This is a genomic window from Sodalis sp. RH24 (assembly GCF_047324145.1).
In the GTDB taxonomy this organism is placed as follows: domain Bacteria; phylum Pseudomonadota; class Gammaproteobacteria; order Enterobacterales; family Enterobacteriaceae; genus Acerihabitans.
Genome location: NZ_CP178729.1, coordinates 114625 through 172295, shown reverse-complemented (window position 1 = coordinate 172295; position 57671 = coordinate 114625). Strand labels below are relative to the sequence as shown.

General features: G+C 59.7%; 48 protein-coding genes and 1 pseudogene (2 of these 49 only partly in view). 20 read left to right on the top strand and 29 right to left on the bottom strand.

Translation table 11 applies throughout. From position 1 onward, the window contains the following. Nucleotides 1–467 carry the 3' portion of a cupin domain-containing protein gene (locus tag ACL2XG_RS00730; protein ID WP_413723463.1) on the top strand. 4 nt of this gene lie to the left of the window's left edge, so the window shows 467 of its 471 coding nt (coding positions 5–471); its start codon lies beyond the left edge, outside the window; its stop codon occupies nt 465–467. A gap of 82 nt (nt 468–549) precedes the next feature. Here the strand turns inward: ACL2XG_RS00730 and ACL2XG_RS00725 are convergent, their stop codons facing one another. Next, nucleotides 550–1761 (bottom strand): multidrug effflux MFS transporter, encoded by a 1212-nt coding sequence (locus tag ACL2XG_RS00725; protein WP_410014522.1) that lies wholly within the window; start codon nt 1759–1761, stop codon nt 550–552. 645 nt (nt 1762–2406) lie between these two features. Here ACL2XG_RS00725 and ACL2XG_RS00720 point away from each other — a divergent pair. Further along, entirely contained in the window at nt 2407–2715 is a 309-nt protein-coding gene (locus ACL2XG_RS00720; protein WP_410014521.1) for a hypothetical protein, read from the top strand. 102 nt (nt 2716–2817) lie between these two features. Here ACL2XG_RS00720 and pbpC read toward each other — a convergent pair whose 3' ends face one another. The 10 genes from pbpC to ACL2XG_RS00670 form a co-directional block, all read right to left on the bottom strand. Then, nucleotides 2818–5184, bottom strand: a complete 2367-nt coding sequence (gene pbpC / locus ACL2XG_RS00715) for a penicillin-binding protein 1C (RefSeq protein WP_413723155.1) — start codon at nt 5182–5184, stop codon at nt 2818–2820. Between the two features lie 60 nt (nt 5185–5244). Further along, nucleotides 5245–11271, bottom strand: a complete 6027-nt coding sequence (locus ACL2XG_RS00710; protein WP_413723156.1) for an alpha-2-macroglobulin family protein — start codon at nt 11269–11271, stop codon at nt 5245–5247. A 105-nt stretch (nt 11272–11376) separates the two neighbouring features. Then, entirely contained in the window at nt 11377–12228 is an 852-nt protein-coding gene (locus tag ACL2XG_RS00705; RefSeq protein WP_413723157.1) for a PA4780 family RIO1-like protein kinase, read from the bottom strand. Nucleotides 12229–12462: 234 nt separating this feature from the next. Beyond that, entirely contained in the window at nt 12463–13908 is a 1446-nt protein-coding gene (gene murP / locus ACL2XG_RS00700; protein WP_413723158.1) for a PTS N-acetylmuramic acid transporter subunit IIBC, read from the bottom strand. Between the two features lie 125 nt (nt 13909–14033). Further along, entirely contained in the window at nt 14034–14831 is a 798-nt protein-coding gene (locus tag ACL2XG_RS00695) for an SDR family oxidoreductase (RefSeq protein ID WP_413723464.1), read from the bottom strand. Nucleotides 14832–14907: 76 nt separating this feature from the next. Next, a complete protein-coding gene (locus tag ACL2XG_RS00690; protein WP_413723159.1) occupies nt 14908–15984 on the bottom strand; it encodes an ABC transporter permease in 1077 nt (358 codons plus the stop codon). A 9-nt stretch (nt 15985–15993) separates the two neighbouring features. Next, complete coding sequence (locus tag ACL2XG_RS00685) at nt 15994–17586, bottom strand: sugar ABC transporter ATP-binding protein (RefSeq protein WP_410014515.1); 1593 nt, start codon at nt 17584–17586, stop codon at nt 15994–15996. Nucleotides 17587–17596: 10 nt separating this feature from the next. Beyond that, nucleotides 17597–18211: a DUF2291 family protein gene (locus ACL2XG_RS00680; RefSeq protein WP_413723160.1), complete on the bottom strand. Its 615-nt coding sequence runs from the start codon at nt 18209–18211 to the stop codon at nt 17597–17599. Between the two features lie 68 nt (nt 18212–18279). After that, nucleotides 18280–19212 (bottom strand): D-ribose ABC transporter substrate-binding protein, encoded by a 933-nt coding sequence (locus ACL2XG_RS00675; RefSeq protein ID WP_410016783.1) that lies wholly within the window; start codon nt 19210–19212, stop codon nt 18280–18282. 90 nt (nt 19213–19302) lie between these two features. After that, entirely contained in the window at nt 19303–20103 is an 801-nt protein-coding gene (locus ACL2XG_RS00670; protein WP_413723161.1) for a GolD/DthD family dehydrogenase, read from the bottom strand. A gap of 374 nt (nt 20104–20477) precedes the next feature. Here ACL2XG_RS00670 and ACL2XG_RS00665 point away from each other — a divergent pair, with 374 nt between their 5' ends. The 7 genes and pseudogenes from ACL2XG_RS00665 (at nt 20478) to ACL2XG_RS00635 (ending at nt 24539) form a co-directional block, all read left to right on the top strand. Next, nucleotides 20478–21287, top strand: coding sequence for a DeoR/GlpR family DNA-binding transcription regulator (locus ACL2XG_RS00665; protein WP_410014512.1), 810 nt, complete (start codon nt 20478–20480; stop codon nt 21285–21287). Between the two features lie 59 nt (nt 21288–21346). Further along, nucleotides 21347–21568 (top strand): 5'-nucleotidase, encoded by a 222-nt coding sequence (locus tag ACL2XG_RS00660; protein ID WP_413723576.1) that lies wholly within the window; start codon nt 21347–21349, stop codon nt 21566–21568. Beyond that, on the top strand, nt 21534–21725 hold the full coding sequence (locus tag ACL2XG_RS00655; protein WP_413723575.1) for a 5'-nucleotidase: 192 nt from the start codon (nt 21534–21536) through the stop codon (nt 21723–21725). The genes ACL2XG_RS00660 and ACL2XG_RS00655 overlap by 35 nt, the downstream gene beginning before the upstream one ends. Beyond that, nucleotides 21682–21840, top strand: a complete 159-nt coding sequence (locus ACL2XG_RS00650) for a 5'-nucleotidase (RefSeq protein ID WP_413723574.1) — start codon at nt 21682–21684, stop codon at nt 21838–21840. Before ACL2XG_RS00655 ends, ACL2XG_RS00650 begins: the two co-directional genes overlap by 44 nt. 281 nt (nt 21841–22121) lie before the next feature. Then, nucleotides 22122–22373, top strand: a complete 252-nt coding sequence (locus tag ACL2XG_RS00645; RefSeq protein WP_413723162.1) for a type II toxin-antitoxin system Phd/YefM family antitoxin — start codon at nt 22122–22124, stop codon at nt 22371–22373. Beyond that, a pseudogene (locus ACL2XG_RS00640) lies at nt 22363–22643 on the top strand (type II toxin-antitoxin system RelE family toxin). The gene ACL2XG_RS00645 and the pseudogene ACL2XG_RS00640 overlap by 11 nt, the downstream one beginning before the upstream one ends. A gap of 240 nt (nt 22644–22883) precedes the next feature. Continuing rightward, nucleotides 22884–24539 carry a putative transporter gene (locus ACL2XG_RS00635; protein ID WP_410014510.1) on the top strand — a complete coding sequence of 552 codons (1656 nt, stop codon included), beginning with the start codon at nt 22884–22886 and terminating at the stop codon, nt 24537–24539. Between the two features lie 71 nt (nt 24540–24610). On the opposite strand, the gene ACL2XG_RS00630 is transcribed toward ACL2XG_RS00635, so the two are convergent. The 5 genes from ACL2XG_RS00630 to ACL2XG_RS00610 form a co-directional block, all read right to left on the bottom strand. After that, nucleotides 24611–25930 (bottom strand): c-type cytochrome, encoded by a 1320-nt coding sequence (locus ACL2XG_RS00630; protein WP_413723163.1) that lies wholly within the window; start codon nt 25928–25930, stop codon nt 24611–24613. A gap of 16 nt (nt 25931–25946) precedes the next feature. Next, nucleotides 25947–27722: a GMC family oxidoreductase gene (locus ACL2XG_RS00625; RefSeq protein WP_413723164.1), complete on the bottom strand. Its 1776-nt coding sequence runs from the start codon at nt 27720–27722 to the stop codon at nt 25947–25949. Between the two features lies 1 nt (nt 27723). Continuing rightward, nucleotides 27724–28449: a gluconate 2-dehydrogenase subunit 3 family protein gene (locus ACL2XG_RS00620; RefSeq protein ID WP_410014507.1), complete on the bottom strand. Its 726-nt coding sequence runs from the start codon at nt 28447–28449 to the stop codon at nt 27724–27726. A gap of 416 nt (nt 28450–28865) precedes the next feature. Next, nucleotides 28866–29993: an iron-containing alcohol dehydrogenase gene (locus tag ACL2XG_RS00615; RefSeq protein ID WP_413723165.1), complete on the bottom strand. Its 1128-nt coding sequence runs from the start codon at nt 29991–29993 to the stop codon at nt 28866–28868. A gap of 118 nt (nt 29994–30111) precedes the next feature. After that, nucleotides 30112–30735, bottom strand: coding sequence for an NIPSNAP family protein (locus tag ACL2XG_RS00610; protein WP_413723166.1), 624 nt, complete (start codon nt 30733–30735; stop codon nt 30112–30114). A 408-nt stretch (nt 30736–31143) separates the two neighbouring features. On the opposite strand from ACL2XG_RS00610, the gene ACL2XG_RS00605 reads away from it, so the two are divergent. After that, the gene (locus tag ACL2XG_RS00605; RefSeq protein ID WP_413723167.1) at nt 31144–32742 is read left to right on the top strand and encodes an ABC transporter substrate-binding protein; all 1599 of its coding nucleotides are present in this window, start codon (nt 31144–31146) and stop codon (nt 32740–32742) included. Between the two features lie 73 nt (nt 32743–32815). On the opposite strand, the gene ACL2XG_RS00600 is transcribed toward ACL2XG_RS00605, so the two are convergent. From ACL2XG_RS00600 to ACL2XG_RS00570, 7 genes are all read right to left on the bottom strand, one after another. Continuing rightward, complete coding sequence (locus ACL2XG_RS00600; protein WP_410014503.1) at nt 32816–33769, bottom strand: chemotaxis protein; 954 nt, start codon at nt 33767–33769, stop codon at nt 32816–32818. Further along, nucleotides 33762–34052: an ATP-binding cassette domain-containing protein gene (locus tag ACL2XG_RS00595; protein WP_410014502.1), complete on the bottom strand. Its 291-nt coding sequence runs from the start codon at nt 34050–34052 to the stop codon at nt 33762–33764. Before ACL2XG_RS00595 ends, ACL2XG_RS00600 begins: the two co-directional genes overlap by 8 nt. Further along, the gene (locus ACL2XG_RS00590) at nt 34039–34857 is read right to left on the bottom strand and encodes a phytanoyl-CoA dioxygenase family protein (RefSeq protein WP_413723168.1); all 819 of its coding nucleotides are present in this window, start codon (nt 34855–34857) and stop codon (nt 34039–34041) included. The genes ACL2XG_RS00595 and ACL2XG_RS00590 overlap by 14 nt, the downstream gene beginning before the upstream one ends. 98 nt (nt 34858–34955) lie before the next feature. Further along, nucleotides 34956–35915: a hypothetical protein gene (locus tag ACL2XG_RS00585; protein ID WP_410014500.1), complete on the bottom strand. Its 960-nt coding sequence runs from the start codon at nt 35913–35915 to the stop codon at nt 34956–34958. A 55-nt stretch (nt 35916–35970) separates the two neighbouring features. Beyond that, on the bottom strand, nt 35971–36765 hold the full coding sequence (locus tag ACL2XG_RS00580) for an amino acid ABC transporter ATP-binding protein (RefSeq protein WP_410014499.1): 795 nt from the start codon (nt 36763–36765) through the stop codon (nt 35971–35973). Next, the gene (locus ACL2XG_RS00575; protein ID WP_410014498.1) at nt 36755–37552 is read right to left on the bottom strand and encodes an amino acid ABC transporter permease; all 798 of its coding nucleotides are present in this window, start codon (nt 37550–37552) and stop codon (nt 36755–36757) included. The genes ACL2XG_RS00580 and ACL2XG_RS00575 overlap by 11 nt, the downstream gene beginning before the upstream one ends. Before the next feature lie 34 nt (nt 37553–37586). Further along, nucleotides 37587–38426 (bottom strand): ABC transporter substrate-binding protein, encoded by an 840-nt coding sequence (locus tag ACL2XG_RS00570; RefSeq protein ID WP_413723169.1) that lies wholly within the window; start codon nt 38424–38426, stop codon nt 37587–37589. 829 nt (nt 38427–39255) lie between these two features. Between ACL2XG_RS00570 and ACL2XG_RS00565 the strand changes: the two genes are divergently transcribed. Further along, nucleotides 39256–39468 (top strand): hypothetical protein, encoded by a 213-nt coding sequence (locus ACL2XG_RS00565; protein ID WP_413723170.1) that lies wholly within the window; start codon nt 39256–39258, stop codon nt 39466–39468. Between the two features lie 863 nt (nt 39469–40331). On the opposite strand, the gene hutC is transcribed toward ACL2XG_RS00565, so the two are convergent. After that, the gene (hutC, locus tag ACL2XG_RS00560) at nt 40332–41159 is read right to left on the bottom strand and encodes a histidine utilization repressor (RefSeq protein ID WP_413723171.1); all 828 of its coding nucleotides are present in this window, start codon (nt 41157–41159) and stop codon (nt 40332–40334) included. A 328-nt stretch (nt 41160–41487) separates the two neighbouring features. Between hutC and ACL2XG_RS00555 the strand changes: the two genes are divergently transcribed. From ACL2XG_RS00555 to hutH, 9 genes are all read left to right on the top strand, one after another. Next, entirely contained in the window at nt 41488–43539 is a 2052-nt protein-coding gene (locus ACL2XG_RS00555) for a hydantoinase/oxoprolinase family protein (protein ID WP_413723172.1), read from the top strand. Between the two features lie 2 nt (nt 43540–43541). Beyond that, complete coding sequence (locus ACL2XG_RS00550; protein ID WP_413723173.1) at nt 43542–45509, top strand: hydantoinase B/oxoprolinase family protein; 1968 nt, start codon at nt 43542–43544, stop codon at nt 45507–45509. Between the two features lie 40 nt (nt 45510–45549). After that, a complete protein-coding gene (locus tag ACL2XG_RS00545; protein WP_410014493.1) occupies nt 45550–47094 on the top strand; it encodes an ABC transporter substrate-binding protein in 1545 nt (514 codons plus the stop codon). A 14-nt stretch (nt 47095–47108) separates the two neighbouring features. After that, nucleotides 47109–48029 carry an ABC transporter permease gene (locus tag ACL2XG_RS00540; RefSeq protein ID WP_413723174.1) on the top strand — a complete coding sequence of 307 codons (921 nt, stop codon included), beginning with the start codon at nt 47109–47111 and terminating at the stop codon, nt 48027–48029. Next, on the top strand, nt 48026–48901 hold the full coding sequence (locus ACL2XG_RS00535) for an ABC transporter permease (protein WP_410014491.1): 876 nt from the start codon (nt 48026–48028) through the stop codon (nt 48899–48901). Before ACL2XG_RS00540 ends, ACL2XG_RS00535 begins: the two co-directional genes overlap by 4 nt. Nucleotides 48902–48905: 4 nt before the next feature. Beyond that, the gene (locus tag ACL2XG_RS00530; protein WP_410014490.1) at nt 48906–49928 is read left to right on the top strand and encodes an ABC transporter ATP-binding protein; all 1023 of its coding nucleotides are present in this window, start codon (nt 48906–48908) and stop codon (nt 49926–49928) included. After that, a complete protein-coding gene (locus ACL2XG_RS00525) occupies nt 49925–50857 on the top strand; it encodes an ABC transporter ATP-binding protein (RefSeq protein ID WP_413723175.1) in 933 nt (310 codons plus the stop codon). The genes ACL2XG_RS00530 and ACL2XG_RS00525 overlap by 4 nt, the downstream gene beginning before the upstream one ends. A 132-nt stretch (nt 50858–50989) precedes the next feature. After that, complete coding sequence (locus ACL2XG_RS00520) at nt 50990–51943, top strand: hypothetical protein (protein ID WP_413723176.1); 954 nt, start codon at nt 50990–50992, stop codon at nt 51941–51943. 101 nt (nt 51944–52044) lie between these two features. Next, complete coding sequence (gene hutH / locus ACL2XG_RS00515; protein ID WP_413723177.1) at nt 52045–53577, top strand: histidine ammonia-lyase; 1533 nt, start codon at nt 52045–52047, stop codon at nt 53575–53577. A gap of 93 nt (nt 53578–53670) precedes the next feature. On the opposite strand, the gene ACL2XG_RS00510 is transcribed toward hutH, so the two are convergent. The 5 genes in view from ACL2XG_RS00510 to ACL2XG_RS00490 are tightly spaced (at most 22 nt apart) and all read right to left on the bottom strand, a layout consistent with a single transcriptional unit that may run on beyond the window. Further along, the gene (locus ACL2XG_RS00510; RefSeq protein WP_413723178.1) at nt 53671–54501 is read right to left on the bottom strand and encodes an ABC transporter ATP-binding protein; all 831 of its coding nucleotides are present in this window, start codon (nt 54499–54501) and stop codon (nt 53671–53673) included. A 6-nt stretch (nt 54502–54507) separates the two neighbouring features. After that, on the bottom strand, nt 54508–55539 hold the full coding sequence (locus ACL2XG_RS00505) for an ABC transporter ATP-binding protein (RefSeq protein WP_413723179.1): 1032 nt from the start codon (nt 55537–55539) through the stop codon (nt 54508–54510). Beyond that, nucleotides 55536–56423, bottom strand: coding sequence for an ABC transporter permease (locus ACL2XG_RS00500; RefSeq protein WP_413723180.1), 888 nt, complete (start codon nt 56421–56423; stop codon nt 55536–55538). The genes ACL2XG_RS00505 and ACL2XG_RS00500 overlap by 4 nt, the downstream gene beginning before the upstream one ends. Next, nucleotides 56423–57379, bottom strand: coding sequence for an ABC transporter permease (locus ACL2XG_RS00495; protein ID WP_413723181.1), 957 nt, complete (start codon nt 57377–57379; stop codon nt 56423–56425). Before ACL2XG_RS00495 ends, ACL2XG_RS00500 begins: the two co-directional genes overlap by 1 nt. 22 nt (nt 57380–57401) lie before the next feature. Next, nucleotides 57402–57671 carry the 3' end of an ABC transporter substrate-binding protein gene (locus ACL2XG_RS00490; protein ID WP_413723182.1) on the bottom strand. The gene runs 1251 nt beyond the window's last position, so 270 of the gene's 1521 nt are visible here — the last part of the coding sequence; the start codon falls outside the window, past its right edge; it ends in the stop codon at nt 57402–57404.

The following is a 57671-nucleotide window of genomic DNA, read 5'->3' as shown; positions in this document are numbered from 1 at the left end:
ATCGACTGATGATATCCGCCTTACCGTTGGCGCTACCTCCGTCGGCCACTTTTGCTGAGGAAACATCCATGATTGATATTACCAGACACGGCTCCACGCCCGCCGCCAGCGGTCCGGAGAGCTATTTTACCGGCACGGTAAGTATCGACGCGCCATTCCAGGCCACGCCGCCCGCGCGCGTGGGGGGCGCGACCGTCACGTTCCAGCCCGGGGCCCGCACGGCCTGGCATACGCATCCGCTGGGCCAGACGCTGATTGTCACCGCAGGCCAGGGGTGGGTGCAGGAATGGGGGAAGCCGGCCCAGGTCATGAATAAGGGCGATATCGTCTGGATACGGCCCGGCGTTAAGCACTGGCACGGTGCGTCGGCCACCTCCGCCATGTCGCATCTCGCCATTGCCGAGTCCCTGGACGGCAAAGCCGTCGACTGGCTGGAAAAAGTCACCGACGAGCAGTATCAGCAGTAAGCCCCGCCACACTATGGCTCGCCTCCCGGCGCGCCATGGCAATACGCGCCCCACGCCTGCCTTGCGATTCTGCTGCGCGCTATCACGATAGTGCGCTTCCCGGGCTTTTCCGTATCACCATCAGGGCGCTGGCCGAGGTGAACAGCGCAATGATCCAGGCCATCGTCCAGGGCGTGCCGTCGCTCAGCCACGCCAGCAACAGGGATGAAATAATCCCGCTCCCGTACTGTAATGAACCCATTAATGCCGAGGCGGATCCCGCCATTCCCGGCACGTCATCCATTGCCGCGGCGGTAGACGTGGCGGCAATAACCCCGTTCATGGAAAAAAAGATAAACACGCTGATGACAATGAGCACGATACCGCCCACCTGCATTTTTGTCGCCAGCGCCAATATCACCGCGGCGGCGGCGGCAATCGAGGTGGCTATTTTCAGCAGCGTGTCCAGTTTGTGGCGCTGCACCAGCTTACGGTTGACGGCGCTGATGGCCATCAGGCCAATCACGTTTATGGCGAACAGCCAGCCATAATGCTGGGGATCAACCTGGTAATAACTGATATAGACAAACGGCGAACCGGTAATAAAGGCATACGCGGCAACATAATAGAAGGTCACGCACAGCGTATAGCGCATGAATGTCCTGTTCTTCAGCAAAGAAACATAATTAGCGAAAGCGCCAGCGAGTGAGGCGTTGATCCGCCGCGCCTGCGGCAGCGTTTCCGGCAGCCACCATAAGGAGATAAACATCAGCGTTCCTATAATGGCCAGTAACCAGAAAATGGCGTGCCAGGACGCCACCCTGATCATCTGTCCGCCGAGCAGCGGACCTGCTATGGGCGCGATGGCCATAATCATCATCAGCGTCGACAACATTTGCGCTGCGCGGGTGCGGGTAAATAAATCCCGGATCATCGCGCGCGCCAGCATCGGTCCAATACAGGCGCCCATCGCCTGGAATACCCGCCAGAAGACGATTTGAGTAATATCACGCGACATGGCGCAGCCTATGGACCCGAGGGTAAACAGCACCATCCCGATAAATAACGGCACCCGGCGCCCCAGGCGATCGCTTATTGGCCCCCAAATAAGCTGTGCTATGGTAAAGCCAATTAAAAAACCGGTGATGGTCAATTCCGCGCTCCCCCGGAGATCGGCTGACATGGCCGGCATCGCGGGTAAATAAATATCTGTCGACAACGAGGTGAATGCCATTAAAGCACTCAGGATGACGATAAATAACAGCCCGGTATTGTGACTTGTGGCGATAAGCACTCGTCTTTCTGTTTTCTTCATAATGTTCTTTTTAGCGTATACGGGAGGTGGCAGAAACCTCATCTTAGCCTTGAACCCTTCCCGGGTAACCTGATGAAAATACAATGTGGCTATGAGTCAGATTCATAAATGGCCGTTTTGGCGCCGAGGGCCGCAATTCGAGCGCTAGCGGCCGTCGCACCCCTGGCCGCCCTTGGCCGGTAAACGCGCCGTTTCAGGTTTACCGCGGTGTTGTTATAGTGCGTGACCCTGGGGACATAAATGATAACAAACGCAATTGCCGATATTCGCAACGGATATCACGCCGGGATAATTTTAAATCGGTTAATATATTAATTCTTTTTACCGCTTGAATTTGATGGGGTTTTTATTACCCTTTACTGAGAGTTTTCTCAAACTAAAAAAATAACCGGATATGATAAAAGTGGCAATTGCACCTGCCCATTATGAACGGTAATTTGTAAGTGTATTAATAATGAATTAATCGGGAAAATATATCTCAACACTCAATTATGCGTGTTTATTCAGCGCTGGATTTATTGTAAGAATGGATTATTATTTTTTATTTACACATTAACGCAATGCAATAAAATTGACATCGCACGTTGCATCTGGACATATCGCTATTACGCGACATTTAATACACAGCTTATTCAGGTATCTGTTATGACAAAAACCACCCTTTCCATAATGTTGGCCGGTTTTATGCTGCTCGCTTCCGGGTGCGCCTATATTGCTAATTCGCCCGGCACCAAGCCTTCCGTGACGCCGCCAAAGCTGGTAAGCCCCCCGGGGCAAAAGCAGTTTTGGAATAATGCTAAACTGTTCGGCCCTGTTCCGGAAAGATACCAGAATGAGGGCGATAAAGAATGTGCCGCGCAGGGAAATGGCAAAGCCATCGGTTATCATCCCAATCCAAAAGATTATTATGGCAAGTATTTTGGCAAAAGGGGCTATCTGTGCGCGTTCCATTGACGCCGGCCCAGGCCGGTATTCCGGGCCTTGCGGCATCGCGCGGCCCGGCGCGCCCATCTCAACAGCCAGGCCGTATGCTCACCCGCCGCGCGTTTTGCCGCCTTAATCGACAATCTCAATATTCACCAACCGGCTGTCGGCGCGCCCGCGATCGTCGATCGCCCGGATGCGGTAGCGCCCGCTGTTGATGGGCCGCCAATCAAGGGCCGTTTTGCTGGCGGAGCTGCCGAGATAGATATCATCGGCAAACCAGTACACCCGGTTGCTGTCGGCATCCGTCACCGCATTAAACGAAATCCGGTCGCGCCCCGGCTGTGATTGCCTCAGGGTATAGGTCGTGTTCTTTAACGGCGACGTAATCCGCGGCGGATTACCGCTGACGTCCACGCCGCCATCCTGGCAGTGATTCGCCGGCGGTTTGCGCTTGGGCAGGCCGGCCTGGGCAAAGACGTTCGCCAGATCCGACGGCCAGAACTCAAACACCTCGGTGCGGGTCTTATCTTCATCGTAAGGCGGGCAGGCCACGTCGCCGGTCAGTTTATCCAGCCGCACCGGGCGATACACCGTATCGACCTTGATTGGCGACTTGCCGGGAATAAACCAGGTTTTGCCTGTTTGCCGGCACCACGGCGTCGGTAAATCCCCGCTGGCGAGGCAGATATCGACCCGTTTCAGCTGCTTTGGAAAAGGCTGCTTCGGTTCCTGTAATGAGGGATAACTGGCGTTAATGCCGTCGATTATGTTGAAGAACAGCGGCGCGGCCGCTTGCGCGCCGACAAAGACATTATTGCCGGCGCCGTCGAAATTCCCTTCCCATACCACCAGGACGTAAGGGCCGAAAATCCCGACGCTCCACGCATCGCGAAAGCCCCAAGAGGTGCCGGTTTTCCAGTACACCGGTAACGATGCGGGTTGTTGAGCCAGCGTATCGCCGGGACGGCGGTGTTGGCGCAGCATGTCGAGGGTGATGAAGCTGGCTTGCGCGCTGAGTAACCTGACCGGGGCGGGACGCGGATCGGTTTTTTGCATCCGCAACGCTTGCAGCTCGCCGCGATTCGCCAGTAGCGCATACAGTTTTGCCAGCTCCTGCATCGTCACCTCGCCCCCGCCCAATACCAGCGCGAGGCCGTAGTGGTTCTCGCTGGACATATCGGCAATGCCGGAGAGCCGCAGGAACTGATAAAACGACGGCTGCCGGAGCTGCGAAGCGACGAACACGGCGGGAATATTGCGGCTGAAGTTCAGGGCATCCGTCGCGGTGACCGGCCCGAGAAAGCGGCGATCGAAATTCTCAGGGGCATAGGCGCCAAACGCCGAGGGCACATCCTTGAGGATAGTCATCGGATGCAGCACGCCCTGCTCCAAGCCCAGCGCATAAATAAAGGGTTTGAGCGCCGACCCCGGCGAGCGTTTGGCGTTGGTGCCATTCACCTGTCCCTGAATGCCGCGGTTGTAATAATCCGCCGACCCCGCCAGCGCGCGTATTCCCATATCGCGGGTATCCACCAGCAGCACGGCGGCATTATGGATGCCCCGGCGCTCGTTGCGGGTGATAAACGCGGTTACCTGCCGCTCGACGAGCCGCTGCAAGCCGGCGTCCAGGGTGGTGTCGATACGGGTATCGGTGCCGATATAGCGCTGGTTTTGCTGGCGCAGCTGCTCGATAAAATGCGGCGCGATAAACGGCAGCCGCTCGGGCTGGCGCAGCGCCAGCGGCAGCCTGAACAGCGCGCCCTGGCTGGCGTCGACGCCGTAGTGCCGCTGCCAGCGCTGGAACAGCCGGTTGCGCGCCTGCGAGAGCAAGGCGCCCAGCACGCCGGCGCCGGCATCGATGCGATAACGCGGCGACTGCGGCAGCACCGCCAGCGTCAGCGCTTCCGGCAAGGTCAGATCTTGCGGCGCCTTGTCGAAATAAATCAGGCTGGCCGCCCCGATGCTCTCTATATTGCGGCCATAGGGGGCGCTGTTCAGGTAGGCTTCGAGAATATCGTGTTTGGAGTAACTCAGTTCCAGCTGCGCCGCGCGCAGGACCTGCATGATTTTGCCCGACGGCGCGCGGGTATTGAGATGCCAGCGCATGCGCGCCAGCTGCATGGTGATGGTCGAGCCGCCCTGCATTTTACCGCCCGCGACATAACTGCGCCAGAACCCCCGCGCCAGGCTGAACGGGTTGAAGCCGGGGTGGAGGTAAAACCAGCGGTCCTCATGCAGCAGCAGGCCTTTGACCGCCAGCGGGGAAACCCGCTCCAGCGGGGTCCATAAACGGTAGCGGTCGTCGCTGGCGAGGGCGATACGCATCAGCGTACCCTGCCGGTCATAGTAGACCGACGATAAAGGTTGCCCCCGGGAAAGCGGCGGATGAGGCCACAACCGGCATGCCAATACCAGCAGCGCCAGTAAAAAAACCGCCATGGCAATGTTTTGCAGCCGGCGTTGCAGGGCGGCGGATAACACGGGAAAGAGGTTCATCTCACTACCCAGGGCGGTTTACGCCCCGGTCCTCCATGGCGGGGCGCTGACCGCGGCATATTATTGTTTAGCCGCCGCGCCGACCAGCAGTTTTTGGCCGCCGACGGACAGCGCCTGGACGTCACGATCATACATGGCCTCGCCATAAGCCGGCGGGATGACAAAGCTGCCGGTGTTGGTGGCTTTGATCTGATAGACAAACTCCTGCGCAACGGGGCCGGCGCTGCCGTAGATAACGACACGATCTTCGCGGATATCGCTGTAATCCGGCGCCCAGGTGGACCCGGAGGCCGCCAGCGGCGATTGCCAGGACGGCGGCGCGTTGGCGTCGCCGTTCTCGTCGGTGTCCCCATCGCCCTGGCCGGACGCCGGTTCCGGCGGCGTTTGCTGCACCACTTCAAACCCGCCCGGCAGCAAATCGACAATCGCCAGATTGCTTTGCCCTTCTTTGGCGTTGGCGCGTATGTTCAGATGCACGCTTACCGTCTGTCCCAGCGTCACCCGGGTTACCGGCTTGCCCTGATCATCGGTGTAACTACGGGTGATTTCCAGGCCGCGCGCTATGGCTTTTTCCGGCGCGGCCAGATCGTAGCCGGCCTGCGTCACCACATACCAGGCCGGCGCGTCATGACCATTTTCAACGCGAATCGCTTGCGCATCGGCGGTAAAATCGCCTTTGGCCAGCCACCCCTGCATGCTGGAAATCAGCTTGGGCCCGACCTGTTTATCCGCGCTGATTTGCGTGATTTTCAGCGCGCCCGGTGCCGTGGCCTGTGCCGCCACCTGCGCGGAGTAACTCTCCAGCGCCAGAATACTCATCGCCGATGAATAGGTGGTGTAGCGCTCCTCCTTCAGCGCCCTGATCATATTTTCCAGCACCTGCGGCGGAATCGAGGACACTTTTTCCGGGAAGTGACGGGTGATGAGATACAGTCGCGTCGCGTCCTGTACCAACGGGTCGAAATAAGCCTGGGTCCACCAGGCTTTTCCATATGCGTTGCCCAGTTGCGTCCAGGTCGGCTGCAACAGCGCATTGGCTTCATCGTCCATTTTCAGCAGGCGATAAGCCGACGCCAGATACAGCGCGCCGAGATCGGTTTTCCAGCTGTCGGGGTACCGCTGCTGTAAAGCGTCCTGTACCGACGCCAGCGAACTGGTGGTGATTTCCCCCTGCCGGGTCAGCAGATAGGACGCCCACGCGCGCAGGCGCAGAGTATACAAGTCGTCATGCTGGTTGGCGGCCAGCGCGCGCAGCGCCGCGTTCGCCTCGTCCAGCATACCGTCCGGCAAGGCATATCCCGCGTCTCTCGCTTCCAGCAGGGCTTGCACCACATACGGGGTTACGAACGGATCGGTTTCCGGCGACGAGCGCCACATGCCGATCGCGCCGCTGCCGTTTTGGCGCGAACGCAGCACCGCCAGCATGTTTTTCAACTGCTTACCGTTTTCCACCTGGCTTTGATTGCCGTTGATTTCCGGGTGCGCGCCCGCGAGGATCAGCGGAATCGAGCGGCTGACGATCTGCTCGGAACAATAATACGGATAATCCGCCAGATATTGCGACAACCCGCTGGCCAGCACCAGCGGCGAATTGGAGACCGCCGCTTTACGCACCGCGTAAGCATCGAACATCCGGCGCAAACCGGCGATATCCTGGCTACGGCCGCTCATGCGTCCCATGATGGACTGGGTACGGAATGGCATGGCCGGACGCACCGAGATACTGAGCGTGCGGCGGCTGGCTTTGCCGGTACCGGCGTCATCCCGCACCTGGGCGTCAAACACCAGCGGCGCATCGCCCGGAACGGCATTGGCGCGCAGGCGGAAGCTGATGGCGCCTTCGTGTTTTTCGGCAAGCTGGAGGTCGCGATCCGCGCCGCCGACCACGCTCAGCTGCGGCGGAACCGTGAGATGCACCGCAATCGCCGCAGTTTTGCCGTTCAGTCCTTCGAGGTTATTGCTGACGCCGACGCTGACATCAAATTCATCGCCCGGGGCCACCATCGCCGGGACATTCGGCGTCATGATGACGTTGTCGCGCACGACGGCCGAGGTTTGCGCTTTACCGATTTTGTCCGGCGTTACGGAAATCGCCATTACGCGGATTTTGCCGTTGAAGTAATCCGGCACCTGATAATCAAATCGCTTCTCGCCGTTCACGTCGGTAATGCCGGACCAATACGCCACCGGCTTGTCGCGCTGACGTTTGAACGGATTGACGTTAAGATCCAGTCCTTCGCCGCCGTCACCGCCCGGCGCGGCCGCCAGCTGCATCAGCTTGCTGAACTCCGGCAGGATCAGGTCGAGGATTTGCGCGCTCTTAACGCCCAGCTCACGTTTGCTGAAGAAATACTCGAGCGGATCCTTCAGGCGATAACGCGCCACCTGCAAAATGCCCTCGTCGACGGCGAACAGCGCAACCTGCTGCGGGCCGTCGGTAGACACCGTCATCGCCAGGTTTTCGCCCGGTTTAATCACTGCCGGCACCGCGACGCTGAGGCTGTTCTGACGCGCCTTGGTGCTGATTTTAAACGGCATGACGCCGTAGCTCAGCGGGCTCATAAAGATTTCATTGGAATTCACATCGCGCACAAACTGCACGTTGATGTAGCCGTTACCCTCCATGCCCGCCGGAACGCGGATTTTCTGCACCGAACTGGTGGTATCGGTATGGAACCACTGCCAGCTGTAGACTTTGTCTTTTTCAATGGTTATCAGCCCGCTGCCGGTGTACGGCGCGTTAATCGACACCTCGATGTCCTCCCCCGCCGCGTACTCCGCCTGGTTCAGTTTCAGCGTCAGTTCCGCGTTGCGATCCAGGGCGCGGCTAAGGTTAGCGTTGCCGGCGACGCTATAGGCGATGCGGTTCAGCGCCTTGCCCCGCGCGTCTTCAATCACCAGCACAAAGTCGCCCGGCCGGCCGGTGGCAAGCTTGAGATCGGCGCCCTGCTCGGTCAGCGCCAGCGGCTGTTCAGACAGCCGCACTTCCTTCATTTTCGATTGATATTTATAGACGCCGGAATCCTGCCGGGTCAGCACAGAAATGTATTTCTGCTCGATCAGCGCGGCTTTCAACGCCGGCGGCGCGATCTGCCGGAGCGAAGGGTCGACGGCGATGATATTCAGGTGGCGGGCGGCGTCACGATTGATGTAGCCCAAATCGCCGTCCGCTTTCACCCCGACCAGGTAATCGTACGGCGACACCAGAACGCGCGCCGTGGCCGCGACGGAACGGCCGCCGCCGGCCACAAAGGCTTCCGCTAGCAGCTGCAGTTGATAGGTCGCGTCGGCGTATGACGTTAGATCCAGCGGAATAGCCGCCGCGCCGTTTGCGTCGGTCTGGCGGTCCTCCAGCGCGGTCTCAAACCCATCGCTGTTCTGGCGATCTTCGTAGAACGCATAGTCCGGGTATTGATCAAAGCTCGGATACATCGGGCGCAGCGTCAGTTTCGACGTGACGCGCCGATCCTGCGCCGGCGTCCCGAACAGGTTCTGCACATCGATATTGGCCCGCAGTTCCGAGGGTTTGACCCAGCCCTGCCGGCGATCCGGCGTCAGCTGCAGTTTCACTTGCAACTGATCCGGCTCGAACGCTTTCACGTTCACCGCGGTATGCCCCAGCAGCGTCGACGACGCGTCGTCTTTGCCGATCAGATACAGATAGACATTCCATTCGCCGGTCGGGGAATTATCGTCGGTGGTATAACTCAGCTCGTTGAAACCGCCGGCGCCCAGCGTCAGCGGAATGGTGCTCATCAGCTTGTCGCGCGGATCGTGGATTTCAGCGCGCACCGGCACGCCGGCCAAGCCGATGCCCCAGTCGGCGGCACGGGTAATCAGGCCGATATGAAAGGTCTCACCCGGGCGATAAACGCCGCGATCGGAGAACAGATAGCTGTTCAGCGTACGCGGGTCGTTCGGGGTTTCTTCCCCGTCGATGTCAAAGCGCGAGAAGTCGAGACCGCGGTCATTGTTGCTATCGGCCGGCAGGAAGGACACATCGCCCTCTTTTTCCACCAGAAACATGACCGGCGCGCGCTCGCTGGTGTAGACATCCAGCGCGGGAAAACGCACGTGGCCGTCGGCGCCGGTGGTCCGGCTCAGCAGCGTGACGCCGTTTTTGGCGATAACCGACACCTTGGCGTTGGCGACCGGCGTACCGCTATGAATCGACTGCACAAATACGTCGCGGGTTTTATCCTGCGCGCGCTTGGCGATAATGCCCAGATCGGTGACGACCACAAAGCGCGAATCCCCCGCCGCGGCCTCCTCTTCGTGCTGGTCATCGTCCTGGTACGGGTTGCCGTCGTCAGCGGCCGGCGTCGCCTGCTTTTTGTTGGGATCCCACTCCGTAAGCGTCAGCAGGAAGACGCCGCGATGCGAGCGCGGATCGGTGGAAAGATAACGGGAGAGATCAACGCCCTGATAATTGACCTCCCCCGGATGGCCGCTGTTCACCGCCGCCTGATAGGTAAAGCGCTCGGTAAAATACTCATCATTCAGGCGGTTGAAATCCGCCGATGAATACTGCCGGCTCTTAAACGACACAATGTGCTGCAGCTGGCTGGGAATCACCCGTTTGATATCGAGACGCAATCCCGGCACGTTACGCGCGGCTAAGCTGATTTGCCTGTCGCCGTTCACCGACAGCAGCGAGCCTTGCGACACAAATTGCAGGGATTTGGGATACTCCGGCACCGGTACGACACGGTAGACTTTTTCCGGCATTTTATAGCCGCCGGCAGAAACCAGAACGTTGTCGATTTCCACCAGCATGGCGCGGTGCGCCGGGGCATCGAAACGAAAGCTGAACTGCGGCTGGAACTCGTTTTCGGCGTCATTAAGCTGGACATCCACGGGCGAGGACTGCGCGAGCACGTTATTTTCAACGTTCCCGACCTCCCAGTTGGCGTAGTCATCCGGGCCGGCGGCGGCATCCCGATCGTTTGGATTGTGCTGCGGCAGCAGCCAGACTTTCACCGCGCGGCGCAGGTCTTTATCTTTTACCGCATCGCTGAAGGCTAAGATCAACGCGCGCTGGCTGCCGGCGCCATCGGCATCAACAACCTGCGCGCTGGCCTCTTTAACCGCCAGGCTGTAGAGCGTCGGCACGGAAACCGTCGCGCCGCCGGGCTGCGCGGTGGCATTGGACGGCACCGCGGCTTTCACGCCCGCGCCGATGGCGATACGCACCGAACCGCCGTGATCCAGGGGTTGCAGCGGTTCGGAGTGCACCCAGGCGTTGAGCTTTTTCTGGTCATAGACCACGGAATAACGCAGTTTCGACCCGGACTTGGCGTTACCTTCGAGCAGATCCAGGGCAATCCGTGTTTCGAAACTGGCGGCATCCACCGGCGCGTTGAACTGAACGTTAAAAATCGCGCTGCGTTTTTGCGCATCCTGCGGGTCCTGAAAATACTCGGCTTCGCCAAGCTGATAACCGAACGCCGGCGCGCTGAAGGCGTACCGCCTGGTCGCCAGCGTGGTTTGCGGCGCGAGCAGGACGTCCGGGGTGAAATTCACTTCATATCCGGCGCCCATCGGCAGCGGATTTTTCGGCGTGAAGACTAACCTATGGTCGTTCACCCATCGCCACTCGCCGGCGACGGCCGGTTTGAGCGCAATGCCTTTTGCGACGACCTTGCCGACATCGCTCAGCGGCGCGGCGGCGTTGCTGAAATTGAAGATAGCCTGCTGCGGCGCGGCTTTTTGCGCCGTGTAATTCACCGCTTCCGGGCCGCTGACGCTGACGCTGGTTTGCTCAGGCACCATCGGCGCCGATTCGATGAGTTGCGGCCGGTTCAGCCACCAGTGCCAGCCGTAAACGGCCGCGCCCGCGGCGCACAGCAAGACCAGAATCGACAGGCTGACGGCGAGCGGGCGTCTATCCGCCCCGCGTTCCATATGCCCGACGCCGCGCTTGAGCCCACGGGACAGCGCCGTCCACCAGGCAGGGGCGCGCCAGTGGATATTGCCGACTAACGGTTTCATGATGCGGCCGAGCAGACCCAGGAGAAAAGTCAGCGCGCGCAACAGGCCCTTTATCAGTATAAAAGGCAGGCGCAGCAAGAATCTGAGTACATCCATTTGTAGCGATACTCCCCATCCCTATCAGTGTTACTGATACTTTAACTAAAGACAGGGGTAAAAAGTGATTTACGCAGAGTATTTTGGCGGCCGTTCACGTTGTTTCTACAAATCGCGCTCTTTTTGTGCCCGCTGCCGGTCATAATATTCATATTCGGCGGCGATGATTTCATCAAGCAACGAATCGACGTCGGCTTTATGGGTATCTTCGGCGAACTGCCCGGTCAGGAGGGTTTCCGGGGTCAATTTACCGTCTTCATATAATGCCCAGATTTCCTTCGCATAGCGGGTTTCCAGCAACCGCGGCGCGAACCGTCCGTAGTATTCGGTCATATTATTTACATCGCGCCCGAACATCGCGGCGGCAAGATTGTTCGCCGCGGCATCGACGGCCTGGGGCAGATCGATAATCACCGGCCCTTCGGCATCCATCAGCACGTTAAATTCGGATAAATCCCCGTGGACGATACCCGCGCACAGCATCCGCACGATATTGCGGATCATGACGGCGAAATCGGCCACCGCCTCTTCTTCCGTCAGGATCACGTCGCTCAAACGCGGCGCGACCACGCCCTCGGCGTCGGTGATAAGCTCCATCAGCAGTACGCCGTCCAGGCAAATATAGGGCTGAGGTACGCGCACGCCGGCTTGCGCCAGGCGGAACAGCGCATTGACTTCCGCCGTCTGCCAGGAGTCTTCCTGCTGTTTGCGTCCGAACTTCGAGCCTTTTTGCATCGCGCGCGCGTTGCGGCTGTTACGGACTTTGCGCCCTTCCTGATATTGCACGGCCTGTTTAAAGCTGCGTTGCGTGGCTTCTTTGTAAACTTTGGCGCAACGAATCTCTTCACCGCATAACACGGTGTAAACGTCGGCCTCTTTGCCGCTGCGCAGGCGACGGACCACAGAGTCTATCAGACCGTCATCCACCAGCGGTTGGATTCTATTTGGAATTTTCATGCAGCCTTGTACCCTATTTCAGCGCTTGAGGGAATGACCGGCGCAATATTCTTGCGCAGCCCGATACCTTTTGCCGCACTGATTAGTAGCATTATCCATTATCTCTTTATGCCCAGATTGACGCCATTATGCCACATTATTTATCGATGCTGGGCGTTATGCGCGCATTCCCCCCACCTGCCGACAAATGTTTCGTCACAAAGCGCACATCGGCGGGACGCCGCGGCGGGGGAATTAACTCAAATCAACGTTTTTGCTGCCGCAGAGCCAGGTGATGATAAAGCCGGCGGCATAGGACACCAGCAGCCCGGCGCTATAGACCATCATCCCGGCATAGATGCCCTGCGCGGACGTCATCAGCGGGATGGACAGGATACCGGAAGGACCAAAAACGGTATTGAGGCCGACCGGTAATCCCAGATAGGCGACGGCGCCCAGGAAGAACCCGCCGACGGCGCCGCCAAGACAGGCGGTGACAAAAGGTTTTACCCTGGGCAGCGTGACGCCGTAGATCAAGGGCTCTCCAACGCCGAGGATGCCTGGGATAATGGCGCCCTTGATCTGGGTGCGCAGCAGCGAACCCGTTTTCGCCCTGGCGTACAGCGCCATTGCCGCCCCCACCTGTCCCCCGCCGGCCATGGCCAGGATTGGAAACAGCGAATTAAACCCCTGGGCATCCATCAGGGCGAAATAAACCGGGACAAACCCCTGGTGAATGCCGAACATCACCGCAAGCAGGAACAGGCCCGCCAGGACGGCGCTGCCGAACGGGTTGCCGTTCAGGTGCAGAAACAGCCATGACATGCCCTTATACAGCGCCCCGCCGGCCGGCATGATCACCACAAAGGTCACCGCCCCCATGATCAGCAGGGTGATGACGGGGGTCAGAATCATATCCAGATTATCGGGCATCACCCTGCGCACCCTGCGCTCGACCCAGGCGCCCATGATGGTGGCGATCAGCACGCCGATAATGCTGCCCCTGGGATCGATGGGCAGGCCAAAGAAGCTGTCGATACCGGAATAATACCCGACCCTGGCGTCCGGGACGTAACCCAGGACAAACAGCGAGGCGATAATGGCGCCGTTCACTCCCGTGCCGCCAAACGCCTTTTGGGCGTTATGGCCTATCAGGATGCTCAAAAAAGCGAACAGGCCTTTACTGAACACTTTCATATAACCGATGATGCCGATAAGCCAGGCATTGGGCGACGCAACCCCGATAACCAGGCTTTGCTCCAGCAGGGTGGCGATCCCCAGCAGTAATCCGGCGGCGATAAAGCCGGGTATAAGCGGCGTGAAGATGGTGGCGAAGCGGGTGAAAAAGTGATGCAGGGCGCCGCTCTGGCGCGATTTGAGCTGCCTTTTATTCTGCGCGGCGATAGTGATGAGATCGCCTGCGCCCTCGTCTGCCTGCGGCTCCACGCGGCTTAGCGCAGCATTCATGATATCCGCCGCGGTTTGCGCCTTGCCGGGGCCGAGCACGATCTGTAGCTGATCATCCCCCTCGATCACCCCCAGCACGCCGGCGATTTTTTTCAGCGCCGCGCCATCGACGCGCGCGCTGTCTTTCAACGTGAGCCGCAGCCGCGTCATGCAGTGGCCGCAAACCGCGATATTATTCCGGCCGCCGACCAGGGCCAGTATCTGTTCAATCATTGCTGTGTTGATTTTCGCCATGCGCATGGACACCTGTGCTGAAAGACCGCCCGGTTAACACCGGTGCCGGGCTTTAGCATCATGCCGCCGTCTGGTGATGCAATCAATTCACCTCATGAACATTTTTGTTCATGCCGCCGCCGCGGTCAGGACATGATCAGGCCGCCGTCGATATTAATGGTTTGCCCGGTCAGGTAGCGGGCGTCGTCGGAGGCTAAAAACGCCACCAATCCGGCGACGTCCGCCGGCTGCCCGGCCCGTTTCAATGGAATGCCGCGTACCCACTCCGCCATGAGTTCGCCTTTACCGTAGCGCTTTTGGTCGGTACTGAGGATTTCGCCCCAGACCCGGTCGTTATACTCCCACATCTCGCTTTCAATAATGCCGGGGCAAAACGCATTGACCGTAATATTATGCGGCGCCAGTTCATGGGCCAGGCTTTGGGTGATGCCGATGACCCCCATTTTGCTGGCGGCATAGTGCGGCGTATAGATAAACCCCTGCCGTCCCTGGCCGGAGGAGGTATTGATCAGGCTGCCGTACCGCTGTTTCACCATGATTTTCGCCGCCTCGCGGCAGCATAACCATACGCCGGTGGTATTTACCGCCAATATGCGCTCAAAATCGCTTTTCGGCATCGAATCAAAATAATCGATGGTGATGACGCCCGCGTTCTGGATGGACACCTCCACCGCGCCGAATTTCTCCAGCGCCTGCCGGTACAGATCCCGCACCTGCGCCTCGTCGGTCACGTCGACCCGCAACGGTAAAATGTCCGCGCCGTACTGTTGCCGCAGCCGATCGGCGGTGGCGAATATCCGTTCGGCGTCCGAGACCATCACCAGATTGGCGCCGTCGCGGGCGAAACGTTCGGCGATGCCGGCGCCGATGCCGCGACAGGCGCCGGTAATCACCACGGTTTTACCACTGAAATCTCGTTTCATCATGTTATCTCCACGTTGTTGGCGACGACATCCGCCGCGCGCCGGAATGGATCCGCGCGTTCAGCCGGCGCGGCGCTTAGCCATGGCTCGCCTCAGACATCGCCTGCTGCGCCGCCTGCTGCTTTTTTTCGTGGCGGCGCATCAGCGTGACCTTGCTTTGCAGCCGCTGCTGGAACTGATCGATTACCACGGCGGTGACGATCACCAGGCCCTTGATCACCATTTGCCAGAATTCGCTGACGCCCATCATCACCAGGCCGTCGGCAAGAAACACGATGACAAAAGCGCCGATAATGGAACCGAACACCCGCCCGCGTCCGCCGGATAGCGCCGTGCCGCCGAGCACCGTGGCGCCGATGGCGTCCATCTCGAACATGTTGCCGGTCATCGGATGGGCGGTTTGCAATTGCGAGGCCACCACCAGTCCGACCAGCGCGGCGCACAGGCCGGAGAAGGCATAGACGAAAATCTTCACTTTCACGATGGGCACGCCGGCCAGGCGCGCCGCCGGCTCGTTGCCGCCGATGGCGTAGATATAACGTCCCAGCGGCGTTTTTTTAGTCAGGTACATGCCCAGCAATACGATGGCGGCCATCAGCCAGATCGGGTTATACACACCCAGCAGGGTGCCGGAACCCAGCGTGGCGAAGCCGGTATTGCCCAGGGCCGCCAGGCCCGAGAGATTGGGAAAGGTTTTGCCGTCGGTGGTGAGCAGCGCCGCGCCGCGCGCCACATACATCATGCCCAGGGTGCAGATAAAGGGCGCCACCCCCAGCCGGGTGATCACCACGCCGTTGATCGCGCCGATGACCGTACCGGCGAGCGCCACCACGATAATTGTCTCCACCACGTTTAAAAACAACAGGTTGTCGCCCCATAGCGGGATGCCGAGGGTGAGCAGCGCGCCGCCGATCATGCCGCACATCCCGGCCACCGCGCCGACCGACAGATCGATGCCGCCGGTGAGGATCACAAGCGTCATGCCCACCGCCAGCAGGCCGGTGATGGCGACATGCTGCGTCATAATCAGCAGGTTCGAGGTGGTGATAAAGTTCGGCACCATGGCGCTGAAAAAGCCGATGACGATTAGCAGGGCGATAAAGGTGCGCGCCTTGAGCAAATACATATAAACGAGATATTTTCGGCTTTGCATAACCTGTCCTTAATCATGAGGCGTCGAAGCGCGGATAAGCGTTTCCCGGTTTACCCCGGCGCGCGGCAGGTCGGCGGTGATTTTACCGTCGGCCATGACAATGACCCGGTCCGCCAGTTGCATCACTTCGTCCAGTTCGGACGAGGAGAACATCACGGCCAGTCCCTGCTGCGCCATGGCGCCGATCAAATGATACACATCGGTTTTCGCCCCCACGTCGATGCCGCGGGTGGGTTCGTCGAGGAATACCACCTGCGGCTGGGTCAGCAAGGCTTTGCCCAGCACCACCTTTTGCTGGTTGCCCCCGCTCAGGGAGGTGACCGACAGATCGACATCGCTGACTTTGATGGCCAGCGTATCGATCATCCGCCGCACCGCACCGGACTCCTTGTCATTGCGTATCGGCAGCAGCGTTTGCCAAAAGCGTTTGCTGCGCAAACTGGAGAGGGTCATATTGGCTTTGATCGACAGCAACTGCACCAATCCTTCCGCCTGCCGGTCCTCGGGCACCAGCGCCATGCCCAGCGCCAGGCGCCGGCGGAACGAAAGGTGTTCGATGCGCCGGCCGCCGAGGGTTATCTCGCCGGCATCGGGTTTAAACACGCCGAGCAGCGTCTTGAACAGCTCAGTGCGCCCGGCGCCCAGCAGCCCATACACGCCCACCACTTCCCCCCGGTGCAGGGTCAAACCGACGCCGTTAAGGGCGTAGCCGCCGTTTTGATGCAGCAGCGTCAGGCCGCGGGCCGCCAGGACCTCCTCCCCTTTCACCGCCGGGCTGTAATCAAAATGCTTGGCTTTTTCCCCCACCATGCTGGCGATGATCCAGGGGATGCTCGCCTGGGCGATTGCGCGCTCGGCGACGAATTTGCCGTCGCGCAAGACCGTGATGCTATCGCCGATGGCCATCAGTTCCTCCAGCCGATGGGAGATATAAATAAGGGTGACGCCGCGGCGCTTAAGCTGTTCGATAACGTTGAACAGCACCTTGACCTCGGACTGGCTCAGCGCCGACGTCGGTTCGTCCATGATAAGCACCCGTGTGTCTTTTGACAGCGCGCGGGCGATCTCCACCAACTGCTGGTGGCCGATCGCCAGCTCCTCCAGCGGCGTGAGCGGATCGACATCCAGTTCCAGGCGTTCGAGCAGCGCCTTCGCCAGTTGATACTGGTAAGCCACATTGATGCGGCCGCGCTGGAAAAACTCGTTGCCGATAAAAATATTGTCCATGACCGTCATGTTGGGAAACAGATTCAGTTCCTGGAAAATAATGCTGATGCCCAGTTTTTCCGCCTGATGGGTGGAGCCGAGCGCCACCGGCTGGCCGTCGAGCAGGATTTGACCGCTGGTGGGGGTTTCGACGCCGGCCAGCATTTTCATCATGGTGGATTTACCGGCGCCGTTTTCACCGATCAGCACGTTAACCTGGTTGCGGTAGACCCGATAATCAACATTATCGAGCGCCACCACGCCCGGATAGAGCCGCGATACGCCGCGGGTTTCGATAATGACCGGCGCGCCCTGGCGCAGGGAGGCGCGCGGCGTAACCCGATCGTTGACATAATGGGACCGGGGTTCGGCGGCGGCGGTGCGGGGGTTTGCCATGGCGCTCTCCTTATTGCGTAATCTTAACCGGCGTGATGAGCAGCGGCGGTTGCGGCGTATCAAAGGCGCTGAACACCCCGTACACCGTTACTTTGCCGCCGACGGCAAAGGTCTGTTTCGCCACGGTGTTGATAGCCTGCTGGTTAATGGCCTTGCTGAAATCACCAAACAGATTCTGATCGTTAAAGTCGGCATAACTCAGCCCGCGATAGCTGTCGCGCAAATCGGTGCCGCGAAAGGTCGGGCCAATCTGCACGTTGACTTCCCCGGCCGCGTCGTCGCTCTTTATCACTATCTGACCGTTGCGGGAGGTGGTATTCACCTCGCTGATGGCGCCGGTCACCGAGACGGCAAACACGCAGGGATTTTCTTCCTGGCTGCGGTAGCCGAACTGCTGGCAGGCGGCGTCAAAATCCTTGGCATGGCCGATTTGCGTCAGCAGGCTGCCCAACGGCCTGGCGGAGGCGATCACCTGGGGCGCGATTTTCTGGTCGAATAACTGTGCCGCCTTGGCTACATTGGCGTTCGGCGGGTTTTTCAGCTCCGCCAGCTGCCGCTCCGACACGATGCGGCAGCCGGATAACGCCACGGCAACCAGCACCGCCCATAGCATGCGCGTTGACATCCGTTTTATCTCCTTACGCGCCCCGCGCAGCCACGGGGCGCGATACACATCGGTGACGATCGCCGTCGTTATTGCTGATAATTAAAACCGTTCACTTTATCGGCGTTGTTCTGTTTAATCAGAATGCCGCGGAACATGATGCGTTCCTTACCGCTATAGCTGCCTTTTTGCAGATACTGGTCAAGGATTTCCACGCCCTGGGAGGCGATGGCCTGTGCCTGGAGCATGACGCTGGCATAAAGATCACCGGCCTTGATGGCGTCGCGTTCATCGTTGCTGCCGTCAATGCCGACCACGGTGACATCTTTACGGCCCGCGGCTTTGAGCGCCGCTATCGCCCCCAGCGCCACCGGACCGTTGCCGGATATCACGCCTTTGATATCGGGGTGGGCCTGTAAGATACTGTCCATGATACGTTTCCCTTCAAGCAGGTTGCCTTTGGCGTCCTGGCGGGCAATCATTTTCATCTCCGGATACTGGTCGATGACATTGTGAAAAGATTTTGAACGCGTCACGCAATTGTTGTCGGCCAGGTTGCAGGTCAATTCGGCATAGCTGCCTTTTTCTCCCATTTTTTCGACGAATTCATTGGCCACATCGGAGCCGGCCTGGAAGTTATTGTGGGTGATCTGCGCCAGCGCCACGCCATCCACCGGGATTTCCCGGTTGATAAGCACCACCGGCACGCCGGCGTCCTTAGCCTGTTTTACCGCCGCTACGCTTGCCTGCGAGTCGGCGTTATCCAGAATGATGCCCTGCACTTTACGCCCGATAACCAGGCTTATCAGCTCCCCCTGGCGTTTCACATCCTCGCCGTGGGACAGCACCAGGGTTTTGTAGCCCATCGCCTGCGCTTTGGCTTCGGCGCCTTTGGCCTCGGCGGAGTAATAGGGGTTATCAAGGGAGTTGACCAAGATGGCGATGGTGCCTTTCTCGGCGGCGAAGGCGTGCGGCAGATAACAACCCGCCATGAGGGCGAACAGGGTAAGATATTTTTTCATGATAAGGTCTCTCGTGGTCATTGTTTTTTTTACCGTGGGTACAACGGGTGCACAACGTGGTTTGCCTGAATTCGTCCTCCGGCGCGCCGGTTACCAAATGGTAAACCCGCCGTCAATCATCAGATCCGCGCCGGTAATCATGTCGCTGCCGTTGCTGGCGAAAAACACGATGGCGGCGGCGATTTCGTCGGTATAGGCAAAGCGTCCCAGCGGAATTAATTTTTTCATCTGCTCCCCTTTCTCCCCGCGCCAGGCTTTCTCGCCCATGGGCGTCAATACGACGGTGGGCGACAGGGTATTGACGTTAATGCGGTGCGGCGCCCACTCTTTCGCCATCACCTTGGTCATGCCCAGCAGGCCGGCTTTGGCAGAGGTATAGGCGCAATGATTATCGATGGCGATGGAGGCGGCCTGGGAGGCGATATTGATGATCTTCCCGCCGCGGCCGCGGGCTATCATGCTGCGGGCGGCGGCCTGCGCGCACAGGAACGGACCGGTCAGGTTTACCGCCAGATGTTGTTGCCATTGGTCGAAGGCGGTGTCGATTGCCGGCTCCAGCTGTACGTAACCGGCGCAGTTCACCAGGATATCGATCTGGCCCCGGCGCTGCTCCACCTGGTTAAACGCCTGCGCGACCTGCGCCGGGTCGCCGACATCGCATTCGATATAGCTGACCCGGTCCTCGCCCAATTCCGCCGCCGCCGCGGCTTTGCCCGCGCTGTCGAAAGCCGGATAAAGCAGCGCCAGCGCCGCGCCTTTCGCCAGCATCATGCGATTGGCGGCCATGGCGATGCCGCCCAGGCCGCCGGCGACCACCGCCACCTTGCCGGCCAGCGATTGCGCTGGGTCCACGCCATAGCGCAGATTGACGTCATACTGATTATCGTTCATCACGGGTCTCCATGGGTGAAAGGCCGTCGTCACAGCCGGTAAATGATGGCGATTTTCGCGCGCGGGGGTGGTTTAATTCATTTTCGAATAAAACTATATATTGTCATTTTGATCATTTATGAGGCCATGATCAGGTTTCAAACAAAAACTGAATATGATGACATAAGCTTGTTTTTCAGCGTGTTATAAATTTGATGGCAAAATTGACCCTGATTAACCTGCTGAAATGTAGGATTTTTTAGCTATCTTTTTCCTGTTCATTTTCGAATGAAAATCAAAAAAAAGACAACCGACGCAACTCGCTTTCGCCTGCGCGCGACGTTACTATTTGCCGGTAAGCCTCGGGGGATGGAATACCGATAGGAGTATCATGATTGAAAAGCAAAAATGAGCAGTGGGCTGATATGCAGCATCGCCGCAGCAAAATACTGGAAATGATAAAAGAAGACGGCACCGTGTCGGTGAAAATGCTTACCGATACCTTTGACCTGACCGAAGCGACGATCCGTTCAGACTTACGCGTGCTGCAGCAGCAAGGCTATATCCAACGCTACCACGGCGGCGCGACGCTGCTGGACGGCAAGCAGAATACCCACGCGCTGCTGCTGGCGCGCCAGACCCAGCTTGGCGAAAAAGACGCCATCGGGCAATTGGCGGCCAGTTTTATCGAGCCGGGCGACACCATTATCCTGGATGCGGGCACCACCACCACGGCTATCGCCAATCATCTGAACCATATCAAAAAGCTGTCGGTCATCACCACCGCCGTCAATATCGCCCTGCAATTAGGCGGCGAGCCGGGGGTGAATATCCTGTTGACCGGCGGTACCTTTAAATTTCCCACCCTGTCGACTTCCGGCGAGAAAGCCGCCAGCTTTTTCGAAAATATGCTGGCGGAAAAACTGTTCCTGGCCACCGCCTGTATTTCACCGCGCGCCGGGCTGAGCTATCCCAGCGAAACGGACATCAAGGTGAAAACGGCGATGATCAATTCGGCCAATACGGTATTTGTGGTGGCGGACTCCACCAAGATCGATAAGGTCTCGATGTTCGCCCTGCCCTGTGAATGGCGCAAGATTCATTATCTGATTACCGACAGCGGCATTACCTCCGACGCAAAAGCCGCATTCGAGGCCTTGGGCATCCAGGTACTGGTGGCGCAAACCGCCGGCGCGAGATCCTGATGCGCCGGGCGGCAAGCTTAAAGGCAGTCTCAGGGGAGAATAAAACTGAGGAAAATTGAATGGCCTACGATCTTGGGCATCGTCATGTTATTGGCGTCTGCTCGAGCGCTGTTTTTGATTTGACAGGGTCCGACGCGGTATTCAAAAGCCAGGGAGAGGAAGAATACCGGAAATTTCACGAGTTCCAAAGTCAAAAACGTCATGCAGCCGCACAATCCTGGCCCCTTAAAGGAATTTCTTGTCAGGATGGCGAAAATTCAATCCGTGGAAGAAAAGTATAAGATTCTACATCCGGGTTATGAAAATCGCCTGAGAATTTCCATAGTCACCGCCAGGAATGCGCCATCACATGAACGCGCCTTAAACACGTTGAAGAGCTGGGGCGTGATGGCGAATGACGCATTCTTTCTCGGCGGTATTGAAAAAGTCAATGTATGAGGGGGTACTGAAACCACACATTTTTTTCGATGATCGGTCTCCCTATCTTCTGACCGCCAGCGCGGTTGTTCCCTCCGTGCATATCCCCTTCGGTGTTATCAATCAAGCAAATTGACGCGATAAGACCTGCCGTGTACAGGTAAAGACCACTATCACGCGTCCAGATACCTGTGCCGATTCCCGCTCGACGAACGTCCGTATGCGCGGGACCACGCCACTGTCCCGCAGGGTTTTCAATATCACCAGTCCCAAAGACGGTATAAGCGGATGAGATTGAAATTGATGCAAACCACCATTATTTAAACAGGTAGGGTCGCTCTTAGAAGTGTGTTTAGAGGCGCCTTGAAAAGCACCTTTAAAAGACTTAAAACAAGCGAAGCTAACAGGAGACTAAAAATGACCTTTACAATTTTGACCTCTACCGCCGCCAGTATTACTGAGCTAAAACGTAACCCGATGGGGACGGTCGCCGACGGCGGAGGCAACGCAGTGGCTATCCTAAACCATAATGAGCCCGCGTTTTACTGCGTCCCCCCCGAGCTTTACGCTTATTATCGGGAACTGGCGGAAGATGACGAGTTAAACCGGATTGCTGATGAGCGTTTGGTTGACCCTGCGTTTATCAGCGTAAAACTCGATGAATTATGAATTAAAATTTGAAAAGCGGGCGCTAAAGGAGTGGCACAAACTGGGTAATACCGTGCGGGATCAGTTTAAAAAGAAACTTGCCGAGCGCCTTATGCAGCCGCATGTACCTTCAGCTCAGCTGCATTGCAGCAGCAACCGTTATAAAATTAAACTCCGGGCCAGCGGCTACCGGCTGGTTTATGAAGTTAATGATAAGGAAATCCTGTTGCTGTCATCGCTATAGGCAAGCGCGATAACGATGATGTCTATGCTGCGGCCGACAATCGCTGAAAATTTTTCTCTTAATGTATCGTCTCAATCCGGTGCAATCAAATTCATAAGGCGAACCGCTATGCGATCAGGTCATGAACCAGGCTGCCGCAGGCTGGAAGATGAGCTCGATAATCAATAGACGCAACTATCACCCGTGGTTCATATAGCTTGATGTTTTGTGCTCTTTACCTCATTTCCTTCGCCACGCCTCTGCCAGAATACCCGACAACAACCTCATGATTTTCCAGGGATGCGGCAATGAGCGATATAGCACTGACGGTCAGTATGCTGGCACTGGTGGCGGTGATAGGGTTATGGATAGGTAACTGGCGTATATACGGCGTGGGTTTGGGTATCGGCGGCGTGCTGTTCGGCGGCATTATCGTCGGCCATTTCGCCCATACGGCGGGACTGAGCCTGAACGGCGATATGCTGAATTTTATCCAGGAATTCGGGCTTATCCTATTTGTGTATACCATCGGCATCCAGGTCGGGCCGGGATTTTTCTCCTCATTACGCGTCTCCGGCCTGCGGCTCAATCTTTTCGCCATGCTGGTGGTGGTGTTGGGGATGCTGCTCGCGGCCCTGATCCATAAAGCGTTTAACGTCCCCCTGCCCGTGGTGCTCGGCGTGTTTGCCGGCGCGATAACCAATACGCCGGCCCTCGGCGCCGGTCAGCAAATTCTCACCGATCTCGGCACCGGTCCCGCCCAGATTAACCAGATGGGCATGGGCTACGCCATGGCCTACCCCTTCGGCATCTGCGGCATCCTGCTGACCATGTGGTTTATTCGCTTTGCATTGCGCATCAATGTCGAGCGCGAGGCGGAACAATTCGATAGCGCCAGCGGCGCCGGCCACGCCCAGCTGCAGACCATGAATATCCGTGTCGTCAACGCCAATCTCGAAGGGCTGGCGATGCAAGAGGTACCGGTGCTCAACAGCAGCGAAATCGTCTGTTCGCGCTTAAAGCGCGGCGAGAGCCTGATTGTCCCGCTGCCGACCACCCTGATTCAACAGGACGATTTGCTGCACCTGGTGGGGTTGAAAAGCGATCTGGAGAAAGCGCGCCTGGTGATCGGCCAGCAGGTGGACACGTCGCTGTCCATGCAGGGCACCGACCTGCGCATGGAGCGGGTGGTGGTCACCAACGAAAAAGTCCTGGGCAAAAAGATCCGCGACCTGAATTTTAAACAGAAATACGATGTGGTGGTTTCCCGCCTGAACCGCGCCGGGGTGGAACTGGTGGCCGGCAGCCATGCCAGTCTGCAGTTCGGCGATATCCTCAACCTGGTGGGCCGGGCGGAGGCAATCAATGCCGTGGCCGCGCTGGTGGGCAACGCACGGCAAAAATTGCAGCAGGTGCAGATGCTGCCGGTGTTTATCGGCATCGGTTTGGGCGTATTGCTGGGCTCGCTGCCGCTGTACGTACCGGGCTTTCCCGCCGCGCTGCGCCTCGGCCTGGCCGGGGGACCGCTGGTGGTGGCGATTATCCTGGGACGCATCGGCAGTATCGGCAAACTCTATTGGTTTATGCCGCCCAGCGCTAACCTGGCGCTGCGCGAGCTGGGCATCGTGCTGTTTCTCTCGGTGGTGGGCCTTAAATCCGGCGGCGGTTTCGTGCACACGCTGATCCAGGGCGACGGCCTGTCGTGGCTGGGCTACGGGATCATCATCACCGCCGTTCCGCTACTAGGCGTCGGCCTGCTGGCGCGCGTGGTGTTCGGGATGAACTATCTCACCCTTTGCGGCATGCTTGCCGGCTCGATGACCGACCCGCCGGCGCTGGCTTTCGCCAACGCCCTGCATGGCACCAGCGGCGCGGCGGCGCTTTCCTATGCCACGGTTTACCCGATGGTGATGTTCCTGCGCATTCTGTCGCCGCAGCTGCTGGCGCTTATTTTCTGGGTCTGACGGCGCGCCGCCGGCCGGGAGGGACGGGCGTACGCGGCACCCGCGTACGCCTGGCGCGGAGGCTAAACGCGTTACTGATGCGCCTGTCCGGTATTCGGCTCATTGGCCTTATTGGGGTCCTTGCGCTCCACCGTCGACGTCGCGTGGCGCAGTTTTGCCACCGCGTTGGCACTCACCGCCGGCGCGTCATTGCCCCAGGCGCCGCGGATAAAGCTGAGCAGATCCGCCGCCTGTTTGTCGTCCAGGCGCCAGCCGAAGTCCGGCATGGTCAGGCCCGTCACGGCGTCCCTGGTGACCGCCATTTTACCGCCATGCAAAACGATGCTGATTAACGACGACGGATCGTCGCTCAACACGACCGGATTGCGCGCCAGCGCCGGGAAAGTTTTGGCATAACCCCGGCCGTCGATACGGTGGCAGGCGGCGCAGTTGTCCATATATTCCTGCGCCCCCGGTTTGCTCATATCGCCCCGGATAAGCGCCGCGGAAGTGACATCATCCGCGTACGGCGCCGGCGCCGCGGCGGACGGCCGCAACGATTTAAGATAGACCGCCATCGCCCGCAAATCCGCGTCATTCAGGTATTGCGTACTGTGTTCCACCACATCCGTCATGGAGCCGAAGGCCGCGCTGGTATCGGTATGGCCGGTTTTCAGGAACATCGCCAGCTCATCCGCCGACCAGCGCCCCAGGCCGTCTTTGCCCGTACCGGTAAGATTGGGCGCATGCCAGCCCTCCAGCGTGCCGCCGGTCAGGTAGGCGTCGTCGGACTGATCCAGCGCCTTCTCCTGGAACGCGATGCCGCGCGGCGTATGGCAGGTGCCGCAATGCTCCAGCCCCTGCACCAGATAGGCGCCCCGGTTCCACTCTTCGCTTTGGCCGCGGTCCGGCTTGAACGCATCATCATCATGAAATACCCAGTTCCAGGCCGCCAGCGGCCAGCGCATATTCAGCGGCCAGGGGATATCGCTGTCGCGATTGGCCTGCTTCACCGCCGGCACCTGCTGCATAAAAAAATCATACAGCGCGTGCATATCTTCATCATTAATCCTGGCGAACGCGGTATAAGGCATGGCCGGGTAGAGGTGATGGCCGTCCTTCGCCACGCCTTCGCGCACCGCTTTGGCAAAATCCTCATAGCGGTAGTCGCCTATACCGGTGTCTTTGTCCGGCGTAATATTCGTGGAGTAAATCGCCCCCAGCGGCGTGGACATTTTCAGCCCGCCGGTAAACGGCTTGCCGCCGGCGGCGGTGTGGCAGGCCACGCAGTCGCCGGCGGTGGCCAGATATTGTCCTTTGCCGGCCGGCTGGCTATCGGCTGCCGCGTTGACCGCGGCCGGCAACAGCGCCAGCGCCAGCAAGGGAAGCGCTGCATTCCATAGAGTGCTCATCTCAGTCCCTTCCCTGTTAAGCCTGGACCAGCGGTCCGGGGTTGGCCAAATACTGCGTGCGAATCGCATTGGCGGCAAATAGCGCGGTGGCGCCGACAATACCGGTGGGGTTATACGACAGGTTCTGCGGGAAACAGCAGGCGCCCAGCACAAACAGGTTGGGGACATCCCAGCTTTGCAGGTACTTGTTCACCACGCTGGTGGCGGGATTATCGCCCATCACCGCGCCGCCGGTGGTATGAGTGGACTGGTAGGGGCGCACGTCGTAGTGGGCGTTCATGCCTTTAAAACCCATTTCGTAATGCTCAGGCCCGATGGCCTTGGCGATTTCCTCCGCCTTGCCGCCGATAAAATGGGTCATTTTCAGCTCGTTCTGCTGCCAGTCAAAGGTCATGCGCAGCAGCGGCTGGCCGTGATGATCTTTATAGGTGGGGTCGAGATCGAGGTAGCACTGTTTATACGGCATCACCGATCCGGACGAACCGACGCTCATGGTGTGCAGGTAATTATCTTTGATCGCCTTCTTCCAGCCGGTTCCCCATTTTGGCGCCTGGTTGGAAATGCTCATCTGCTGGATGGGGCGCCCGCCGGTAATGGTGGCGGAAAGCGTGGCGCCGCCGATGAATCCCAGCCCGCCGTGGTCAAAGTTTTCCGCGTTGAAATCATCGATAAACGTACCGGTGGCGCCGGTGGCGGCAAAGGGATTGAAATGGGTGTCCGGGTCGAAGAACAACGCGACGCCGCCGTTCATCTGGTAGGCATAGTTACGCCCGACCACGCCTTCGCCAGTGGCGGGATTGTAAGGCTTGCCGATTTTCGACAACAGCAGCAAACGTACGTTGTGCAATTGGAACGCGCTCAGCACCACCAGGCTGGCGGGCTGTTCCACTTCCTGGCCGTTAGCGTCGATATAGGTGACCCCGGTCGCCCGGGTGCCGGCGGCATCGGTATTGACGCGCAGCACATGGCACTGGGTGCGCAGCTCAACGTTTTTATGTTGATAGAGCGCCGGCAGCACGGTGCTTTGCGGCGACGCCTTAGCGTAATTAAAGCAGCCGAAGCGCTCGCAAAAACCGCAGTAGTTGCACACCCCCAACTGAACGCCATAGGGATTGGTATAAGGTTCGCTGCACAGCGCCGCCGGCAGCGGAAACGGATGATAGCCCAGTTCGGTCGTCGCTTTGCTAAACAGCATGCCGGAATACTGTTGCTTGAGCGGCTTGGTTGGATACGGGTTCTGGCGCGGCGCCTCGAAGGGGTTGCCGCCGGCGATTTTTTCGCCCTTGAGATTGCCGGCCTGTCCGGCGGTGCCGCAAATTTTTTCGAATTTATCGAAAAACGGCTCCATCTCCGCGTAGGTAAAGGGATAGTCCTGCACCGTCATATCCTGGGGGATAAAATCCGCGCCGTACCGCTCAATCACGGTGCTGCGCATGCGCAGATCGGCCTCCAGGGGGCGCCACAGCATGCCGTTCCAATGCACACCGGCGCCGCCGACGCCGTCACCCGGCAGGAAGGAGCCAAAACGCCGGTAAGGCAGCGCGGTTTCGCTGGTGGTATGCCGCACGGTTACCGTCTCTTTTGACGCATTCTGAAAGAGCTTTAACCGGATACCGTAGGTCAATTCATCCATTATGCGCGGGTAGGCGAAATCGGGATAGGTATCGCGCTGCTCGCCGCGCTCCAGGGCCAGGATATTCAGGCCGGTTTCCGCCAGTTCCATCGCCATCAGCGAACCGGTCCAGCCGAAACCGACGATAACGATATCGACCGGGTCTTGTTTTATCGCCACGTCAGACGCTCCTTTTCCCTGAAATACTGACCGGTCCCAATGGATAGGGCTTATTGGGGTTGTCCATCGTCTGCTGGTAATCGGCGCGCGCGCCCGGGAACCCAATCAGCTTCCATGACGCCAGCGTTTGATTGCCGCCGTGCATGGGATCGGCCAGGTAACCTTCTTTGGCGTTGTCCAGCAACTGGGCAAAAAACAGCGCGCCCGGCACGTTAGCAAACGTCAGCTTGCCGCTTTCCAATTCGCGCAGCACGGATTCCTGCTGTTGCTGGCTCAGGGCGGCGAATTCTTTGGCAAAGAACTGCCGGCAATGATCGTTGACGGCCTTGATGCCGCGGCGATAAGTATCGCGCGGCGCCAGCGGGGACTGATAACCCAATTCGGGCGCGGCGTCGGCAAAAGGAGGCTGCATATACCAGAGATGGCCGTAACCGTAGGGCAACTCCATTTGCTTATCGATATAAACCGGAACGCCTTCACTTACCGCGCCCGGCCCATATTCATCGGTGGGAATCAGCCGGTCGACGGCGGCCAGGATAAAGCGCCATTCATCATTATTAAAAAAGGTGGGAACGTAGTGGGCGGAAACGCCAGCGGATGTGGCGGTGGTTGCCTGGCCGGCGAAGGAGACAAGGCCGCCCCCCGCCGCGGCCAGGGGAATAATCGACAGCGTTTGTTGCAAAAAACGCCGCCGTGAGGGGATGTCCTCATCGTTTTGCTTGCTCATAGATCTTCCATTAAGGGTGTTAATCAATGTGCTGAGCGCCACCGTCACCAGCCCGGTAACGTAGGGCGCTAATAATTATTTGTATGATAATTTTATCGCCAGAATAAGCGGATTTTTTGTCAGCACAAGTTATAAAAATGTTAACTTATGTAAACTTCAAACACAGTTACCGGTAACACTTTTACTTTTTGCAAAATTAATAGATTGATATAAATACTTATTTTTCCCAGGTATCGCTGTGCGGCATGGGTTATTACCAAAACGTGCTATTGGCAAAACCGGTAATCTTGATTTTGGCGACAGGGGGTTGAGCGGCGAGGATAAGCAGAATAGGAAATCCTTCTTATGTTTCCCCGCGCGGGCTTCGGGAGAGCGCGTGAGGTGTGATGCCGGCGGTCACCGCCGGGCTGATGGCGCTATTCGATGCGAAACGCCGTGACAATCATGTGCCGGAGCTGTGCCGGCGGGTAGTCCAGCAGCGCATTTTTGCTGGTGGATTTTTCCAGGCACACCGCCAGTTCTTCCGGGCTGAGCGGCAGGTCGTCCCGCCAGAAAGGGACAATGGCGTTGCGGGTGATAAATTCCAGCAGATAACGTTCCGGGTCGTCCCGACCTGCGGGAAGGACGCTGACGGCCAATGCGGCCATCAGCGCCCGCTGCCGGGGGTGGTCGCTGTCCGCCAGCAGTTGCAGAAACGGCAGCAGCAGCCGGCCGCAGACTTGGCCATGATGGTAGCTGCGCAAGGCGCCGACTTCACCGGCGATGCCGTGGATCACGCCCAGTCCCGCCATGCTCAGCGTCAGCCCGCCCAGGTAGGAGGCCTGCATGATAGCCTCGCGGGCATCGGCGCTGCGGTTTAACGCCGGCCAGGCCCGCAGGAAAAGACGGATACCGGTAAGCGATATTTCGCGCGACAGGCTGCTTGCCGTTTTGGACAGATACGCCTCGAACAGATGGGTGAACGCGTCGATGGCGCAGCAGGCCAGCACCGCATCCGGCGCGCCGGCCAGCAGTTGCGGGTCCAGGATGGCTACCTGCGGCACAAAGTTCGGGTGGCGCAGCGACGCCTTGACTTTATGGGTGCGGGTATCGGTGATCACGGCGTTTTGCGTCACTTCGCTGCCGGTGCCGGCGGTGGTGGGAATGGCGATTAAGGGCAGCGTAGCGCCGCTCACCTTGGCGTCGCCCACCTTTTCCATATAGCGCAGCGCCGGCAAAGGATGCTCCGCCAGGGCGGCGAACGCCTTGGCGGCATCCAGTACGCTGCCGCCGCCGATGGCGACGATGCGCCGCGCTTTGCCGCGCCAGCGCGCCACCCACCCGTCAATATCCTGCGGCGACGCCTCATGGCCGACGATCTCGGTGCCGGCCAGCAGGGGCGCCAGCGCATCCGCCATCCCGGCATAGACCGCCCCGCCAAGGAACGAGCGGCAGCTGAACAACAGCGTCGGCTGCGGGTCGGCTTGCAGCAGGGGAAGCAGTTGGCTGATACTGCCGGCGCCGAACCAGGTTTGCCGGTTGGCGATCATCAGGCTGGTGGTCATAGAATCTCCTTGGCGGGGGCTAAAACCACAGCATAATCCAGCGCCGCCGGGCAAAACAACGCTTTTCGCCGCCGGGCCTGACAGCCAGGCACGGCGCCAGGCGCCGGCAAATCCGGCGTCAGGCATCCCCGGCGCGGCGGTTTTCCGCCAGGCAGATAAACGAGGCAGCCCGGATAATCTGCTGCGGCCCGCCCTTTGGCGGCCACAGTCCCGCGGCATAGTGTTCCGCGCGTAAACGGGCGCGCTCCTCCAGGCTGGCGAAGGTCCAGATATGCGTGATGCGCGGCGGCCCGTCCAGCGCGTACATATTGATGATCAGATGCGAGGTGTAAGCCTGCGCCGGCGCAAGCGCCTGCGCCCATCCCGCAAGCGTGGGAGATAATCCCCCGGGCTTCAGCCAATAAGTGCGGAATTCATAACAGGCCCCCGGCTGCGCCAGTTGGGACGGCGCGGGCGGCAGGAAAGGAAAAGGCTGATAGCTTTCCATGCTGAGGGCGGTTTGCGCATTTGCGATATTAAACGGCGTGCTGTCCAGCTGCGCCCGCCGTCTCTCCCGCCACAATGCCTCTTCTGAGTGAAACTCGCGCAGCAGGAGTAACTGGAACAGCTCGCCAAGCTCGGTACGCCAGAAACCCACCACTCTTCCCCCGGCACCGGGCGCCGTCACCCATGCCCAGGCCCGGGCTGACGCCGTATCAAGTTCCAGCGCCGGCACGGACAGTGTCGTTAGCTCATATAACATAGGTTTTCCAATGGATGTAGTTGATATCCGCGCGGCTGAAAGGATCCTTCCCCACCCTCTCCTCTCCCTGCCGCCGATAGGCCGCCTTGCCGGGAAGGGTCGCGTGGGGAAAGTGTAACCGGCGCCTGGCCGCGGATAAATCCGCATTCGGTTGCGGGTATCGCTACCCGGCGTTGCCAATGCCCGCCCTCCCGCAGAGATCACACCTTCTTTACAAGAAGAATGTCTCCCGGCCGGCAAATTCCGCGGCAGATCGCCAGGCAATACTGCCAAAGGGCAGCGCTTATACCTAAAAGCCGGGCATTTATAAGCAGAGGATTTTTTCCATTTCGCCTGCCGCCGCTTATAATGGCAAGACGAACAATCACGGATTCATTTCCTATTAATCACCTTATTAAGGCAATAAAAATGGATTTACGTAAAACCTCTCTCGCACTGCTGATCGCCGCGATGCTGCCGGCGGGCGGCGCGCTGGCGGCGGCCAACGATGTGCTGGTCTATTGCTCAGAAGCCTCGCCTGAATCGTTCAACCCGCAGATTGCCAGCTCCGGCCCGTCATTTGTCGCCAGCTCGCAGGTGCTGTATAACCGGCTGATCACTTTCCGGGAAAGCGATAATCTGCCCATCCCTTCCCTGGCCGAGGCGTGGACCATCAGTCCCGACGGCAAAACCTATACGTTTACCCTGCGCCAGGGCGTTAAGTTCAACAGCAATAAATATTTCACCCCGACCCGCGACTTTAACGCCGACGACGTTATTTTCTCCGTACTGCGGCAAAAAGACGACAATCATCCTTATCATAACGTGTCCCACGCCGCCTATGAGTACTTTAACGACGTCGGCCTGGGTACCCTTATCCAGGAAGTGAAAAAACTGGACGATCGGCATGTCCAGTTTACCCTGAGCAAACCCGACGCCACGTTCCTGGCCGACTGGGGCATGGACTTTACCTCCATCCTCTCCGCGGAATATGCCGACGCCATGCTGAAGGCCGGCACGCCGGAGCGGGTGGACACCGATCCCATCGGCACCGGCCCGTATAACCTGAAAGACTATAAAGTCGACTCCCTGATCCGCTACGAGGCCAATCCGCATTACTGGCAGGGCGACGTGCCCACCAAACGCCTGATTTTCTCTATTACCCCCAACGTCAGCACGCGTCTGGCCAAGCTTGAGAAAAACGAATGCCAGATTATCCCCGCGCCGAACCCGGTCAATTTTGACCAAATCAAAAGCAATAAAGATCTGGTGCTGCACAGCGTGGACGGCATGAACGTGGGCTACCTGGCCTTTAATACCGCGAAAAAGCCGTTCGATAATGTTCTGGTGCGCCAGGCGTTAAACTATGCGGTGGATAAAAAAGCGATTGTCAATGCGGTATTTCTCGGTTCCGGCACGGTGGCGAAATCGCCCATTCCGCCCAATATGCTCGGTTACGATAAGGATCTCGCCGATTATCCTTATGACCCGGCCAAGGCCAAGGCCTTGCTGAAGCAGGCGGGTTTTGCCCAGGGCTTTACCACGGATTTATGGTCGATGCCGGTGCAGCGCCCGTATAATCCCAACTCCCGCCGCATCGCGGAAATGATCCAGAACGATTGGGCCAAGGTGGGCGTGACGGTAAAAATCATCACTTTCGAATGGGGTGAATACCTTGCCGGCATCCGCAAGGGCGAACACGCCTCCGCGCTGTTCGGCTGGATGTCGGATAACGGCGATCCGGATAATTTCGCCAATGTCCTGCTGGGATGCGACAGTATCAACAGCGGGTCCAACGCGGCGTTCTGGTGTGATAAACAGTATGACGCGCTGATAAAACAGGCCAAGGTCATCAGCGATCCGGCCCAGCGCGCCGCGCTGTATAAACAAGCGCAGGACGTGTTCCATCAACAGGCCCCGTGGGTGCCGCTGGCAAACGGTAAAACCTTTTATGCCACGCGCGCCAATGTCACCGGCTACAGCGTCAGCCTTAACGGCAGTGATTTTTCCAAGGCCAGGCTGAACTAAGAGCGACAGCAACGGCGCGGTCGGGGGCAGGATTCCGGCCGCGCCATGACGGCTAAGGGAACCGCGGCCGTCTTTACGGCAGCACCCGCTTGATGGCGGACTCCAAGTCGTTGATATCGAATTTTGCCACATACGCATCCGCCCCGACCTTGCGCACATGGTCCTCATTGGCGCTGCCCGACAAGGACGAATGGATAATAACGGGAATGTGTTTTAGGAACTCATCGCGTTTGATATTCAGCGTTAGGGTAAAACCGTCCATCTCGGGCATTTCCAGATCGGTTAACACAAACGCGATTTTATCCGTGACAGGTATGCCTTCCGCCCGCGCTTCTTCCGCCATTTTATTGATTTTTTTCCAGGCTTCCAGGCCGGTGACGTGCGTCAGGAAGGGGATGTTCATCATCGTCAGGCCCTGTTCCAGCATCGAACGGGCGACTTTGGAGTCCTCCGCCACAATGGCCACCGCCCCTGGTTTCAGGGTAAAGGTCTGCTTCTTTTCGCTTTCCAGGTGCGCCGTGCGATTGGCGGGAATGATGTCATACAAAATCTGCTCAACATCCAGCACCAGCGCCAGCGGGGTGTCGGTTTTATCATTGTTCAGGCGCGCGATGCTGGTGATATTGCGGCTTCTGACGCCCGCCTCGGCCGCCAGGACCTGGCTCCACTCAAGACGGACGATATCGTCGACGGATTCCACCGCGAAAGCCTGGGTGCTGCGGGCATATTCCGTTACCAGCAAGATATTCAACCCGGTCTTCGGCACGCAGCCGACGATGGCCGGCAAATCGATAACGGGCATAATCTCGCCGCGGATATTCGCCATGCCCATCAGCGGCGACGTCATGCCGGCGGCTTTGGTCAGCTTCGGCATCGGCACTATTTCACGCAGCTTAAACACGTTGATGCCGTACAATTCGGCGTGTTCTTCATCGGGGGGCGACCCCAGGCGGAATAACAGCAGTTCAAATCGGTTCGATGAGGTGAGATTGGTTCTCTCCTCTACCTCTTGTTGAAAATTATCCATACTTTCCCCAATAAAAATAGCGATTGATGCGTGGAAACAAGGCGGTTTGACTGATTCGGAAAATAAAGAATAATTCAACGTATAATGTTATCGGCCGACGGGGGGAAATACTTAATATTACTGCGGCAGCATAAAAACGGGCGTCGGCGACCTGGCGGCCGTTTAACAGGAACTCGCCGCCAGGCTGGATAAACCCTACCACCATGCGCAGCGTGGTGGTTTTACCGCAGCCGCTGGGCACCAGCCGCTCGCCCGGTGCGATGGCGAGGTTAATGCCCTCCACGGCGCGGCGCCCGCCAGACGACCGGAAAGGAGGGACAATCCAGCGCCCCGCCGTCTTGCGGGGCGTCCTGTAGCGGCGCCGGGGGCGACATTTTCCCGCTGCGGTAGCGGAAAACCGCGTCATCGCCGGTCCAGCGGGTGGATAACACCCGCCGCGGCGCGTCCTGGAAATTGCCGGCGGCGCCGTGCAGGGTCAGGCCATGGAACACCAGGCAGTCGCCGGGTTCCAGCGCCCAGCTGATAATCCGGTAGTCTTGCCGCCGCGCTTCAATATCCGGCAGGATGTCCCAGCTGTCGTCGTCGCCCTCGCGCAGCTGGCCGGTGGCGAACCACTGGGGACGGAACCATTTACCCCAGCGGTGCGAGCCAGCGACAAATTCCAGCGCCGTGGCGCGCGTCACGGCGCCGGTGGGCAGCCAAAGGGTGCAAAAGTCATTGCCGTCCACCGGGCTATACGGCTGATCCTGATGCCACAGGGTGCGCTGGGAGGCACCGGGCATTTTAGCCAGCACATGATCATGCAGGAAATTGATTTTGCCGGACCCTAGAAGGCCGGCGGCGATTTCCTTGGCGGGCGATTCATAAACAAATTGTTTGATGGCCGCAATGCGCCGCCAGTTATCGCTGTCCTGGAAAAACAGTTTAGTTTCGGGGTCGGTATAGCGGCCGTGATCGCTGGGCGCGGCGATATTAGCCATGATGCCCTGCTCCACTTTCTCCAGCCATTGGCGGGAAAAGGCCTGGCGGATAATAACGGCGCCATCGCGCTGAAACGCCGCTTTATCCTGGGGTGTGATAGTCAACATATTGCCTCCCGGCTGAATGCGGCGCGCAACCCGCCGCAGGCCGTTTGCGCCGGCAAAAGCGTTCCGGCGGGCTTAACGCGGGCGCGTGGCCATTATTCTCAGACTTTTTCAGGATTCCAACGGCCCGGAAATTCCTGGCCGCCGAGCTGGCGGTTATAGAACATGCCCAGATACCATGGGAAATAGTGATAAGACCAGGCGCACAGGCGATTGCCATATTTCAGAAAAGCGCGCAGCAATTCCTGAAGTTCTTCTTTGGTTTGCGCCGCGGCTACCGCCTCGCGCAAGATACCGGCGTATTCTTCCAACTGATATAACCCGCTGACGCCTAAATAGCTGGAGTAAGGCACGTCGAATTCCCGCAGCGTTTTATTAAAATCCTGCACCGAAAGCGTATTGGTCAGCGTCAGTAACGGGTACATGGTATACATAATATAATCACGCAGCATGCCGTTGGCGAAATCCCAGGCGGTAAAATACTGGCCGTAGGTGCCGGTGGACTCCACCTGTCCCAAACGGATGGCGCGCAGGTCCTCGGGCTCCGTCAACTGGATCCTGTCGGCTTCCGCCAGGAAGCGTTTGGCCGCGTCCGTGGTGGCCGCGGGCTGGCGCGGTACGCCCGGGTGGGCCTGCTTATCATGAGCGGAAACCTCGACAAAAATCTTATCCTTTTGCCAGAAGAGATTATTCCACACCGCCTTGCCCACATCGGGCAGTAAATGACAATATTCCGCCAGCACCTGTCCCAATACCGGCTGGGCCAAAGGCTCCAGGCCGACGCCATATTGAATCGACATTTTATTGCCCGTTGACTGGGAATAACGCAGCCGGCCCACCGGGCAATCGGTAATCATTTCGCGATGGTGCACCGGCGCGCTGCTGACGATGGGCGTCCAGGCATACATGGATGCGCCGGACACAACCGGATGCGCCTGCAGCACTTTAAACGGCAGGTGCTGCCAGAACTCTTCGCACAGCTCGGGGTTCTTTTCATCATTTAATTCAGCGACCACGGTAACGCCCAGGTCGGGCCAGCTTATATCAATTAAACGTCCCATCTTTATTCCTCGTTGGTAAAAATACGTTGTCTTATAATCCACCGCCGGGCGATGTTTATATTTTGTGTAATACCTTATTCAGAAAGGTCCTTGTTCTTGGATTCTCCGGCGCAATAAATATTTTTTGCGGCGGTCCCTGCTCGATAATCTCGCCGCCGTCCATGATGACCACCCGGTCGGCGACATTCCTGGCAAATTCCATCTCATGGGTCACCACGATCATGGTCATGCCCTGGCGCGCCAGGTCCTGCATTACGCTTAACACTTCGCCAATCATTTCGGGATCAAGGGCGCTGGTGGGTTCGTCAAACAGCATGACCTCCGGGTTCATCGCCAGCGCGCGCGCAATCGCTACGCGCTGCTGCTGCCCGCCGGATAATTGCGTGGGGTAATAGGCTAATTTATCCGCCAGGCCCACCCGGGCCAATAATTCCGCGGCGTTGTCGCGCGCCTGTTTTTTATTCATTCTCAGGACGCTTACCGGCGCTTCCATGACGTTTTGCAACGCGGTCATATGTGAAAACAAATTAAAGCGCTGAAAAACCATGCCGATGCGCTGGCGCAGCTTGGCGATATTTTTCTCGCTGTCTTCCTGCATCAGGCCGTTTTTCATGCGGTATCCCATCAGGGCGCCGCCGACGTGGATGGTGCCCTGCTGAATTTTCTCCAACCGGTTGATACAGCGGATAAGCGTGGTTTTTCCCGAACCGGACGGGCCGATAATCACCGTAGTTTCGCCGGTTTTCACCGTCAACGACACATTACGCAGTACCGGCAGTTCGCCATAGAATTTCATTACGTCACGGCAGACGACCGCATCCGGTAGGCTATCTGATTGATTAACGCTCATCGGCAAGCTCCGCTAAAAGAGATGAGGATTTTTTGGCACGCCGCTTTATGCTCGCCCCTTTTAAATGCCGGTTGAGATTTTTTTCCAACAGCATTTGGATGGCGGTCCAGCACGCGGTCAGCAGCAAATAATAAATAGAGATGCCGAGATAAACCTCAAACGTCATAAAGGTGGCGGCCTGTAATTGCTCCGCGACACGAAACATTTCTGAAACACCGATAATACTGAGCAACGCCGTGGTCTTGAGCATATTATTAAATTGATTGCCTAGCGCGGGGACAATCACCGGGATGGTCTGCGGCAGAATAATGCGCCGCATCAGCAACCGCGGCGGCATGCCCAGCGCTTTGGCGGCCTCGGCCTGGCCGCTGTCGATGGATATAATGCCGGCGCGCGTAATTTCGCTCATATACGCCGCCTCGTGCAGGGCGAAAGACACAATGCCCGCGACCACCGCCCCGGAAATCATGAACGGCCCCAACGGCATCACGGCGGGGAAAATATCAAAACCCAGTAAATAGGGCAGGCCAAAATAAATCAGTACCAATTGTACCAATACCGGCGTGCCGCGAAAAAACCAAATATAAAGCTGGTTAAACGCCTTTAATATCCATAAGCGGCTTATTCCTGCCATTGCCAATGTAATACCTAATACCGTGCCAATAAGCTGGGACAGTACAGCGGAAACAATCGTTAATATCAGCCCCTGAAATAAAACGGCTTGCGGATGAAACACAAAATTCAGGAAAAATGGCAGATTAAATTGCATATGAATTTGATTTAGCAAGGTACGCTCCTCACAGCATGGTCGCCCCGCCCCGTCAATCGCAGGGGTGCTCGCTGTCGCACAGGGCTACGCCATGTTCAATACCCCATTTCTGGACGATTTTCGTCATGGCGCCGGATGTATTCAGTTCATCCATTGCCGCCTGGATCGCCTGGCGCAGGTCGGTATTGTTTTTCACCATGGCCACCACCCACGTTTTGGCGGGCACCGGCATATCGACGGTCTGGAATTTATTTTTGGCCTTCGACATGTAAAAATTAATCACCACCGTATCGCCGACCATGGCATCGGCGCGGCCCAGCAGCAAATCATGGAACGCGGCGACGTTGGTGCCCAACGACACCAGGGTAATCGCCGGTTTACCTTCGCTCACCAGTTTGTCGCTTTCCTGCTTGACCACCGACTCATTGCGGCTGCCCATCAACGCCGCCACCCGGCGGCCCGAGAGATCCGCAAACGACGCCAGATGCAGGGGATTTCCCTTGACCACCAGCAGGCCGGACTTTACCCGCCAGTAATCCACCAGCCCATAGCGCTCCGCGCGTTCCGGCGTTTTCCCCAGGCTGGCCATGACCAGGTCGCACTTGCCGGTATCCAGCGCGGCAAAAATACCGGAAAATTGATAATTATCGATCTGGGTTTTCACTCCCAGGGTCTTGCCCAGCGCATTCATAATATCCACCGCGGCGCCGCTGGGTGTTTTGCCGTCCTCGGCCATGCCTTCCGCCGGGGGGTTTTCCAGGTCGGAGCAAAAGGTCAGTTGCCCTTTCGCCTTGATATCCGCCGGTGCGGCGACGGCGGCGTTTGCCCACCCCGGCGCGATGCCGAACGACAGGCTTAACACGGTACCGATAATCAATTGTTTTTTATTCACCCTGCTCTCCCGACACCTTGGTTGCTGTTGATAACGTCGTCACACGAGAATGATATCCAGGCCGTTAACATCTGTTTAACCCGATGAAATTGAACATACCGCCAGCAAAACGGGGCGTCAAGTTATGTATATACAAATAAGATAATTATATGGATGATTTTTGCGCTATTCTAGATAGATTTAAGTTAAATATTTGATTTTTATAAATATTATGTTATTATTAGAGTATATACATAAGATATCAAATGTAGTGGCTTTTGACCGGATTGACTTCAGGACGGATAGATTTATATCGTTTGCGGGGGGATGTTGCGCCGGTGGGGGTTTGGCTTGTGGTGAGGACTATGTCGCGCCGGTGAAGGTTTCGCTTGCCGTGCGTTTGGTTGTTTTATGTAGTGCCGGGTGCCGGCAAGCGACAAAGAGGCCGTACCGCGACGGCCTCCTTGACCTCCGCGCGTCCGGCAGGTCGCGCGTCGCTGCGCGATGCCTTCCGCCGCCAGTTCCCCCGTTATGCACCGGCCCGGTTAGCGCTCCCGGCGCAACCGGGCCTTTCGCCGCTCCCGGCGGCTCATGCCGGGGTCACAGGCGCCGTCAGCGCGCTCTATGCCGGCCCGACTATCGCTGTCAGTAATAAATAGTAAGAAACAATAGCGCCGCTGTTGATAAGGAGAAGGAAGAGTGAGCCGGGAAGCTGACAATCATTGAGGTAAACAGCCGCAGCATGAAATTACAGCCCGCCAAACCAGGCCTATGCCCTAGTCCCCCGAATCTGTAAGCATATTAGATACATCGCACCTGGCGCTTTTAATTTAAAGCCGGAAGCGAGCATATGGCATTAGACATTAGACATAGGGCTTTGGGCTTTGGGCTTTGGGCTTTGGGCTTTGGGCTTTGGGCTTTGGGCTTTGGGCTTTGGGCTTTGGGCTTTGGGCTTTGGGCTTTGGGCTTTGGGCTTTGGGCTTTGGGCTTTGGGCATTTAACGTTTAGCATTAGCCATTTGGCTTTGAGCATTTATCGTTTGGCATTAGCCATTAGCCATTAACCATCAGGCTGTAAACTTTAGCGCAAAATGAATACTGATACCTTTCCCGGTAAGTGCATGCCGCAAGAAACCCAAAAACGCTATTTTACTCACAGGCGATGGTGTTGACCTGGTGCCGGCATAGAGTGCGCCGGCGGCGCACATCGCGGCTGGATGAGCCGCCGGGAGCGGCGAAAGCTAAGGGCCGCGCCGGGAGCGCGTCCCGTGCGGTCCACAAAGCCGGGATGGGTGATGCCGGGAACCGCGCAGCGGCGCACGACCTGCCGGACGCGCGGAGGTCAAGGAGGCCGTCGCGGTACGGCCTCTTTGTCGCTTGCCGGTACCCGGCAACACATACGAACACCTCACGCACGGCAAGCGAAACCTTCGCCGAGGCGATATATGCCCTAGCGCACCCTGACGCAGGGTACCTTAACGCACGGCAAGCGAAACCTTCGCCGAGGCGATATATGCCCTAGCGCACCCTGACGCAGGGTACCTTAACGCACGGCAAGCGAAACCTTCGCCGAGGCGATATATGCTCTAGCGCACCCTGACGCAGGGTACCTTAACGCACGGCAAGCGAAACCCGCGCCGAGGCGATATATGCCCTAGCGCACCCTGACGCAGGGTACCTTAACGCACGGCAAGCGAAACCCGCGCCACGGCAACATAAAGCTTACCGCCAACCGCAAACCAAACCCCCACCGGCACAACCTAATCCTTGCCCCAAGCCTCTCCGCCGGCTCCGGCGCGAACTCATCCATAAAGCGGCCATAGCGTCGAAACCCCTTAGCGCAATACGCCAGTATTCAAAACGCGCCGGCGTGTTTAGCGGCAATCTCGTGCCCATACGGATGTGAGCCAAAAACACCGGGAGGGTTTCAGCCCGGGTTGGGCGTATCCCGCTGCAAATTCGCCGGGCTGGGCCCGAAACGCACTAAAAAGCGGTGGCGTTCCCCCGGATAAATCAAGCGCACAAAGGTGATCAGCTCCCCCGACAGCCAGGTGCGCCTGGCAATGGAAATGCACGCCGTACCGGGCGATACCGATAATTGCCGCGCCAGCACATCGTCGGCGGAAATAGCGCGCAGGGAGTGCTCGCCTTCCGACCAGGGGATATTGCTTAACAACCAGCTGCCCGGCGGCATCTCGATAAACTCCTCCTGCGCCGCTTGCGGCACTACCGCCAGATTGATTTGGCGCGCCTCCAGGGCGAAAGGCAGGTTATCGGCGTAATGCATGACATCGATACATAGCATGCGTGCGTTAACGGGTATGCCGATATGTTCCGCTTCGACCGCGTCGGTAATAGTGCGGATGCCGCGCGACAGCAGCGAAAAACTGTACATGCTGTCGCTGGCCAGGACTTCGGCGCGAATATCCTGAATGGCCAGCAACGGCTCCTCGACACGCGGCATGGCGACGAAAGACCCTTTCCGGCGCTTGCGCACAATCATCCCGGCGGCCACCAGCGTCGACAGCGCTTTATTTACCGTCATTCGCGAGCATTGATAGACCGCCATCAATTCCTGTTCGGTGGGCACCCGATCGCCGGGATGCCACTCGTTGCTGAGGATTTTGTTTTTAATATCGTTCTGGATGCCCTGATGGATGGGCAGGGGTTTGACCCGCGAACGCTTAGGGATGAGCGGACTTGGCTCGGCGTGAGCGGGCGGGGCTTGGTGTAGCGGTGACTCGTTTTTGCTCATAATGGAGGTTTTCCCAAAGTATCAGCGATTAAGTATATACAAAACAAAAAGCAAATTCGCGCTATCATTTTTTCTTATTCATTTTTATCTTCGTTTTATGTATATACATAAAATAAGCCTATATGAACACGGCGTTTCCACCCCGATAAACACATTAATTTACTGTTTTAACGCTGCTTTATCATAGGATATTCGTATGAATATTGATCTGTTTTTCATCATAATGATATTTACATCCCAGTTCTTTATTATATTGTATATACCAATAGACTTCATCAGGGCGCCATTTTCGCCGGGACGCGGCGTCGGCGGCACAAGGGCAAATCGCATGATAAGAGTGGGAGTTGATATCGGCGGCACGTTCACCGACTTTGTCGTCTGGCGCAGCGACGCGCGGCAGGCGCCGTTATATTGTTTTAAAGTGCCCTCCACTCCGCCCCATTTTGCCGAGGGTTTTAAACAGGGCTTCGAGCGGTTATTGTCGGCATTGGCCGTGGGGCCGGAAGAACCGGTGGTGGTCATGCACGGCACCACTGTGAGCACCAACGCCGTGATCGAGCGTTCACAGCCGCCGGTCGCCCTGTTCGTCACCCAGGGATTTCGCGATATCCTGGAACTGCAGCGCCTGCGTCTGCTCGATCCCACCAATCTGCGCGGCACGCGCGGCCTGCCGTTGATCGAGCGGCACCAGGTTTTTGAAATACGCGAACGCATGGCGGCTGACGGCGGCGTTATCGACGCGCTGTCGGCGGAATCGGTGGCCGGCGCGGTGGCGCAGGTGGTGGCCGCCGGGCTCGACAGCATCGCCGTCGCCTATATCAACAGCTATCAGGATCCCCGCCATGAGCGGGAAACGCGCGCATTGATCCGGCGGCTCGCGCCGTCCCTGGATGTCTGCCTGTCCAGCGAGGTGTGGCCGCGCCCCGGCGAATACGAGCGGGCGGTCAATGCGTTGCTTAATGTCTATGTTAAGCCCCGGATGTCCTCATACCTGGGGCAGATTGAACACTACCTGACCAGCCGTCTGCGCCACGTCCAGCTGTTTATCACCCGCTCCAACGGCGGGGCCATGTCCGCGCGCGAGGCGCGCCATTTCCCGGTGCATACGCTCCTGTCCGGCCCCGCTTCCGGGGTAACGGCGGCGCAGCTGATTACCCGCGCGGCGCCGGAGCAGCATTTTCTGACAATGGATATGGGCGGCACCAGCACCGATATTTCCCTGATCCGCGCCGGCATGCCGACGGTGGTGGAGCAAACCGAGGTCGGCGAGTTCCCTCTGACCATGCCGGTTACCGGCATCGAGGCGATAGGCGCCGGCGGCGGTTCCATCGGCCGTTTCGACGGGCCGGTGTTCCGCGTCGGCCCCAAAAGCGCCGGCGCCTGGCCCGGCCCCGCCTGTTTTGCGCGCGGCGGCGCCGAGCCTACCGTGACCGACGCCTACTTATTATGCGGTTATCTGGACGCCGCCACTTTTCTCGGCGGCGAGATGCCCCTGGACACCGCTGCGGCCCGCGCCGCCTTCGCTCCCCTGGCCGCGCGCATGGCCGCGACGGAGACGGACGCGGCCGGCGCCGCCATCGCCATCGCCACCTCCAATATGGTCGCCAGCGTATTGCCTTATCTGGCCCGCCACGGTGTCGATCCGCAGGACGTGACCCTGGTGGCGTTCGGCGGCAACGGCGCCATCCACGGTCCGCTGCTGGCGGCGGAAATCGGCATCCCACGGGTTATCGTGCCCAACAATCCGTCGGTATTCTGCGCCGTGGGCGGCGTGGTCGCCGAACTGACCCATGACACCATCGCCATCGTACAGCAGGGCGCGATGGATACGGCGCGCTTGCAACAGACCTTTGCCGGGCTGGCGGACGCGGCCAGGGCCTGGCTGGCGCGGCAGACCGACCCCGGCAACGTGGTCGCGATCGCCCTGGAGTACTGGGCGGATATGCGCTATCGCGGCCAGTCTTTCCAGATCCCGGTGCGCATTGAGGCGGCCGCCCCAGACGGCATCAGCACCACGCTCGCCGTCGCCGCGTTTCACGCGGAGCATTTACGCTTGCATACCCATGCCGATACGGAGGCGTCCGTTGAATTTATCGAACTGCGGGTGCGGGTGCGCGGCGCGCTGGCCGCGCCGGAAGGCAATGCGGCGACGCGGCCGGCGGGCGGCGGCCGACCCCGCCCCCGCGGCTTCCGGCGGCTGCATATCGGCGCGGCGTTGCTGGAGGATTGCCCGGTTTATGACCGCACCGTATTGGGAGTGGATGCCCAGGTACCGGGGCCGTGCATTATCAGCCAGAGCGACGCCACCGTGCTGGTCCCGCCCTTTTTTACCGCCAGGGTGCATGCCGGCGGCGACATTATCCTGACGCAGGAGCATTGATTGTGGATCCCATCCAAACGGTCATCATGAATAATCGCTTTAACGCCATTGTCGAAGAAGCCTCCGTCACCCTGTATCGCACCGCCCATACCACCTTCGTCAAACTGGTACAGGATTTTCAATGCGGGCTGGCCACGCCGGCAGGCGAAATGTTCGCGTATCCCAGCCACAACGGCGTTAACGCCTTCATTGGCCTGCCGATAGCCGGCGGCCTGCACGGCATCGGCGTAGAACATCTTGAGCCCGGGGATTGCATTATCACCAACGATCCCTTCAGTACCGACGGGATGGTGACGCATATCATGGATGTATCCATGGTGCGGCCGGTCTTTGTCGGCAATGAGCTGGTGGCCCTGGCCTGGTCGTTCGTGCATGCCTCCGATATCGGCGGCGCGGTGCCGGGCAGTATTTCGCCGGCGTTTACCGAGGTGTTCCAGGAAGGCCTGCGCGTCAGGCCGACCAAACTCTACAAACGCGGACAGCTCGATACCGCCATCCGCAATATCTTTATCGATAACAGCCGCATCGCCGATGAGCTGTGGGGCGACTTCCAGGCCATGATATCGGCGCTGGCCAGTATGGATAAGCGGCTGAATCAACTATGCCAGCGCTATGGCGTGGCGGCGGTGCGCGCGGGCATGGAAGCGTCCATGGCCCTGGCCGATGCCAAGGCCCGCCAGGTTATACGCCGCATCCCCGACGGGGATTATCCCTTCGCCGATTATGTCGAAGGCATGAGCGAAGGAGATTTTATCCATATCCACGCCGTGATGCGCGTGCGCGACGAGCGCATCGTATTCGACTTCAGCGGCACCGACCCGCAGGTGGCGGCGGCCTTTAACTACGTCACCGGCGCGCGCGCCCACCCCTATACGCTGCAGGCGTTTATCTATTATATCCTGACCCGGGAGCCGGAAGCGCCGCGTAACGCGGGCCTGCTGCGCGCCCTTGAGGTCATCGCCCCGCGCGGCACGGTGATGAACGCCGAGTTTCCGGCGGCCGGCGGTTCGCGGGTCACCACCAGCACCCGCGTTTACGACGTCATCCTGGGCTGTCTGAACGCCGCCCTGGCCGACGGTCTCACGGCGGCGGGTCCCGGCATGTCGGGAGTGATCGTGGTTTCCGCCAAAGATCCCCATGGCGAGGGCAATCGCGTCAGCGTGATCAATCCCTTGTGCGGCGGCGGCGGCGGACGTTTCGGCCTCGACGGCACCGACGGGGTGGACTCCCGCTCCGGTTATCTGCGCACGGTGCCCGCCGAAACCATCGAGGCCGAAACGGTGATGCGGGTGAAACGGTATGGCCTGGTGACCGACAGCCAGGCGCCCGGCCGCTGGCAGAGCGGCGCCGCCATTGCCCTGGAGCTGGAAAATACGGGTCCCGAGGCGGTGATGACGGTGCGCGGCATGAATCGTTTCTATTTTCAGTCTTGGGGCGCGCGGGGTGGGCAATGCGGCCATTTGGGATCCGTATTGCTCAATCCCGGCACCGATGATGAGCGCAATCTGGGCAAGATTGATGTCCTGAAGATGCAACGCCACGACGTGGTGCGCCTGACCTCGCCCTCGGGCGGCGGCTTTGGCGACCCTTTCCTGCGCGATCCGCGCCAGGTTGCCCGCGATGTGCGGCGCGGCCTGGTGTCCGTCTACAACGCCCGGGCCAGTTACGGCGTGGCGGTGGACGACAGCGGCCGGCTCGACCCCGATGCCACCGCGCGGCTGCGCGCCGGGCACAGCAGCGTCGCGCACGGCCTGTTTACGCTTGGGAGCGCGCGCGATCGCCTGGATCGGGTCTGGCCGCGCGAAATCCGGGCGGCGCTGGCCATGAGCCTGATGCGTGAGGAGCGCCGCCTGCGCCAGTCCCTGCGCCTGGCGGTCATTAAACGCCTGACGGCGGAAAACCGGCCGGTCAGCCTGACGATGATGGCCGCGGTTATCGCGGAAGAATTGCAGTACCTCAGGATGCACTGATTTTCCCCATCGCTCCGTTCTCTCATACTGGAGATCAACCATGTGTCATGTTCTCAGGCTTGCCTTGTCAGGCAAAGCGCGCCAATTACGACTGCTGGGCTGCGCCGCGTTATTATCCGTTGCCGGCAGCCTGCCGGCGGTCGCGCTGGCGGATACCGTCAATATTGCCTTTTCCGCCGCGGTGACGACGCTTGATCCGCAGCAGGCCACCGTGGTGCAGACGGATTTAAGCGTCATCAGCCATATCTACTCGCCGCTGGTGATACGCAATCCCGACCTCGGCATTACCGGCGTCGTGGCGCAATCATGGCAGGCTATCGACGACAACACCTGGGACTTCAAGCTGCGCCCGGGCATTACCTTTGCCAATGGCAAGCCGCTGGATGCCGCGGTGGTAAAGTGGAATTTCGATCATTTACTCGATCCCGCGCATAAAACCCGCGTCAAGGAATGGTACAGCCTGATCGATCATGTCGACGTCGTGGCGCCCGACGAGGTGAAAATCATTACGCGCATGCCCTTCCCCGGGCTGGTGGCGCAGCTGAGCATGCTGTTCATGATGGAGCCGTCTTGGACCGCGACGCACGATCCCAGCCGCGAGGCCATGGGCAGCGGCCCGTATCAGCTGGCGGAATACGTGCCGGGCGAACGGGTGGTGCTGACGCCCAACCCCACGTATTTCGGCACCCAGGTTTTCGGCACGCCGGCGCCGCATGACAAAGTCGTGCTGCGCATGATAAGCGAACCGGCGGTACGGGTGTCGGCGTTGCTGGCCGGCGAGCTGGATCTGGCGCTGGATATTCCGCCCACGGATATCGCGCGCATCAACAGCAGCGGCATCGCCCATGCCGGCTGGGGAGAAAGCAGCCGCGCGATGATCATTAAAATGAATAACCTCAAGCCGCCCTTCGCCAACAACCTCAAGCTGCGCCAGGCGATGAACTACGCCATCGATCGCCAGGGCATTATCGACGCCATTTATAACGGTCACGGCGCCATCAGCAAAGGCCAGCTGCTGTCGCCCATGTATTTCGGCTACAACGATAAACTGCAGCCCTACCCCTACGATCCGGACAAGGCGCGCCAGCTTATCGCCGAGTCGGGATTGCCGCAGCCCATTTCCTTTGAACTGCAGGTGCCGCTGGGACGTTATCTGTTAAGCCAGGAAATCGGCCAGGTGATCGCCGCCCAGCTGCAGGAAGTGGGTCTGAACGTCAGCATCAAGGAAATGGAATACGCCAACTGGTCCAACGCCTATACCCGCGGCGATATGGGGCAGGCAGCGTTTTTAGGCCAGGCCTGGCCGACCCTGGACGCCGACGGCCTGCTGGGTCTGTACCTGCCCACCGACCCCGGCGCTTACTGGAAGGATGACGTTTTTGCCGGCCTGGTGATGAAAGGCCGCTCAACGGTTGATAAGCAAAAACGCGCCGCCTGGTACCAGCAGGCAACCGAACGGATGCGTGAACAGGCGCCGCTGGTGTTTTTATTTAACCAGCCGCTGACCTATGCCACGTCGAAGCGATTCACCTGGCAAACGCGCGGCGACGACTGGGTGCGGGTTTTCGATTTAGTGGCGAAATAAACAGGCGGTGGCGCGTGGCGAAATACATCCTGTCCCGACTGCTGGAAGCCCTGGCGGCGGTATTCGGCCTGGTGACCCTTATTTTCCTGGTGTCGCGGTTACTGGGGGATCCGGTTTCTTTATTGCTTCCCCAGGGCGCCAGCGCCGCCGACCTGCAGGCCCTGCGCGAGCAGCTCGGCCTGCAGCGTCCCTTGCTGGAGCAATATCTGCGTTTTCTCGGCCATGCGCTGGCCGGCGATTTCGGCCAATCCTTTTTTTACCAGCATTCGGCGCTGGGGATTGTGCTGGAACGGATGCCGGCCACGCTGCTGCTGGCGGCGCTTTCCGCGGTGACCGGCATCCTGGCGGGCTGCCTGGCCGGTTTGATTGCCGCGCTTTGCCGTAACTCGGTATGGGAGTTCCTGGTGCTGACCCTGGCGATGCTCGGACAGGCCACGCCGGCGTTCTGGCTGGCGATTATGCTAATCCTGGTGTTCTGCGTCGATCTTGGCTGGCTGCCCACCGGCGGCACCGGCAGCCCGCTGCATTTGATTTTACCCACCGCCGTGATGTCTATTTTCGTCGCCGCCAATATCACCCGCCTGTTCCGTTCCAGCCTGCTCGACGTCATGAGCGAGGATTATATCCGCACGGCGCACGCCAAGGGCCTGCCCCCGCGGGTGATCATGACCTGGCATATGGCGCGTAACGCCATGCTGCCGGTGGTCACCATGAGCGGGCTATTGGTGGGCGAAATGCTCGGCGGCTCGGTGGTGGTCGAAACCATTTTTTCCTGGCCGGGGGTCGGCAGGCTGATTGTCGAGGCGGTGGCGAACCGTGATTTTCCCGTGATCCAGGCGGGAGTCATGGTGGTGTCATGCCTGTTCCTGCTGGTCAGCCTGGGGGTGGATTTGCTCTATAGCCTGCTGGACCCGCGCGTGAGGCAAACGCGATGAACCGAATGAACGTGATGCGCGCCGTGGGACGGCGTATTGGGTCGAGCGCCATCGGCGCTGTCGGCTGGCTTATCATGGCGTTATTGCTGCTGGGCGTGTTGGCCACCTTCGTGATCCCCCTGCCCAGCCCGGTACACGGCAATCTGGCCCTGCGGCTGGCGCCGCCCACGTACCGCTTTTTTGCGCCGGACGCCCATCCGCTGGGCACCGATCAGTTGGGCCGGGATATGTTGAGCCGGCTGCTGTACGGCAGCAGGGTCTCGATAATGGTGGGGTTTAACGCGGTGTTGATTGGCGGCCTCGTCGGCGTGGCGGTGGGGATGATTTCGGGGTACGCCGGCGGCCTCATCGATCGCCTGCTGATGCGTATTGTCGATATGCAGCTCTCGATACCGCTGATTCTGCTGGCGCTGATTATTATCGCCGCCACCGGTCCCAGCCTGGGCAACCTGATTATCGTCCTGGCCCTGACCAGTTGGATCCGTTATGCCCGCATGGTGCGCGGGCAGGTGCTGGCCCTGCGGCAGAGGGAATTCGTCCTGTCGGCGGTGGCCGTCGGCGCCCGGCCCTGGCATATCCTGCGCTATTACATTTTGCCGAATATCCTGACGCCCATTCTGGTGATCGCCACTCTGGAGTTTTCGCGCGTGATTCTCCTGGAGGCCAGCCTGAGTTTCCTCGGGCTGGGCGTGCAGCCGCCCTGGCCGAGCTGGGGCCGGATGCTGGCGGAGGGGCGCGCGTATATCGCCACCGCCTGGTGGGTCACCACCTTTCCGGGACTGGCGATAGTCGTGACGGTAATGGGCGCCAACTTTACCGGCGACTGGCTGCGCGATTATTTCGATCCCAAACTGAAGTCCGCCGGGGAGTAGCGCCATGCAGCCTTTGCTCGACGTGCGTAATTTAACCGTGGCTGTTCCGGCCGGACGCGGCGCGCCGCCGGTCAGGATTATCGACGATATCAGCTATAGCCTGGAGGATAACCAGACGCTGGGCATCGTCGGCGAAAGCGGCAGCGGCAAGAGCATGCAGGCGCTGGCGATGCTGGGATTATTGCCGCCGCGCAGCCGCGCCCTGGTCCACGGCGAGGTCATGTTCCAGGGGCACAACCTGCTGAGCCTGTCGGATAAAGCGCTGCGCGCCATCCGCGGCGCGCAGATCGGCATGATTTTCCAGGAGCCGATGACCTCGCTTAATCCGGTGCTGACCATTGGCCGGCAACTGGCGGAACCCCTGGTGCATCACCTGGGGATGAGCCATGCCAAGGCGCGCCGGCGCGCCGTCGACCTGCTCGGCCTGGTGGGCATCGCCGACCCCGCGCGGCGCGTCAGGCAGTATCCCTTTCAGTTTTCCGGCGGCATGCGCCAGCGGGTCATGATCGCCATGGCGATTGCCTGCAAACCCAAACTGCTGATTGGCGATGAGCCGACCACCGCCCTGGACGTGACTATCCAGGCGCAGATTATTGCGCTTATCCGCGATCTGCGCGACGAAATGAAGATGTCCATCATTTGGATTACCCATGACATGGGCGTGGTGGCCGCGATGGCGGACAGCATGCAGGTGCTGTATGCCGGCAAGATCATGGAGACGGGACCGGTGGAACGGGTGTTCAGCCAACCCCACAGCGCCTATACCTGGTCGCTGTTGCAATCGATCCCCGGCCGGGGACAGCGACCCCGGCAACCGCTGTTCCAGATTGCCGGCCAGCCGGTGGATCCGGCGCGGCGACCGCCCGGCGACCCCTTTGCGCCGCGCAATCCGTTCGCCACCGCGCGGTGTTTTCTTGACGCGCCGCCGCTGCGTCCCGTCTCGCCCGATGAACCGCGCCATCGGGTGGCGGCCTGGTACGATTTGCCCCGCTGCCTGGCGGATCTTGATAAGGATAACGCGACATGAACGGCATGCCCCCGAGCTCCCCGCCGCTGCTACAGGTGGAAGGATTATGCAAAGACTATCCCGCCGGCGCGTCTTTACTGGGCGCGCGCGCCGTGCTCAGGGCGGTTGACGGCGTCAGCTTTACCCTGGCGCGGGGGGAAACCCTCGGGCTGGTGGGCGAGTCCGGCTCGGGCAAAAGCACGGTGGCGCGCTGCGTGATGCAGCTGGAACGGCCGACCGGCGGCCGGGTATTGCTTAACGGCCGCGACCTGGTCGGTATGAGCCAGTCCGCGCTGCGGCCATTGCGCAAGGTGATGCAGATTATTTTCCAGGATCCCTATTCTTCCCTCAATCCACGGATGACGGTCGGCCGTTTTGTCGCGGATCCCATAGTGATCCATGAGGGCAAAATACCCCGTGAGGCGCTTATGCAGCGCGTGCGGGCCCTGTTTGCCAAAGTCGGCCTGGACGCCCGTCATCTCGGCCGCTATCCCCATGAATTTTCCGGCGGCCAGCGCCAGCGCGTCTGCATTGCACGGGCGCTGGCCATGTCGCCGCAGCTGATCGTGGCCGATGAGCCGATAACCGCCCTGGACGTCTCCATCCAGGCCCAAATCATAAACCTGCTGCAACAGCTGCAGGATGAACAGGGGCTGGCGTATCTGTTTATTTCGCACGACCTGGGCATGGTGCGCCATATCTGCCATCGGGTGGCCGTCATGCTGCGCGGTCTGATCGTGGAAACCGGCCCCGCCGAGGCCATTTTTCACGATGCCCGCCACCCTTATACCCAGGCGCTGCTGAGCGCCACCCTGGAAGCCGACCCCGCGCGGGAACGGAGTAAAGCGCGTCTGTTTTTCGACGCCGGCCAGCTTGACGGCAGGGCTCCCGGTTTTATGAAAGAGGTGACCCCGGGCCACTTTGTCAGGGAGTATGGCCACGCCCGCTGAAGAAAAGTCTCGTGCTTATTATTAATTGTATATACATAAATATTAATTGTATATACAATAAACCTGTCCGCGCCGTCGCGCCATAAGAGCCGCCAGCGCACGTTTTAGCGAAAACCATGACAGGAGAACGTAATGAGCTATACCAGCCTGGGGGATGTGATCGATCACGTTCGCAGCCAAACCGCGGCCATGGCCCGCGAGGAGCCCGCGGAGATTTACGCCTTTCGCACCGGAACCCTGGAGAACCAGGCGGGCAGCTACGGCCAGTATTTCGGTACCTGGGATATCGCGGCCGGTATGATGCGCGATTATTCCATGTATACCTATTATCCCTTGCTGCAAATCATTGAAAACCCGGATATCACGCTGCCGCAGTTCTGCTTTATCCTCGACAGTTTCGATCACCCGTACAGCAACTACCTGCGCTACAGCGGATTCCCGCAGCTGGGCAAACTGGCGCTGTCCCTGCGCCAATGGCTGCCGCGGGCGACATCGCGCCAGCAGGCGATAGAGGCGATCCGGGCGTTTTGCATCTATACCGATACGTTTGCCGCCTGGTCGTTCCATTATTTCCCGTGGGGACTGGGCAAGCAGTTTACCTACGCCAACCCCGAGGTGGCCGCGCCCGCCATTGCCGATGCATCCCGGCGGGTGCATATCAAGCCGGGCCGCAAGATCCGCCTGACCTGGCAACCGCTGGATATTACCGTGGATGCCTATCTGGCGGTCCATGAAAATCCGGAGTTATGCCAGGACCTGATGGCGGCCCTGCCTTTTACCGTCCTGCAAGATCACGCCGTGGTCACCGGCGAATCCATGTACGCCTGGTGCCCGCTGGTATCCACCGCGCCGATACAGGTGCGCGAGCGGATCTGCGACGCGCCCAAGGGGCGGCTGCGTTTTTCCCAATCCACCGGCCAGAAATTTATCGTGCAGTACGGACCGACCACCGAGGACCTGGCCCAACCGGTATTGGGAGAGGTCATTCCCGAGCATGCCGATCGCCTGGATAAGGTCGGCGCCGAGGTATGGAAAAGCACCTTTGACACCAAAACCCCCATCTGGCTGACCGTCGAGCTGGTCTGAGCAAGGGGCAACAGGGCGGCTTGCGCCGGCGTTTGCCGGCTGACCAGGCCGCCGCGCTTTGGCCGCGGCGCGGTTGATGTTTTTATTGGCAGGAAAAAACCATGACGATTATATTAAAACCCGGCGCCGTCACGCTGGCTGAACTTGAGTGTATTTACCGGACCGACGAGCCCGTACGGCTGGATCCCGCGATGGAGCCGGCCATTCGCAAGAGCGCGGCGCGCGTAGCGGAAATCGTGCAGGGCGAAGCGGCGGTCTACGGCATCAATACCGGCTTTGGCAAATTGGCCTCGGTGCGTATCCACGCCGACGATGTGGTAAAACTGCAGCGCAACCTGATTTTGTCGCACTGCTGCGGCGTGGGCGACACGCTGGCCAAACCGGTGGTGCGTCTGATCATGGCGTTGAAACTGATTTCGCTGGGCCGGGGCGCCTCGGGCGTGCGTTATGAGGTTATCGGCCTGATTGAAGCCCTGCTGGCCCACGATATCATGCCCGTGATCCCAAGCCAGGGATCGGTTGGCGCGTCCGGGGATCTGGCGCCGCTGGCGCATATGGTGGCCGCCATGATGGGCGAAGGCGACGCGGAGCTGCGCGGTCAGCGCATGCCGGCGGCGCAGGCGCTGGAGCAGGCGGGCCTGCGGCCTATCATCCTGGCGGCCAAAGAAGGACTGGCCTTGATCAACGGCACCCAGGCGTCCACCGCGCTGGCGTTGAAAGGGCTGTTCGGGGCGCACCGGGCGCTACAGTCGGCGCTGATTTCCGGCGCGCTGGTCACCGATGCGGTCATGGGCTCCACCGCGCCGTTCCATGACGAGATTCACCAACTGCGCGGCCATCCCGGTCAGATTGATACGGCGCGGGCCCTCAATTGGCTGCTGCGCGGGTCGGAAATCCGCTTAAGCCATCTGGCAAACGACGAGCGGGTGCAGGATCCTTATTGTATCCGCTGCCAGCCGCAGGTGGCCGGCGCGGCCCTGGACCTGATCCGCCAGGTCGCCGTCACGCTCGCGCGCGAAGCGAACGCCGTTACCGACAACCCGCTGCTGTTATCCGATAACAGCGTGGTGTCCGGCGGTAATTTCCACGCGGAGCCGGTGGCTTTCGCCGCCGATATCCTGGCGCTGGCCATTTCCGAGATAGGCGCTATCGCCCAGCGGCGCATCGCCCTGCTGGTCGACCCGGCCATGAGCTTTGGGTTGCCCGCCTTTCTGGTGGCCGCGCCCGGACTGAACTCCGGCATGATGATAGCCGAGGTCACCTCCGCCGCCCTGATGAGCGAAAACAAGCAGATGACGCATCCGGCATCGGTAGACTCCACCCCGACGTCAGCCAATCAGGAAGATCATGTTTCCATGGCCTGCCACGGCGCCATGCGGCTGGGCAGGATGCTGGATAATCTGTACGCCATCCTCGGCATTGAGGTGATGGCCGCCGTACAGGGCCTTGAATTCAGGCTGCCGCTGCGGACCAGCGCGCCATTGGCGATGGCGGCGCGCCGCGTCAGGGAGCAGATTGCGCCGTTGACGGTAGATCGGTATATGGCCGGCGATATCGCCGCCGCGGCGCAGCTGGTGGCCTCCGGCGCGTTGATTGACAGCGTGGGGGACCAGGGGATACTGCCGCCGCTGTGATCCTACGGCCGTACCGTCATCCCAGCGCTGGGGGAAGCCCCGCGCCGGGCGCATGTTTCACTGCAACCCGCCGGTGTTGCGGCGCTACCCACATCACTGCGGTTCGGCCGGCGGCACCGCCGCCAGCAGCGCCCGGGTATAGGGATGGGCCGAGGCGGAGAAAATCTGCTCCCGCCCGCCGGTTTCGACTATGCGCCCCTGGTACATCACGGCGATACGCGGCGCCATATAACGCACCACGCGCAAATCATGGGAGATAAACAGGTAGGCCAGCCCATGCTCCCGCTGCAACTGCTTCAGTAAATTAAGGATCTGCGCCTGTATCGACACGTCCAGGGCCGAGACCGGCTCGTCCAGAATCAGCAGCCGCGGTCTCAGCGCCAGCGCGCGGGCGATGCCGATGCGCTGGCGCTGGCCGCCGGAAAACTCCGCCGGATAACGCTGCGCCAGCGCCGGATCCAGCCCCACCTGGCGCATCAGCGCATAAATCCGTTTTTGCCGCTCGGCGGCGTTGCCGATGCGATGCACGGTAAGCGGCTCGCCGATAATATCAAAAGCGGTCATGCGCCGGTTGAGGGATGCGTAAGGGTCCTGGAAGACGATTTGAAATTCCCGGCACAGCCTGGCGTTGCGCCGCCTGGGCAGGGCGGTAATATCCTCGCCGTCGAACCAGACGCGCCCGGCGGTCGGACGCGTCAGCCCCACCAGCACCGCGCTCAGGGTGGATTTGCCGCAGCCAGACTCGCCCACCAGGCCCAGGGTTTCACCGGCGTTCAGCGTCAAATCCACCCCATTCACCGCCTTGACGGCGGCGGCGCGGCGCAAACCGCCGCCTGACGGCGGGTAATGTTTTTCGATGCCCTCCACCCGCAGCAGCGGCGGTGGCGCGGTGGGGCTTGCGAGCGGTATACCTGCGCTTGACATAGGCGATTAGTTCCTCTCCATGAGGACCGGCGCGGCCAGTTCATGGGCAAAATGACAGGCGCTGGCATGCGCGGGATCGGCCCCGTCCGCGCGCAGCGGCGGTATCTGGCCGGCGCAGATCGGGCGCTGCCGGCACAGCTGGCAGCGCGGGCGGAAGGCGCAGCCCGCGGGCAGGCGGGATATCAGCGGCGGCTCGCCCTTGATGGCCGCAAGTATCCGGTCCACGTCGTCGTCCAGGCGCGGAATGCTCCCCAGCAGCGCCCGGGTATAGGGATGGCGCGGCGCGCGGAATATCCGCCCCGCCCGCCCTTGTTCGACGATACGGCCGGCATACATCACCAGCACCCGATCGGCATACTGCGCCACCAGGCCCATATCGTGGGTGATAAGCAACAGCGCCGCGCCGGTCAGCCGGCAGGCGGCGCGCATGCTCGCCATGACCTGGGCCTGCACGGTAACATCCAGGGCGGTGGTCGGCTCGTCGGCGATAATCAGCCGCGGATGGTTTACCAGTGCGATGGCGATCAGGATGCGCTGGCACAGCCCGCCCGACATTTCGTGGGGATAACGTTTCATTTTGTCGGCGGCATCGCGGATACCCACCAGCGCCAGCACCTCTTCCGCCCGGTCGGCGCGCTGCCGGCGGGTGAGCGAGGGCTGGTGGCGGCGGATGCTTTCGGTAATCTGTCGCCCGATGGTCAGCACCGGGTTAAGCGAGGACATCGGATCCTGGAAAATCATGGCGATCTCATCACCGTACGGCCCGGCGCCCCGCCCTGCCTCCGGCGCCGGTAAATCCCGGCCGTCAAAGCGCATCCTGCCGGCGGCCACCTCGATGCCCGCCGGCAACAGCGACATCAGCGCCAGCGCCGTCAGCGTCTTGCCCGAGCCGGATTCACCGACGATGCACAGGGTTTCGCCGCGTTCGACGCTAAAGGAGATATTATCGATCGCCCGGCAACGTTCCCGGCCGGTGGCGAGATCAACGCTTAGCCCCGTCACCTCCAGCAGCGGCGCCGGGAGTTCATGGCTTGTCATAAGGACCTCCCCAGCGGGTCGAGCGCCTTATGCAGCGCGTCGCCCAGTTGATTCAGCGCCAGTACCAGCACCAGTAACAGCAGGCCGGGTACCACGGCATACAGCGGCGCCGTCGCCAGGTAATCGCGGCTGCTGCTGAGCATCGTTCCCCACGAGGCGGCCGGGGGCTTGATGCCCAGGCCGATAAAAGATAAGGACGCCTCCAGCAAAATGGCGTGGCCTGCCGCCGACGCCAGCTGCGTTATCACCACGCCGATGCTGTTGGGCAGCACATGACGCAGCATGATGCGCCACGGGCCGCTGCCCTGCACCACCGCCGCCTTCACATAGTCAAGCTCGCGCTCGCGCAGCACCGACGCGCGCATCAGGCGCGCAAAAATAGGGATGTTCACCAGTGCCACCGCGATACAGATTTGCGCCAGCCCGGCGCCCAGGATGGCCACCGTCATGACCGCCAGCAAAATGCCGGGATAGGCCAGCAGGATATCGCAGCCCCGCATCAGCAGCGCGTCCAGCCAGCGCGGCCCCATGCCGGCAACCAGTCCCGCCACGATGCCCAGTACCGCGCCCGCGCTCACGCTGGTAAACCCCACCAGCAGGGAGATGCGCGATCCGAACAGCGCCCGGCTGAGCAGATCCCGCGACAGCTCGTCGGTACCCAGCCAATGGCCGCCGGTACCGGCCGGCACCAGCCGCAGCCCGGCAAACTGGACATCCGGATCGCAAGGCGCCAGCCAGGGGGCCAGCAATGCCGCAAGCGTAATCATCGCCACGCCGCACAGGCCGAACAGGCCGGAGGGCGTGGCGAGCAGCGCCCTTAGCAACCGCAGCCGGCCGGGTCCGGCCGCCGCCGCGCCGCTCGTTTCCACAGCGTCTGCGCTCATCACGCCGCCCCCTTGACCAGGCGGATGCGCGGGTCAATGGCGCCGTACAATACATCGACCGCCAGGTTCAGCAGCAGGAAAAACAGCACCAGCACGATCAGGATCCCCTGCACCATGCCGTAATCGCGATTGATAATGGACTGTACCAGCAGGCGCCCGATGCCCGGCCAGGCGAACACCGACTCGATAACCACCGCCCCGCCCAGCATGCGGCCCAGCAGAATGCCGGTCATGGTGACAATCGGCAGCAGTGAATTACGCAGCACATGCCAATAAATGATATGCCCACGGCTCAGTCCCTTGGCCCGCGCGGTACGGATGTATCCCTCTCCCAGTGTGTCAACCACCGCGCCGCGGGTCGAGCGCACCAGCACCGCCGCGCCGTGCAGCCCAAGCGTCAGGGTAGGCAGCACCAGCGCCTGGGCAAAACCGGCGAACGATTCATCAAGGCTGACAAATCCCCCCGGCGGCAGCCAGCCCAGGGTGACGGCGAACAGCAGGATGGCGAGCATGCCGAACCAGAAATTAGGCGTGGCCACCGCCACGGAGGAAAAGACCGACGCCAGCCAGTCGACGGCTTTGCCCTGCCACAGGCCGGCGGCCAGGCCCAACGGCACCCCCACCGCCAGCGCGCTGAACAGGGCCGTGGCGGCCAGCAGCAGGGAATACGGCAGGCGGCTGAAAATCAGCTCGCTGTTATCGCGATGATAGATATAGGAGACGCCGAAATCGCCGCGCGCCATATGCCCCAGCCAGGCGGCGTACTGTACCGGCAACGGCCGGTCGAGACCATATTCCACCCGGATGCGCTGCACATCCTCCCGGCTTGCGTCCGGCCCGGCAATCAGTTCGGCCGGATCGCCCGGCATGGCGCGCACCACCGCGAACACGATAATGCTTGAGACCAGCAGCACCGGGATCCACTGCATCAGCCGGCGTAGCAGATAGGCGGTCATCGTCTGTTTCTCCTGGTCCGGCTCATGGCTGGAAGGAAGCCGCGCTCAGGATCGGCATGCCGTCCAGATTAAAACGCACGCCCGTCAGCCCCTTGGCGGAGGCCCACAGCACCGGCAGGGTCGCCACCGGCAATACCCAGTTTTGCTCCAGCATAAAGCTGTCGATGCGCTGCCAGGCGCGATCGGTTTGTTCATCCGGCGGCCGCGAGGTCACCAGGGCCACATCGTCCTGGTACTGCTGGGATTTGACGCCCGCCAGGTTATCGGTGGCGCGGAAAATCACCGCCGACAT

Excerpts from the sequence above, each read along its gene's own strand:
- ACL2XG_RS00545 (WP_410014493.1), top strand. The coding sequence starts at position 45,550 with ATGTGTCATGTTCTCAGGCTTGCCTTGTCAGGCAAAGCGCGCCAATTA.
- ACL2XG_RS00680 (WP_413723160.1), bottom strand. The coding sequence starts at position 18,211 with ATGTCAACGCGCATGCTATGGGCGGTGCTGGTTGCCGTGGCGTTATCC.
- ACL2XG_RS00725 (WP_410014522.1), bottom strand. The coding sequence starts at position 1,761 with ATGAAGAAAACAGAAAGACGAGTGCTTATCGCCACAAGTCACAATACC.
- ACL2XG_RS00610 (WP_413723166.1), bottom strand. The coding sequence starts at position 30,735 with ATGTTATATGAGCTAACGACACTGTCCGTGCCGGCGCTGGAACTTGAT.
- ACL2XG_RS00620 (WP_410014507.1), bottom strand. The coding sequence starts at position 28,449 with ATGAGCAAGCAAAACGATGAGGACATCCCCTCACGGCGGCGTTTTTTG.
- ACL2XG_RS00615 (WP_413723165.1), bottom strand. The coding sequence starts at position 29,993 with ATGACCACCAGCCTGATGATCGCCAACCGGCAAACCTGGTTCGGCGCC.
- ACL2XG_RS00635 (WP_410014510.1), top strand. The coding sequence starts at position 22,884 with ATGAGCGATATAGCACTGACGGTCAGTATGCTGGCACTGGTGGCGGTG.
- pbpC (WP_413723155.1), bottom strand. The coding sequence starts at position 5,184 with ATGAACCTCTTTCCCGTGTTATCCGCCGCCCTGCAACGCCGGCTGCAA.
- murP (WP_413723158.1), bottom strand. The coding sequence starts at position 13,908 with ATGGCGAAAATCAACACAGCAATGATTGAACAGATACTGGCCCTGGTC.
- ACL2XG_RS00525 (WP_413723175.1), top strand. The coding sequence starts at position 49,925 with ATGAACGGCATGCCCCCGAGCTCCCCGCCGCTGCTACAGGTGGAAGGA.
- ACL2XG_RS00565 (WP_413723170.1), top strand. The coding sequence starts at position 39,256 with ATGGCATTAGACATTAGACATAGGGCTTTGGGCTTTGGGCTTTGGGCT.
- ACL2XG_RS00670 (WP_413723161.1), bottom strand. The coding sequence starts at position 20,103 with ATGAACGATAATCAGTATGACGTCAATCTGCGCTATGGCGTGGACCCA.
- ACL2XG_RS00645 (WP_413723162.1), top strand. The coding sequence starts at position 22,122 with ATGACCTTTACAATTTTGACCTCTACCGCCGCCAGTATTACTGAGCTA.
- ACL2XG_RS00520 (WP_413723176.1), top strand. The coding sequence starts at position 50,990 with ATGAGCTATACCAGCCTGGGGGATGTGATCGATCACGTTCGCAGCCAA.
- ACL2XG_RS00555 (WP_413723172.1), top strand. The coding sequence starts at position 41,488 with ATGATAAGAGTGGGAGTTGATATCGGCGGCACGTTCACCGACTTTGTC.
- ACL2XG_RS00530 (WP_410014490.1), top strand. The coding sequence starts at position 48,906 with ATGCAGCCTTTGCTCGACGTGCGTAATTTAACCGTGGCTGTTCCGGCC.
- ACL2XG_RS00675 (WP_410016783.1), bottom strand. The coding sequence starts at position 19,212 with ATGAAAAAATATCTTACCCTGTTCGCCCTCATGGCGGGTTGTTATCTG.
- ACL2XG_RS00585 (WP_410014500.1), bottom strand. The coding sequence starts at position 35,915 with ATGGGACGTTTAATTGATATAAGCTGGCCCGACCTGGGCGTTACCGTG.
- ACL2XG_RS00590 (WP_413723168.1), bottom strand. The coding sequence starts at position 34,857 with ATGTTGACTATCACACCCCAGGATAAAGCGGCGTTTCAGCGCGATGGC.
- ACL2XG_RS00510 (WP_413723178.1), bottom strand. The coding sequence starts at position 54,501 with ATGTCAAGCGCAGGTATACCGCTCGCAAGCCCCACCGCGCCACCGCCG.
- ACL2XG_RS00710 (WP_413723156.1), bottom strand. The coding sequence starts at position 11,271 with ATGGATGTACTCAGATTCTTGCTGCGCCTGCCTTTTATACTGATAAAG.
- ACL2XG_RS00705 (WP_413723157.1), bottom strand. The coding sequence starts at position 12,228 with ATGAAAATTCCAAATAGAATCCAACCGCTGGTGGATGACGGTCTGATA.
- ACL2XG_RS00650 (WP_413723574.1), top strand. The coding sequence starts at position 21,682 with ATGACGCATTCTTTCTCGGCGGTATTGAAAAAGTCAATGTATGAGGGG.
- ACL2XG_RS00500 (WP_413723180.1), bottom strand. The coding sequence starts at position 56,423 with ATGAGCGCAGACGCTGTGGAAACGAGCGGCGCGGCGGCGGCCGGACCC.
- ACL2XG_RS00630 (WP_413723163.1), bottom strand. The coding sequence starts at position 25,930 with ATGAGCACTCTATGGAATGCAGCGCTTCCCTTGCTGGCGCTGGCGCTG.
- ACL2XG_RS00535 (WP_410014491.1), top strand. The coding sequence starts at position 48,026 with ATGAACCGAATGAACGTGATGCGCGCCGTGGGACGGCGTATTGGGTCG.
- hutC (WP_413723171.1), bottom strand. The coding sequence starts at position 41,159 with ATGAGCAAAAACGAGTCACCGCTACACCAAGCCCCGCCCGCTCACGCC.
- hutH (WP_413723177.1), top strand. The coding sequence starts at position 52,045 with ATGACGATTATATTAAAACCCGGCGCCGTCACGCTGGCTGAACTTGAG.
- ACL2XG_RS00505 (WP_413723179.1), bottom strand. The coding sequence starts at position 55,539 with ATGACAAGCCATGAACTCCCGGCGCCGCTGCTGGAGGTGACGGGGCTA.
- ACL2XG_RS00605 (WP_413723167.1), top strand. The coding sequence starts at position 31,144 with ATGGATTTACGTAAAACCTCTCTCGCACTGCTGATCGCCGCGATGCTG.
- ACL2XG_RS00495 (WP_413723181.1), bottom strand. The coding sequence starts at position 57,379 with ATGACCGCCTATCTGCTACGCCGGCTGATGCAGTGGATCCCGGTGCTG.
- ACL2XG_RS00685 (WP_410014515.1), bottom strand. The coding sequence starts at position 17,586 with ATGGCAAACCCCCGCACCGCCGCCGCCGAACCCCGGTCCCATTATGTC.
- ACL2XG_RS00690 (WP_413723159.1), bottom strand. The coding sequence starts at position 15,984 with ATGCAAAGCCGAAAATATCTCGTTTATATGTATTTGCTCAAGGCGCGC.
- ACL2XG_RS00695 (WP_413723464.1), bottom strand. The coding sequence starts at position 14,831 with ATGAAACGAGATTTCAGTGGTAAAACCGTGGTGATTACCGGCGCCTGT.
- ACL2XG_RS00660 (WP_413723576.1), top strand. The coding sequence starts at position 21,347 with ATGGCCTACGATCTTGGGCATCGTCATGTTATTGGCGTCTGCTCGAGC.
- ACL2XG_RS00600 (WP_410014503.1), bottom strand. The coding sequence starts at position 33,769 with ATGGATAATTTTCAACAAGAGGTAGAGGAGAGAACCAATCTCACCTCA.
- ACL2XG_RS00720 (WP_410014521.1), top strand. The coding sequence starts at position 2,407 with ATGACAAAAACCACCCTTTCCATAATGTTGGCCGGTTTTATGCTGCTC.
- ACL2XG_RS00655 (WP_413723575.1), top strand. The coding sequence starts at position 21,534 with ATGGCGAAAATTCAATCCGTGGAAGAAAAGTATAAGATTCTACATCCG.
- ACL2XG_RS00580 (WP_410014499.1), bottom strand. The coding sequence starts at position 36,765 with ATGAGCGTTAATCAATCAGATAGCCTACCGGATGCGGTCGTCTGCCGT.